The sequence below is a fragment of the Paenibacillus sp. FSL E2-0178 genome (assembly GCF_038593005.1).
GTDB classification, from domain to species: domain Bacteria; phylum Bacillota; class Bacilli; order Paenibacillales; family Paenibacillaceae; genus Paenibacillus_AQ; species Paenibacillus_AQ phytohabitans.
In genome coordinates this window covers 8,236,604-8,294,274 of the sequence record NZ_CP151953.1, presented here as the reverse complement: position 1 = coordinate 8,294,274, position 57,671 = coordinate 8,236,604, and the positions used below count along the sequence as shown (strand labels likewise).

Here is a 57,671-nt window from a genome sequence, read left to right as displayed (position 1 = left end):
CTGCCTTTTTTGTGCTGGTCCTGAATGGCCTATGGTGAACGGATGCCTATCTTTTAATGAGCGTGTGTGCCCAAGTGCTCCAGAAGTCCGCTAAATAGGTCCTTTACCTTCTTCGAATACTTCCCCTTCTCTTTGCCCATGGAGGTATACACCAGAGAAGTATTATCCTTGTTATAGACCTCTGTTCTCGCCCCGGACGTCTCCGCCAGCTGCATACCACCGTACCAATCCGTAATCCGGCCCACCCGCTCAGGGCGGCTGGTGAATACATGCAGCGTGATATTCTGCGCGGGCTGGCTGTTGATCAGGTACAGATAGCTGGTATTTCCGCGATTGTCTTCGGTGAACTTCTCATCGGTCAGCGCAAGCTGTTCATTGGCAAAAGCCTGCCGCATCTCCTTGCGGAACCGGCCGTCCAGCCCTTTCCCCTGCGAGTAAGCCAGCATTGTCCCGTCCTGATACGCTTGCATCGTGTAGCTTCCCGCTTCCTTCTTGTTCTGCTCCCCGGAGCAGCCTGCGAGCAGTGTTCCGGCAGTCAATACCGCAGCCAGCATACCTGCTAATCGGCGCTTCATAACTATTCCCCCTTCACAAACACTCAGATTCTTCCTGTTGGGTATAGGATGGCTGAGTACGTGAAAAGTATGCAAAGAGCCGATTGTCTTACCGCAAATTGCTGGAATGATTCCGTGCACCGGGAGATTAACGTACTGGCGGGTCCGTATGCACATCGGTATCAGGAGCTGAAGCAGCCCACCGTGTGAAGGTTACCTGAAATCCCGGCCGGGTTGGAGCACACAGGAAGGGTCCTGCCTGCTTCCCGGTCACATACGGAAAACGGGCGACCCGGATCGTCCTCCAGGGATGATTCTCCGTTCTGGCTCTGAGGATTACGGCATCCTTCATCCGCGAAGCCCGGAGGGTGATTACCTCACCCGTCCATTCCGGAACAGGTGACAGCGACCAGTCGGAGTAGCCATCGGTCACAACGGCGCCCACATGTGGAATACCATCATTCAGCTCAATGCCGGCTTTGATCCAGACTTCCTCACTATGCCACAGCATAATGCCTGCCTGATCATATAGCTCTGTGAACCCGTCCAGCGAAAAGCTGACCTCCATAGCTTCCGCATCCTCCCAGGGTGCGAGCAAGGCGTGCCCGTTGTCATGCTGGAAGCCGTACATCGTTTTTTGCCAATAATCACTGCCTTCTGCAGCTTCCGCCACAAGTGCTCCTGCTACAACTCTGCTGGACACCGGTTCGTTACTCCATACTCCATCCTGCCACGCTACTATTCTCATTACAGGCTCACCTCTTCTTTCCGTTTTTTCATCATACTGTTGATCTGCTCAGAGCTTAGAATCATAACAATAATATACCCGATCATCACCAGCGGAAGAATCATAAAGCTGCTGCGCGCCGCCACCCAGCCCAGAAGCGGGGGCAGAAAAGCTCCGCCGGTATAGGCCAGAGCCATCTGATAGCCCATAATTTTCTGGGAGTTCGCTTGTCCGAACCGGGCCGGTGTCTCATGCAGCATACAGGGGAAGATCGGTGCCGACCCCAGTCCAATCAGGATAAATGCAACCAGTGAAAAGACCGCCGGAAGCGGTAAAGCCAGCACCAGCGCACCCACCATGGATATTACCAGCCCGCCGCGGATGAGCTCCTTGTTGCTGAACCGGAAGGTAATAAACCCGGTAATCAGCCGCCCGGCCGTAATTCCGCCGTAATACAATGACACCCAGGCAGCAGCAGTTGCTGCTGAGACACCCTTGACATTAACCAGATAGCTGCTGCCCCAGAGTCCTACCGTGGCTTCCACTCCACAATAGAACAGGAAGGTAATCATCGCCAGCTTCACGCCTTTGATCCGCAGCACATTGCCGGAAGCAGCCTCCGCTGCCATTACCGTCTCTGGCTCGTTCCTGACGTACTCAGCCTGCGGACTGCTGCTCTTACCTGCCCTTTTCCATAGCGGCAGACTGATAAACAGCAGCACCACAAGCGCAAACTGAATCATGCTGACAGTGAAGTATCCCGTTCTCCAGGAATCACCTCCTGCGATATAACGCGACATAATAATTGGTCCGAGCATCGCCCCGATGCCCCAGAAGCAGTGCAGCCAGCTCATATGATGCGCCTTATAGTGGGTAGCCACATAATTGTTCAGCCCTGTATCGATAGAACCGGCTCCCAGCCCCAGCGGCAAGGCCAGCACAGCCAGCCAAACTACGGAAGAAGAGTAAGAGAAGCCGAGCAAGGCCAGAGCCGTCACAGCCACGCTGATAAAAGTAACCATCCCCGTACCCAGCCGTTTCAGCACGGCACTGCTGGCTAAACTAGAAATAATCGTCCCCGCGACTACAATCATGGAGAGCAGCCCCGCCGTCTCAACCGGAGCGCCATAATCCAGCCTCATGATCGGCCAGGCCGCTCCCAGCATGGAGTCCGGCAGACCTAAGCTGATAAATGCCATATAAATAATGATCAAGAATACCGTTGCCATCTCTTCCCCGCCTAACCTTCTATTTTCGTTAAATACAGTCTTTGTTCCAAAGTGCCCAGCGTCTGCACAATCATGCCCTGAATGTAATCTGCGGCAAAATCGTCTGACATTCTCATCCTTGGAATTGCAGGATAAGGCAGCGCGGCGCTGCATTTCTTCTCCACGGATAGAAGGTGCTCTTCCTTCAGGAAGCTGCCGTACAGCACAATAACATCCGGATTCAGCACACTGCTGACAGCGGCCGCCAGCCTGGCAATCGCATCTGTAAGTGCCTCAAAGGAAGCAATCAGTCCGCCATCTCCCCAGGCAATGCCGAGCGGAATGTTGGCTACCTCTCCGGCGAAGCCGCGTTTCCCCTTATACAGCTTGCCTCCTATAAATATGCCGGCTCCCGGAGCGAAGCGGTCCGGAAAATACAAATAGACAACTGAAGCTGTCTCCTCCTTCATCCTTCGGCAATAGCCAATCACGGCAGCGTTGACATCGTTCTCGATCACTACAGGTTTGCCGTACCGCTGCCGGAAATGCTCTGCCACCGGAACACCGCGCAAGGCTTCGTAATCGGATACAACCATTAGGCCTTCTACTTCCGCACCCGGCAGGCCCAGACCGATAGCCTGTATCAGGGGATACATCTGCAGCGAGCTGTCAATCACCGCTTCAAAGGCCGCCAGATCGACGCCTGAGACCGCTGTATTATCCTCAAACAGTGTACGTCCGGTCAGCGTAACAACCGTTCTGTGAATGTAGATCACATCCTGCTCTTCATGCGTGAACAGAATCAGCGCCAGGGCATACTCGTCATTGTATATGTATTGCTGTGCAGGCCTCCCTCCGCTGGAGGACACCTGTGCTCCAGCCAGCACCTCATTCTGCGCTTCCAATAGCTGCAGCACAGTGCCCACTGTAACGACACTAAGGCCGCTAACTCCGGCAATCTGCCGTTTGGTTGCCTGCCCGTGTTCCTTCAGCACCTGCCGCACCAGGTTCATATTCACTTCGCGAATGACTAACGCATTGCCGCCAATCTTCTGCATCTGCTTTCACCTCGTTATAATAATACTTTAATAAAGTGTTTTAATAAATAGTTATTTTGAAAAAATTATTGAAATGTTGAATAGCCCGGCAGAGAATCTCTGCCGGGCGGGTATGCATGATGGCTAATTATAGTGGTGCTTAGGCTAAGCCTTACAAATCCGGATGCTCATGTTTGGCTTTGAGACGGCTCCAGCGGCGCTGTACCTCATTCTCGAAGCTGCGCAGCGCAGGCTCGTTCTCCGGCTTCAGCAGATGGCGGGTTTTGCCCATAGTCTTCAGCCAGGCGGAGACTTCGATCCGTTTCTCCTTGTCTTCCGGGTTATACGTGATGTTGGTCATGCCCTGCTCTACTTCATAGAGCGGGAAGAAGCAGGACTCAACAGCCAGGGAGACGATATCTGTACCGTCTTTGTCTTCACTCATCCAGTTAAGCGGACAGGCGATCAGAATCTTGCCATAGACGAGACCTTCATTCTGAGCATACCACTGGGCCTTCGCAGCCTTCTTCAGCAGATCCTGCGGGTAAGCTTCACAGCCGGTGAAGACATAAGGAATATTGGTCGCAGCCATAATCTGCGCAGTATCCTTATGCTGGGTCAGCTTACCCTGCTGGGTTTTGCCGATGCTCGAAGTCGAAGTACGGTGTCCGAGCGGTGTGGAATAGGACTGCTGTGCACCAGTATTCATGTAACCTTCGTTATCGTATTCCACGATGATCATCTTGTGGCCGCGCAGTGCAGCGCCGATCGCCGGACCCATACCAATGTCCATACCGCCGTCACCCGTTACCATAACGAAGGTGAAGTCATCCTGCAGGCCCAGGCCGTCCAGCTCGCCGCGGCGTTTGCGTTCCCAGAACATTTCGACCACGCCGGACAGCGTAGCTGCACCGTTCTGGAAGAGATTGTGGATGAACGTTGATTTATGTGACGAATAAGGATAGCCGGTAGTTGTAACCATGGCACAGCCGGTGTGATACAGCGCTACGATATCCCCTTCAATCCCTTTGAAGAACAGCTCCAGGCCGGAGAAAATACCACAGCCCGGACATGCGCCATGTCCCGGAGACAGACGTCTTGGCTTCTTCATCAGAGAGCGGATCGGCGGAATCTTCACGGCCAGCTTACCTGTTTCTTCATTCTTGTTCACCGTAATCAGGCCGGTCTTCAACAGATCAAAGTTCATCGGCTTCAGCAGGCGCTTCGGCGCATTCTCCGGCGCTCCCGGATTGTGGCCGTAGTAATCAAACGGCACTTCTACGCGGTCTGCTACCACTGCATCCATTGCGAGCTGGAAGAAATGATGGCCGTCTTCAGCATAGAAGTCTTTACCGCCCAGCCCGTAGATACGGCTGATTACCTTAGTGGTCGTGTTGCCGTATGTGAACAGTGCAGCCTTGATTTCGTTAACCATGTTGCCGCCGTGTCCGCCGACGGAATCCGCACGGTCACCGACAGTGATGGCTTTGACATTCTTCAGCGCTTCAGCAATCTGCTTCTGCGGGAACGGGCGGATCATGTTCGGGGAGATGGCACCCGCTTTGATTCCTTGCAGACGCAGCTGGTCGACCACATCCTTGATAATCTCCGAAGCGGAGTTCATCAGGAATACGGCCACATCCGCATCCTCCATCCGGTACTGCTCAATCACCCCATAATGGCGGCCTGTCAGCACAGCGAATTCCGCTGCGATCTCTTCAAACACTTCACCAGCATTGTACATGGCTACCGACTGCTGATAACGGTTGTTGATATAATCCGGTTCGTTCATATAAGGACCTACAGTAACAGGGTTATTGCGGTCCAGCGTATCGGTGAAGCCAACTGGCGGCTGCTCGCCTACGAACTTGTGAACATCCTCGCGGTGGGCAAAAGCCTGCACACGGCGCTTCTGGTGGGACGTGAAATAACCGTCAGAAGCAACCATTACCGGAAGGCGGACCTTGGCATGCTCCGCAAGCTTCAATGCCATCAGGTTCATATCATATACGGACTGCGGATCACGGCACATCAGGATCGGCCAGCCGGTGTTAAGGGCGAAATACAAATCGGAATGGTCACCGTGAATATTCAGCGGGCCTGAGATCGAACGGCAGATCAGGTTCATGACCATAGGCATCCGCGTACCTGCTTGTACAGGCAGCTGCTCCAGCATGAACATATACCCTTGCGCGCTGGTAGCATTGAACACGCGGCCGCCTGCTGTCGAAGCGCCATAACAGATCCCTGCGGAGCTGTGCTCGCCGTCGGAAGGCACCAGCATAATATCATGCTGTCCGCTGGCTTTCATGGTATCCAGGAACTGGGCAACCTCCGTCGACGGGGAGATCGGGAAATACCCCATAACATGATAGTTAATCTGATGGGCGGCATAAGCAGCCATTTCATTGCCGGATTCATATAGGAATTTCTGCTCCACTTTGGCGGAGCCTACTTCTTTTTCATAATCAATAGCCACAATTCATTCCACCTTTCTTCCGAAATTTAGACTTGAGTAACCAGATCAAACGTATGCTTCACGGTATGGCTGTCCGCATAGCCTTCCTTCTCCCGGGTGCTGGAGAGCGCCGAGGTCGGGCAGGCGCCGATGCATTTCAGGCAGCCTTTGCAATATTGATAGTCAATGCCGAGCAGGAACATCTGCGAACGGCCCTTACGGTCCAGCCGCTCTTCCCAGACGAAGCATTGATCCGGACATACCGTGTCACACTGTGCGCAATTGATACAGGACTCATTCTCATAGACCGGAAGCATACCGGAACGGGAGATGCTGAGGTTCTTCAGGAAACTGCCGCCCGGGTTCGTGATGGTGCCGCCTATCGGCTGAGTCTCGTAGCCGAGAGCGGAAATATCGGAGCGGACATACACCGGCATGCTATCGCCGGCAGCGAGCTCGAAATGCATGAATTTCACTTCATTATAACCACGGTCAAAGGTCGTAATGGCCGACTGGACCGCCTGCGGATATTTCTTGCCGAGCGATTTCTCAATAACGCCCTTCATAATATCGGTATCCAGGAACGGACAGAGCCGGAACAGCGCGCCTAGCATCGCCATGTTCACCCGGTTCTTCTCTTTCAGTGCGATGCTGGTGGCATCGATTACTGCAATCGTACCGGCCTTCATCTTCAGCAGTTCTTTGAGTTCTTCCGGCGTCTTGGCCGAGTTCACAAGAACGGTACTGTGTTCATGAATTCCGCTGGTTACGTTAACGGTCTTGGCAAGCGCTTCGTGAAAAACACCGACAACATGCGGACGCTCTACCGGGGAGGTATCACGGATATGAGTGTCCATATCGCAGAAACGGATATGAGCTTTAACCGCCGACCCCTTCTTCTCCGAACCATACGATGAAAAACTGACGCCATTGAGTCCTGCGCCGACTACACCCGCTTCCGCGAGCATTTTACCGGCAAGGTTCGCTCCCAGGCCCCCAATAGATTCGAGACGAATCTCAAAGAAGCCGAGCTCATTTACTTTTGGCAATTGTACCACCGACATAACCCCTTTCTTAGTGTCAAGAAGAATAACATCCTTTTGACTTTTTCAACGATTGTAACTTGAAATTGCAAGCCGCGAAGTGACATATCTTGCATTATCCACGCTTTGGGAATCACAATTCTTTATGGATTTCAATGGATTTCTTTATACGCGACAGCGCGGCGTTACTTCAATAGAAGGTAATCTGCCATAAAAACGACAAATTGTGAAAATTGTGTGTAATTCCGCGTTTTCCCAAGGATGATGTGGAACCAATGTCACCCTTAATTTAGCAATAAAATTAAAAATTAAGATGTTAAATTTATCACAGAAATCATGATATATGTCACAGGCGCCCATTATGAAAAAAAACGAAACCCGTGATCAGAGATCACCCGGATTTCGTCTTTGGATCATATCAAGAATAAAAACGCCTAGTAAGTCCACCAGTTGCCGGACATCACGATCATGGAGAACAGCTTGATGCTGTCTTCATAATAATCCTCTGCCGCGCTGCCTGACGTATGGCTCCAGAGTGAATTCAGCCAGCTCTGGTTCCCTGATGAGGTCATTGCGCTTACACCGAACGGAGCATAGAATGCGCCGCTGTTGTAGCTGCCAAAGGTGGTTCCGTTCAGCTTGTAGCCGTCTTTGATATTGCCCGGAGTACTGCTTACCTTGGTCTTGATCCAGCTGTTCAGCTGATTCAGCTGGGACAAGGCGCGGTTATCGCCTGTGAGCAAATAATCGGTGGTAATCCGCCATGGTGTGCGGCATGAGTTGTAGTTATAATTGCCGTCGTTGGCATCCTCCAGGAAATTCGCTGCGGCCGGTTTATAGGTGTTACTGGAGTAGACTACGAAATCCGGCAGCAGGCCGGTGGTAGAGCTATAACCGGTATAGAGGCTGTTAATAATCGTATAGGTCTTATCCGTTACATTCTGCCAGCGCGCATCCCCGGTAGCGGACTGGAAGGCCTTCAGATGGCTGAGCATGAAATCGGAAGGACGGGTTGCTGTATTATATGAACCGCTGTTCGCCCAGTCCCCCAGGCGGATGGTCCACTGGGTCTGATTGATCTCATTATCCATGATTGCATTAATGATGCTGGTTGCTGCCTGCAAATAGTTAACTGTTCCCGTGCTTCCCCATTGTCTGTGGGCCAGCAGCAGCGAATACGCAATATCCATATCACCGTCCGTTGCGGAATCCTCGCCTTCGATATTCTGGAAGCTGCTGTTCTGTTTCCAGGACATCAGATAAGGATTGATGGAGCTTGGATGTGCTGTGTAATAATTGTAGAGTCCGTTATAGTACGTCTGCGCATTGGTGTCGTAACCAGCCATCAGGACAGTGAACAGCATGCCGTAGCCATGCGCTTCGGAGACGGTCTCCCCGTCTGAATTATATTTGACATAATATTTGCCTGTCCCGGCCGGTTTGAGATAAGCGCCTTTCCAGGCATCCCATTTGGTCTTAACCGCATTATCCATAACCGTCTGGGTGACATTATTCGGTTTGATGGTTCCGGCCGTATAGGTCGTATGCTGCGGGAACGGTTTGTTCACTGCGGCGAAAGCGGACCCGGCAGGCAGGATAAAGAGCGCCAGACAAAGAAGCATCAGACTTTTCCAGTGCAGCTTGCGTTTCCCTTGCTTATTCATAACGCATTCACTCCTCATGATTTGGTGGATATGGCTTCGAATCCATTGCAATCACAAACGAACTGCCTTAGGAAAAGTTCACCCCCTCACATAGAGTATCCGCCCATCTGTCTGCCGGGCTAAAGTTAAAGCGCTTTAACTTTATCCCCAAAAAAATACCATTCCTGTAAAAATTGTATTTAAGAACATATTTAATATATTATTCCAGAGAGTTCGTGTCAATGAGCATATGGTCCTGCGTATTACGCGTCTATGAAGTTATACGCAGGGGCAGGGGTATGAGCCTGCCTGTCTTTTCCCATTCTGCCCTCGCCCCGGCAAAAAGCCCTCCCGGTCGTGGATTATCCACCAACTGAGAGGGCTAAGTATTAATAAGTCTATGCTTCTGTTGCGATCAGGCTATTCCACATCCGGCATCATATGCTCCGCAATCAGCTGCTGCTTGCGGTTCCACAGCTGCTCGCTGAGATTCACGCGGAATACTTCAGGGTTCAGCTTACGCAGGTACTCCGGCCAGAACAGATCAAGCTGCTCCTGATGGTAGCGGCGGATCTCGTTCAGATCCGGCAGCTGATAGACCTGGAAGCCGTTCACCACAATCGGCTCCAGCATCGGCAGCGCCTCGTAGTGCTCCACATGTTTTCTCATATACGGATGCAGCGGATTGAACAGCTTGAGCCGGACACCGTTACGCGGCGCCTCTTCCCCGGAGAAGCTGATATAATCCGCCAAGGCTTTGCCGTTCTGCCCGATAATGCGGTAAACGGCCTTTTTGCCGGGAGTCGATACCTTCTCGGGATTGGAGGAGATCTTGATCGTTGGAATCATCTCTCCGCTTGGAGATTCAATCTCGACCAGCTTGTAGACTCCGCCGAGAGAAGGCTGATCGGAAGCTGTAATCAGCTGGGTTCCAACCCCCCACGTATCAATAGCCGCACCTTGCGACTTCAAGTTCATGATCGTGTTCTCATCCAGGTCATTGGAGGCAACGATCTTCACATACTGCAGGCCGGCTTCATCAAGCATTTGCCGGGCTTTGCGGGACAGGTAGGCCAAGTCACCGCTGTCGAGCCTGATGCCGTTCATCCGTTTGCCCTGCGCCTCCAGCTTCTTGGCAGTATTTATTGCATTCGGCACACCGCTGCGCAGAGTATCGAAGGTATCGACGAGCAGGGTAACGCCGTCCGGCATTACTCTGGCGTAAGCGTCGAAGGCTTCCTGTTCGCTCGGGAAGCTCTGCACCCAGGAATGGGCATGGGTGCCCTTCGTAGGAATGCCGAACATTTTGCCGGCCAGCATGTTGGAGGTCGCATGGAAGCCCCCCACATACGCTGCCCGGGCTCCCCATACGGCCGCATCTGCTTCCTGCGCACGCCTTGTTCCGAACTCAAGCAGCGTATCATTCGGAGCCACCTGCTTGATCCGGGAAGCCTTGGTCGCGATCAGCGTCTGGTAGTTCATGAAGTTCAGGATGGCTGTCTCCACCAGCTGAGCCTCCATAATCGTGCCTTCCACGCGGATCAGCGGCTCATCCGGGAAGACAAGCGCGCCTTCCTTCATCGAATGAATGCTGCCCTGGAAATGGAACTGCAGCAGCTCCTCCAGAAACGCCGGGGCATAATTCTCCTCCTGCTCCGACAAGTAGCGGATATCATCCTCTGTAAACCGCAGTTCAGCGATATACTGGGCGATCCGCTCCAGGCCTGCAAATACCGCGAACCCGTTGCCGAACGGCAGCTTGCGGAAATAAGCTTCAAACACAGCCCGGCGTTTGTGCGTGCCGTTAACCCAGTGGGCGTACATCATATTAATCTGATATTTGTCTGTATGTAGAGCAAGTTCTCTCCTCAAGTCCTCATCTCCTAATAGTTGCACTGCTGTAGCGGGATCTGCAGTTGCTGTTGTGTTATATAATTTGAACTTTGAAATTAACTTAAAGCTAAAGTGTCACTGCGGTGAACTTTGGACTTCCGGCCGCTGTTGTCCCCAGATTTCTTGATTCCATACTGCTATCCGCAGTGGAAATCCGGTGACAAAGGCGGTCGCTACCGCTCCTACAGTTCCAAATTTCCCCTTCGTTCCTTACAGCTTTTGATATTATCTTCGTTCAATTATATTTTTATCTATGTGGAAGCGACAACCTTCGCTCCGAGGCTGCCCCGGAAATGTCCCAGTGCCCAAGTGTGGCCGTCCGGGTTGAAGCTGGCTACCGCATCCTCGTGAACAATAATGCTGAATCCCAGATTGTACGCATCCACTGCCGTATGCAGCACACAGATATCCGTACATACTCCGATCAGGTGCAGCTCGGTAATGCCGCGTTCACGCACCTTCAGCGCGAGATCCGTGCCGCTAAAAGCGCTGTACCGGGTTTTGTCCATCCAGTAGATGGCTTCATGATTCGCTTCGTATACGGCCTTCAGGCTGCCGTAGAGCTCACGTCCCTGACTGCCCCGCAGATTATGCGGCGGGAATAACTTACTCTCCGGATGATATGGATCATCTGCTTCATGCAAGTCTACAGCCATCACAACATAATCCCCGCTCTGCACGAACTGTTCCGTGAGCTGGCTAACCCTTGGTGCAATGTCGATACCGGGCTGCCCAACCGGCAGACTTCCGTCAATGAAATCATTGGTGAAATCAATTACGATGAGTGCTCTCATAAGCAGACCGCCTCCTAAAAGTGTTGTGAGCTTAAGCTTTCCTGCTGCTTAGGTATAAATCGATAATAAAGGTTCATGGTCCGTGAACATATAGAGCTGTGCCGGACGCTGGGAGTATTGATTGGAGCTGAGCGGATTGCCCGCTTCATCACTTACTTCCTTTAATATACCCTGCCGGCTGCGTGTTGACGTAATTTTACGGATAAAATTCGGTTCTTTGAATTCAGGCACGACCGTCTGGATCACCTGATACAGCTCACTCAGTGTGAAATGGCGCGGCAGAAACTGCCGTGCAATCGTAGTCTGCAGCATTTGCTGCTGAATCCGCAGATAAGCATCGGTAATAATATCATGGTGGTCAAAAGCCAGCTCCAGCTCCTCCAGCGCTTCCTGCAGGGTGAACAGGCCAACCTCACCTGCATCATCAGAGGCCTGACGCTGCTCCAGCATCCACTCCTCGACCAGTGCAAAAAACGCATGGCTGATGATCCAGCCGCGCGGATCGCGCCCCGGCTTGCTGTAGACACCGAGATATTCCAAATGGCCGCCGTCTACGCCGGTCTCTTCCTTCAGCTCGCGGGTAGCCGCATCATAGATCGATTCATCTTCCTGGCAAAAGCCGCCCGGCAAAGCCCACATACCTGCATAGGGCCATTTCTTGCGCCGGATCAGCATAACTTTCAGCTCCCGCAGCGGGAGTGTCTTCGTGACCGTCTTCCGTTCGCGTTTGGTCAGCGTAAACATGACAATATCCGCCGGAACGCCGTCCGGAGTGCGGTATTTTTTGGCGTTATAGGTTTGTTCCACGTTCTCGCTCACTTTAGATCATCCTTTGCCGCAGCTATATTTGCTGTTCGTATCTTTTAATGTACCAAACCTGTCCTCTTAAAATCAACCGCAAGAACGCGCAATATATGAAAAAGGGACGGATTCTCATCCGCCCCGGGGGTATTCAATTAGTCACCGCAAGTGGATGGAGGCGCTTCTGTGCCTGCTTCCACATTGATTTTGTCCGAGACGGTATCCCTGATAACGGAGATAACCAGCTGCAGCAGGTAGTTAATGTCGCTCTGGCTCTGCTGGAACTCATTCACGACCGGAATACTGTCGATTTCATCCTGCAGCACTTCAATTTCCTGTTCAATCTTGGCGACCATCGCCTGATTCTTGAAGCTCTCAAAGGCCACAATCTCCTTCTGCTTCTTCTTAATGGTAGCAATCAGACCCTGCACACGATCGTGATTCAGAATTTTCTGCTCGGCCTGCTGGAAATGCCGGACCTCTTCACTGGTGGAGATGAGTGTAGCCAGCTCCTTCGCTTTGCCCATAATATCCTCTCTTACGATTAAATCACGGGTGTTGTGGGTCTGCATGCCGTATTCATTCAAACGCGCTTCTTCCTGGCTCATTCTTCTCGCCCCATTTCTCTATAATTAGAGGACTGCTGCGGCTTCCGCCAGATAGTCCCCTTTGATGTACCATGTCTTCGTACTGGTAATTCTCACCTGCACCATCGTGCCGATCAGTGACGGCGGGCCTTTGAAATGCACCAGCTTGCTGTCACGGGTACGTCCGGCGAGTACATTGATGTTATTCTTGCTCTCGCCTTCCACCAGCACTAGGGCCAGCTTGCCGAGCATCCGCTCGTTCCCCAGCCGGCTCTGCTCTTTGATCAGATCGTTCAGACGCTGCAGGCGTGCGCTCTTGACCTCTGCCGGAACGTTGTCTTCCATAGCAGCAGCCGGAGTACCTTCACGCGGAGAATAAATGAAGGTATATGCCATATCATACCCTACTTCGCGCACCAGCGACAGTGTCTCCTCGAACTGCGCTTCGGTTTCACCCGGGAAACCGACGATAATATCGGTAGTCAGTACCGCATCCGGCACGCCTGCTTTGATCTTGCGGACCAGCTCCAGATAAGCTTCACGGGTGTACTTGCGGCTCATCCGCTTCAGGACAGCTGTACTTCCCGACTGCACGGGCAGATGGATATGCTCCACCAGATTGCCGCCCTTGCCGAGCACATGAATCAATTTATCGTCAAAATCACGGGGATGCGACGTCATGAAGCGGATACGCGGAATATCGATCCCCCGCATGTCGTCCATCAGGTCCCCGAATGTATAGTCTATGTCGGTAAAATCCTTCCCGTAGGCGTTTACATTCTGCCCCAGCAGCGTAACTTCCTTGAAGCCCTGGCGGGCCAGCTCGCGCACTTCGGCAATGACATCTTCAGGACGCCGGCTGCGCTCCTTGCCCCGTGTGAACGGTACAATGCAGTATGTACAGAACTTGTCACAGCCGTACATAATATTCACCCAGGCGCGCAAACCCTCTCTTTTCTTCGGCAGATTCTCAATAATGTCGCCTTCCTTGGACCAGACCTCGATCACAAGCTCCCTGCTGAACACCGCTTCCTTAATCAGCTCCGGCAACCGGTGGATATTATGCGTACCAAAAATCATATCCACGAAACCATACCGGTTCATGATCCGGTTAACAACGCCTTCTTCCTGGGACATGCAGCCGCAGATCCCGAGCAGCAGCCCCGGCTTCTCCAGCTTGAGCGATTTGAGATGACCCAGCTCTCCGAACACCTTATCTTCCGCATTCTCGCGGATTGCACATGTATTTAATAGAATAAGATCAGCATCTCTGCGGTCATCAGCCGCACGGTAACCCAGTTGCTCCAGCATACCCTTCATCGTTTCGGTGTCATGCTCATTCATTTGGCAGCCGTAGGTGGTGATATGATAGGTTTTGCCTTGGCCGAAATCCTCCATCTCCGGCGGAATCTCGAAATGGTAGAGCACCTCGATCTCTTCCTTGCCGCGGCGCTTGCCTTCCCTGTAATCGGGCTGGCTGTTTATCTGAACGTTTCTTCCTTTTATGCGATAGGTGGTCTTGCCCTCTTGCTCACTTATCACTTTAGCATCGGTAAAATCAAAATACTTGGAGTAATCCTTGCCCTTGGTGGAGTTGAAGTCCGCTGAGTTCCGGTTCTCCTTCGTCATCAGATTTACACTTCCTTTATAAGTAATTCATGAATTCAGATACACCCGCAATCAATACAAAATTATATCACAGATAAGGATAATCTAACCATCTAATCCATTGATCCGATTCAGCCTTTTATATAACAATTCTGGATTTGGGCCGGCAGGATGAGGAAAATGTGCTATGCGAAAAAATTTCCTGAATGACAAAAAAAGCCCGCGACAAGGCAGGGCTTTTCCTGAATCTTACGTTTAATGATGCGGCATAAGCTCTTGGATACTGTACTTCTCCACTCCATTTCCTGTTTGCACCAGAACCTGAATATCCGGCGCATAACGTACCAGCATCTCCCGGCAATTGCCGCGTGGAGGAAGCAGAATCCCTCCTTCGCTTTGCGTTCTCGTAGCAACGATAGTCTCGAATTCCCGTTCCCCAGCCGTAATTGCAGCACCGATGGCAATAAACTCTGCACAGGAGCCATGAATCGAGTACAAGTTGACTCCGGTATAGATTTTACCATTCTTACAGCGCACTGCTGCCCCTACCGTATGACGTTTATTCACTTCATCGAAGTTACGGTCAATTACCTTAATGGATTCCTGGATCAGTTCCAGATCTCTCTGCTCAACCTTCATATGTAATCTCTCAGTCCCTTTTTTCATGTTTTTTTCTCTGTGATATAAACAAACCTGTTAACGTAAGTACAATACCAAATACGGAGGCTCCTGTCATTTTCTCCTGAAGGACAATAACAGAGGTAACTACGGTAATTACGGGAACCATGTAAATGTATATACTCGTTTTTATGGCGCCCAATATTTTAACCGCAGAATTCCACGTTACAAAGCAAAGCGCAGATGCTGCCAACCCCAGAAACAGGATGTTAAACAGATGGGCTGGTGTCAGCAGTTCATTCAGGGTTGGCTTAAATCCGAAAATGAATAAGGACGGAACCATAAATACCAATCCATATAAGAAAATTCTCCGTGTTACCTGAATCGTATTATATTGAAACCCGCTGATTTTCTTCGTCAGAATAGAATAGACGGCCCATACCACTGCAGCCAAAACGGCCAAAATATCCCCCAATGGATTTATATTCAGGCTGCTGCTTCCATGAAAGCTAATGATAAAAATGCCGGTCACTGCGATTAAAAACCCTATAAAAAACCGAATTTTCAATTTCTCTCCGTCTAAAAACCGGTGTGCAAGAATAGCAGTAAAAAACGGAGCAATAGAAATGATAACACCTACATTGGAAACAAGTGTATAGGTTAATGCAATATTTTCAAGCAGATAGTATAGCGTAACGCCACACAAACCCGCTCCGGCAATATATAGCTCGTGCCTGAATTCCTTGACTTTGAGCCTATGAGGACAAGCAAGAAGTAACACAAGAAAACCAATGGCAAACCTCAGAAATAATATTTCAATAGGAGTTAGTACATCTAACAGTATCTTGGTGGATATAAAAGTCGTGCCCCATATAAAAATCGTAATAAATGCAAACAGATGTCCCTGAATTTCTTTGTTTCTATCCATGATAACCCTCTCTATAACCAAAGTCAGCTTTGCGCATCCTTGAAAATGTTCATATACTGTTTTGGTGTCAGCCCTATAAATTTTTTGAAAAAGTTGGAGAAATGGCTTTGGTCGGTAAATCCGGTCTGTATCGCAACATCAATAGGCTTCATACCCTGCTCCAGCATTTTCTTTGCCTTGTCAATCCGGATGGTTTCCAGATAGCTGTAGGGCGATATACCCTTTTGCTTGGTAAAGGAACGGAGCAGGTAGTACTTACTCAGCCCCGTCAAATTGCACAGGTCAGCCAGTGAGATATTATCCATATAATGCTTCTCTAAGAATTCACCGACCGCCTTTACTTCTGCGCTTTGCCCTGTATTCTCCGCCGGCACTGCCTGCTCTGTATAGTCTTCAATCAGCTGCTCCAGTAGGAAGAAAAAGCTCTCCTCTTTTCTAAAGTCTCTTTCTTCCTCCATCAGCATTTGGTGCAGATCCCGGAGTACAGGAACCCATTCGCTGTGAAAAATAACCTGAGGCGTAAAATAGGGCAGATACTCTTTTCCTGTTATATCTAAGACTGCCTTACTCATAATTTCCGGTTGAATATTAATGCAGCGATAATCCAGCGTTCGGCCGTCAATCTGTTCGCAAGCGTGATTATCGCGGGGGTTAAAGAGAAGGAGATCACCCGGCTCTATAGTGTATTCTTTATTTTTGCAGGACAAAAACCGCTGACCTTGTTCGATATATCCAATCACATAATACTCATGAAAATGGTTAGGAAATTTCTGCATGATTCCTTGAAAGTGGTAGGCTTCAACTTTTAATTCAGCGTTGTATTTTACGGTCCGCATTTCCTGTTTCATCATTCGTCTTCCCTTCCTACTTGTTTCATGCTCAGTATACTATAGGTGATGATAGTGTTCTTGTATGATATTGCTCTTCCAATGCTGCAACTTCGGCGTGCCGTGGCCATTCAGGAGTATATCCCGCCGCAAAAAAAACCCGGCCTAAGAGTAAGGCTCCGGGCTTATTCATTAAACTTTGCTTGCCATAACCGGGCTCAGCCCCCAAGCCTATAGATCAGAATCGATGCATTGGAGTTGATCTGTGTTCCTCCAGCTAAGGTCTGCAATGTGACTGCTGCGGCACTGGAATGGTTCCTTAACGTGATTACATCGCCAGTGACTGCAGTGATAATCACCATACCCGGATTAGGCTGGGTTCCCGCTCCTGAACCGTAGACGCTGCCTCCTACAGGAGCACCATTCAGATACAAAGTGAACTGATTCGCTTCAACTGCATTGACAATAAAGATTACCGCATAATCTCCGGAATTCTCCACGTTAATGGCGGCTGTATTAGGGGTATGGCTGAAGCCGACAAGACTCTCATTGCTGTCAAAAGTAACATCCGCTTCGGTAGCGACACTCTGGGCACCTGTGTTGAAAATATAGGCATAGGACGATGACACGCTGCCTGTGGCTCCAGTAGCACCCGCTAATCCCGTCGCACCTGTTCCCCCTGTCAACCCTGTAGCACCCGTGAACCCCGTAGCACCGATAGTCCCCGGCAATCCTGTAGCTCCTGTAGCTCCTGTAGCACCCGTAAACCCTGTAGCACCCGTAGCTCCTGTAGCTCCCGGTAATCCCGTAGCACCCGTGAACCCCGTGGCTCCGGTTGCGCCAGTGATTCCTCCCCCGGTTTCCCCCAGTAACTCCTGGGAAACCAGCCGGTGTGCGGTCACCAGCTGTCCTGCGGCATTTTTGCCCCATACGGACACCTGGGCTTCAGGCTCTGCGATTCCTGTTGTGCTGAACACAAACTCGAATGCGTCCAGATCCGCAAAGTAATCCCTGGTGATCACCTGAAACGGTCCGACACTTAATTCCTCTTGCACATACAAGGTGCGGAATCCAATCAGGCTGTAGCCCAAGATAAGAACATCGAATTCTTCGGTGGTATTGCGTCCGTCAATTTTGACTGTTACCGATTGAGTCGGACGGATGCCTGTGCTGATTACCACATTGTTCTCGATAGGTCCCGTCGATAGAATCGCCATATCCCACTCTCCTTCTTCTGAATTTACAAGGTCCTCCTAATAGCAATATTCGAGAGAAAGGTAAGGGTGTCGGACAATGGCATTATTTCAGGAAATTGGACAGTAGTACAGCGTAATGGGGCTAATCTGCGCAAAAAACACCCGATGCGGATGGACATTAGCGGATAAACACGAGGTTCGCCGCAATTTCCAATACATCGGGTGTTCTGGCTCAAACTATATTAGTTAGTATTCTTAGTATAATGTCTTGGTTGCGTCGGAGGTGAAATGAATGATCTCACCAATTCTGCCAGCCTGCACTTTAGCAGCCCACGCCGGATCGCTGATCAGAGCTCTGCCTACCGCAACAAGATCGAACTCTGCCTTGTCCAGCCGCTCCAGCAGAAGGTCAATATTATCTTCCTGATTCTTCTCGGTTACCGGGCTGGGAAAAGCACTGTCAAGTCCCACAGAGCCTACCGTGATCGTCGGTTTGCCGGTGATCTTCTTCGTCCAGCCTGCCAGATTAAGATCAGACCCTTCGAACTCCGGCTGCCAGAAACGCCGGGTGGAGCAGTGAAAGATATCCACACCCGCATTGCTGAGCGGTGTCAGGAAGCGGGCCAGATCTTCAGGCGTCTCCACAAGTCTGGCGTCATAATGGCCGCCCTTCCACTGCGAGAAGCGGAGCACAATCGGGAAGTCCGGTCCTACCGCACGGCGGCAGGCATCGATCACTTCAACCGCGAAGGTGGTCCGTGCCTCAAGATCACCGCCATATTCATCGGTACGGCGGTTGGTCTTCTCCCAGAAGAACTGGTCGATCAGATAACCGTGGGCCCCGTGTAATTCAATGCCGTCGAAGCCAATGGCCTTGGCATCTTTGGCCGCCTTGGCAAAGGCGCTGACAATCCCCTGAATTTCATTCTTGGTCATCGGCTCGGTAACTTGCTCTCCGGCCAGATTAAGCCCTGAAGGACCGATAGGAAGCGCTGAAGCATTAGGCAATTCACCGATGCTCCGGGCCATACCGACATGCCACAGCTGCGGAATAATCTTGCCTCCGGCAGCATGCACTTCCTTGACTACCTGCGCCCATCCCTCCAGAGAGGCTTCGCCGTGGATATTCGGAATATCCTGGTGGCTGACCGCCGCCGGATGATCGATAGCTGTTCCTTCAGTAATGATCAGACCAACGCCGCCTTCCGCCCGGCGGCGGTAATAAGCCGCTACCTCCGGACTAGCCACGCCTCCTGGAGACTGCACCCGTGTCATCGGTGCCATTACTACACGGTTGGTCAGGGACAGGCCCCCTCCCTCAAAGGGTTCAAACAATTTATCGGTATTCATGATCGGCCTCCATTTCATACTTTGATTACTTTAAGTAAGTATAGTATGACTGTTCTCAGCGGCAAATGCAAATGAATGAGCACCGGGAATATGCCAAAAGCCGGAAACTAGCAGCCATGCTGCATTGTCCGGCTTTCGTAGCATTCTCAAGACTTCATGATCCTAATTAACCTACAGGTCCAGAACGCCGGCCTTCGGAGTTACCCGGAAGGCTGCGGCCAGATCGGCCAGCTGCTGATCCGTGATTTTCTGTTTAATTTCACGTCCGCCGATCAGGTTGTAGACAATTGCCGCTTTTTCAATGGTTTCTACCAGACCGAAGGTAGCATCCATGGTAGCGCCCGTAACAAAGATACCGTGCTGCGGCCAAATCACCACACGATAGTCTTTCATTTTATCCGCAGTAGCCCGGCCGATATCACTGCTGCCCGGAACCATCCAAGGAATGACGCTGACGCCATCCGGGAAGACAACCAGACATTCTGTGCACATTTCCCACAGGGTCTTGGTGAACTTCAGTTCATCCAGATCATGGGTGAAGGTCATGGCAATCACATTCGTTGCATGGGTATGCAGCACGATGCGGTGCGAAGGATCTACCTTCAGCCGTTCAATATGGCTCATGAAGTGGGAAGCAAGCTCACTGGTCGGTACAGCGCCGTTCCGCAGACCCCACAGAACCTCTACACTCTCCCCGCTGTCACTGACACGCAGCACACCTAGGTTGGCTTCCGGGTCCTTAATGACATTACGGAAGTATTTGCCGGAGCCAGTTACGATGAAGTATTTGCCGGACAGCTCAGTTACAGGGAAGGTAAGGGCGATTGTACGCAGCGGCTCGCGGATGTTAATGTATTTGGCAACCTCTTCTTCATCCAGCAGATAACTGACGTTGCCTCCGTTCAGCTCATCCCAGCCCAGGGACCACATGTGGTGGGTGATTTCGGACATTTCCCGGATAAACGGTGCTTCAACGCCGGCGATATAACCTTTGGATTCTACTACTGAAGTACTCATATGTTATCTCTCCTCTATATGCACGTATAAGTGCGTGGATACTTGTCATTCGGTAATTACAAAAGTGCTAATCTATCTTGCAGCCAGTACTTCCTGCTCGTAGCTCTTCACTTCAGCCAGCCATTGCTCACGGACCGGAGTGCCCTGTGATGCGCAGTAGTAATCCCAGACTGCGCCGAACGGATAGGACTTGAATTCTTCTACCAGCGCGAGGCGTGAAGTATAGTCTCCTGCCAGCTCAATGGCGCGAAGCTCTTCAACCGGCTCCAGCATAGCGCGCAGCAAAGCCTTAATGGTGTTGCGTGTACCGATTACCCAAGCTGCGAGATGATTGATGCTGCCGTCGAAGAAATCAAGGCCGATGTTCGTGCGCGGCAGCAAATCTCCGCGAACCAGTTCACGGGCGATTTCCAGCAGCTCATCGTCCATGGTGACGACATGATCGCTGTCCCAGCGTACCGGTCTGCTGACATGCAGCAGCAGCTGTTCTGTGAACATCAGGATCGAGCTGAGTTTATTGGAGATGACTTCCGTCGGATGGAAATGTCCGGCATCCAGACAGATCGCCTTGCCGCGGGTCAGTCCATAACCCATGTAGAATTCATGTGATCCGACAACATAGCTCTCAGAACCAATCCCGAACAGCTTGCTCTCAAGTGCATCAATATTGTACTGCGGATCAATTTCCTCACTGAAAATTTCATCCAGGGATTCCTTAAGACGCACACGCGGTGCCAGGCGGTCAACCGGAGTATCCTTGTAGCCGTCCGGTACCCAGAAATTCGTTACACAGGGCTGTCCCAGCTCGCGGCCGAAATACTCAGCAATCCGGCGGGAAGCCTTACAGTGCTTGATCCAGAAATTACGGATTTCATCATCTGCGTGACTCAGTGTGAAGCCGTCTTCCGCTTTGGGGTGCGCAAAGCAGGTCGGATTGAAATCCAGTCCCAGTCCTTGCTCTTTAGCCCACTCTACCCAGTTCGCGAAGTGGCGCGGTTCCAGCTCATCCAGATCCACCTGCTCGTCGGTATCAGCATAGATCGCATGCAGATTGACTTTATGTTTACCCGGAATCAGCGACAGGGCTTTCTCCAAATCCTTGCGCAGCTCATCCGGTGTGCCGGCACGTCCGGGATAGCTGCCGGTTACAGCAATCCCGCCGCTAAGCTCTTTGTCTTTGAACAAGAAACCTTGAACATCATCGCCTTGCCAGCAATGTACAGAAATTTTGATCTTCGCAAGCTTCTCCAGAACCTCATCTACGTTAATTCCATGGGCTGCGTATAGTTTCTTCGCTTCGTTATAGCTGTTTGTGATGCTCTGATCCATGCTGTTGCCTCCTAAAAGTTTTATATATTCTCATTCGCACTTGCCGCAGAATGGAGCTCATCCCAGCGGGCCAGCAGCTGATCCAGCTGAGGAACCGGCCGCGGCAGATACGACTTGATTGCAAAGGAAGTGCCGATGACGTCCCGGGCTTCATGGATGTCGGCCATACGGCCTGATTGAATCATCTGCACGGCCAGGTTGCCCAGTGCCGTTGATTCTGTCGGGCCTGCCAGTACTTCTCTGCCGATAATATCGGCGGTCAGCTGACACAGCAGTTCATTATTGGCGCCGCCGCCGACGATCTGCAGAACTTCAGTTCCTTGGCCTGTAAGGCCTTCCAGCTCGGCCAGATAGCTGCGGTAGGACAGTGCCAGACTGTCAAAGATACAACGGGCTAATTCGCCCGGAGTCTCTGGAACAGGCTGGCCGCTCTCCGCGCAGGCCTGGCGAATCTCTTCTATCATATGGTCCGGGTTCAGGAAACGCGGGTGGTTGCATGGAATCAGGCTGCGGAAGCCTTCGCTGCCCGCGGCCATTGAAGCCAGCTCGGCAAAGCTATATCTCCCTCCATCCAATCTCCGTACTTCCTGGATCAGCCAAAGGCCCATAATGTTCTTCAGGAAACGGTAGGTGCCGTAAGCTCCCCATTCGTTCGTATAATTGGCTGCCATGGCTCTGCTGTCATTAATCGGATGGTCCAGCTCAACACCAAGCAGTGACCAGGTGCCGCTGCTAATGTAAGCTGAGGATCTGCCTTGCTGCGCAGGCACACCGAGCACGGCCGAAGCCGTGTCATGCGTGGCGGCACAGATTAGGCGGCACTGCGGCAGATCATACTGCTGCACCAGTTCCGCCGTGATGAAGCCGAGATCTTCTCCCGGCTCCGTAAGCGGTGCGAACTGCTCTCTGCGGAGATGCAGGAAGGATAGCAGCTCCGGATCAAAGTCACGGGTGGCAAGGTTCAGCAGTTGCATCGTGGAGGCGTTGGTCACCTCGTTGATTTTGCGGCCGCTGAGTCTATAGTAGAGATAATCCGGCACCATCAGAATCTGATCTGCTGCTTCCAGCTCTTCCCGGTCATGCGCATACAGCTGATACAGCGTATTGAAGCTCAGCTGCTGAATCCCTGTCTTGGCGTAAACCTTCTCCGGGGAGAGCAGCCGGCCGACTTCCTCCATAACCCCATCAGTGCGGCGGTCACGGTAGGCGTATACTTCCCTGATCCGCTTGCCTTCCGCATCCAGCAGTACATAATCCACGGCCCAGGTATCAATTCCGAGTGTACATTCAGTAATTCCCGCGGTTTTCGCTTGATGAAGGCCGCTGATAATTTCATTAAATAAGTAATCAATGTCCCAGAAGCAGGAGCCATCCTGCTCGGTGAATCCATTGCTGAAACGGTGAAGCTCCTCCAGCTTGAGACTCCCGTCCACGAGGGTTCCGAGTACAAGCCGCCCGCTGGAGGCGCCGATATCGACGGCGATATGATTGTTCATAGGGAATCTCCTTATCTATAGAAGGTAAATTACAGAATTTTGCGGAACAAGGCAATAACTTCTTCTTTGGTAGGAATGAACGGGTTGCCCGGTGCGCAGGCATCCTTCATCGCATTCTCAGCCAGCAGATCCAAATCCACTTCATCTACACCAAGTTCAGACAATTTGGCTGGAATGCCAACTTCCTTGGACAGGGCTTTGATCGATTCGATGACGAAATCCGCGCATTCCTTGTCGCTTTTACCTTGTACCTGCAGTCCGATCGCTTTGGCAATCGCTCTGAATTTCTCAGGTACATATTTGGCATTCTCTTCTTCCACATATGGCAGCAGCATCGCATTACAGACGCCATGCGGCAGATCATACACGCCGCCGAGCTGATGTGCCATGGCATGCACATAACCAAGTCCGGCATTGTTGAAGGCCAGGCCTCCGAGGAAGATCGCATACACCATCTGCTCACGCGCTTCGATATCATGTCCGTTTGTTACTGTCCGGGCCAGGTTGCCAAAGATCAGTTCAACAGCCGCCAGTGCAGTAGCGTCGGTTACAGGGTAAGCGCCTGGTGTAACCAGTGCTTCAATTGCATGCGTCAGTGCATCCATACCTGTAGCGGCTGTAAGCGCAGCAGGCTTGTCGACCATCAGTTCAGGATCATTCACCGAAATGGTGGCGATACTGTTTTTGTCGACCATTACCATCTTGATCTTGCGTTCTTCATCCGTAATGACATAGTTAATTGTAACTTCACTTGACGTTCCTGCAGTAGTGTTCACGGCTACAATCGGCAGGGATTTGTTCTTGGACTTGTGCACACCTTCATAATCAGCAATGTATCCGCCGTTGGTTGCTACAATCCCGATTGCCTTCGCTGTATCCTGCGGCGATCCGCCGCCGATAGAGATCAGATAGTCGCATTCATGATCATTCAGGAAATCAACGCCGTCATGGACATTTTTGCAGGTCGGGTTCGGTTTCACTTCATCATATACCACATAGTTAATTCCCGCTTCATCCAGCACAGCCAGCAGCTTGCCGGCGATTCCGCTCTTCGTCAGGAACTTATCCGTAACCACGAGCGCTTTCTTCAGATTCAGTTCTTGAATATAGGGAGCGATTTCCTTCAGACAGCCCTTACCCATAATGTTGATAGACGGAACATAATAGACATTAGTACTCATTGCTTGACCAGCCTCCCAGGCAAATTAGTATAGAACGATTACAGAAAGCTAAGTATCTCCACTGATAGTAGGATGTACATTCTGGCTGTGACGCCTCAGGCTGGTCACTGAGGTTAAGCAGCAGACCGGCTCCGGCGCTTCCGTTGGGAACCGGCATACGCTTTCAAAGAGATTATTAGCATCCTCATCGTATCGCCGATAATCTTTGTTGTCAACAAATAAAATATTAATTATGTTGTTTTTATTTGTTTAATGTCTGTTTTGCAAAGATTATATTAGAATAAATGTTGTTTCTCTTAAATTCATTGTACAACACAGAAATAACGGTCTATATTTAAATATAAGAAGCTACCGGAAAGGTGATACCTATGCTTGCTGCCGAAAGACGCAAAAAAATAATAGATCTTGTCCATCAGGATAAACGTGTGCTTGTGTCCGATTTGAGCCGGATGTTCGAGGTTACAGAGGAAACGATACGCAGAGATCTGGAGAAGCTGGAGAAGGACGGAATTGTCAGCCGCACCTACGGCGGAGCCATGCTGAACAGACATACCAATGAAGATCTGCCGTTCCTGACCCGGGGGGCGCTCAATACGGATATCAAACGCAATATCGCGATCAAAGCACTCAATCTGATTAACGACGGGGATACGCTTATGGTAGACCCCAGTTCTACCTCGTTTGAATTCCTTAAGCTGCTGGGCAATAAAAGCAATCTGACAATCATCACGAATTCGATCAACATTCTGCATGAATTCGCGAATTCCAGCCTGAACATTATTTCTACCGGGGGTTCGCTGCGCCACCGCTCCCTGTCGCTGGTCGGCCCTGTAGCCCACGACACCACCCAGCGCTATAATGTGGATATCGCAGTGATCAGCTGTAAAGGCATTGATATGGAGCACGGAGTTACCGATTCCAATGAACCGGAATGCGAGCTGAAGAAATATATGCTGCGCCAGGCGGAAAAGGTAGTGCTGCTGGCCGACCATACCAAGTTTGACAAAACCGCCTTCGCCAAGCTGGTCGAGCTAAGCCGGATCGATGTGCTGATTACCGACCGCAAACCTTCGGATACATGGCTTAAGCTGCTGTCTGGGAAGAATGTGGAAGTGTTATATTAAGTAGACCTGGCGCAGGAATCAACAGGCCAGTCCCCTATATAAGTGTATAAAAGCAAAAGGCAAACCCTCTCTTCCCGGATTCGGGATCAGAAGCTTTGCCTTTTTGCATACTCTCCGTTACATTGCAGTCTATTCCTGACTCTATTGGAATTCACTTCCCCTATATGATAAACTTGCAGAAATTATCTGCTATTCATAAAGGAGCGGAAAAATGCTATGGGGAAAAAGAAGCAAACCTTACCCGCCGATTTTGGCGAGCGGGTCAAAACGAATGATATCGCAGCGCTCAAGGCCATCTTTGAGGAGTGCGAATGGGATGCCCGCGGGGGCTACAGCAAAGGAACCGCGCTCAGCTTCCGGCAAATCCCGGATGAGCTGGTCCGCTGGCTTGTAGAGCAGGGTGCCGACATCAACGCCCGGGACAAATATGAGCACACCCCGCTGCACTCCCAGGCTGCAACCTGGTCCGGAAATATCCCGTTACTGCTGGAATTAGGCGCGGACCCGGATGCCCTGGATTATCAGAATGAGACACCGCTGCACGCAGCGGCAGGTTATTACCGTACCCGGGCCATACTGGATCTGGTCGCCCATGGTGCAAACATTCATGCGGAGAATAAACGGAAACAAACACCGCTTGCTAAGGGATTATCCCAATGCCGGAATATCGATATAGCTAACATGGTGGAAATCTCGAAAATCCTGCTGGATGCCGGAGCCGCAATCACGCCGGAGATGAAAGATTCCGTGCGGCGGATCGGCAAGGATCTGGAATTCGTCAGAGCCAGCCACAGTAACGATGAGCTGGATCAAAAAGCATCCGCACTGCTGGAGCTGTACCGGCTATTCGATGTCGAGCCTGTAGCGAAACAGGTGAAGCACGATGGAACCTCCCCCATCAAGGCTGCCACAGCAGCATGGTCCGCCCAGCATCAAGAGCTCTGGGATTACCTTGTCCCGGCTTCAGGGCACGCGCAAACTGTACAGGGAGAGGTTATCCGCATCACCGGACGGGTCTCTCATGAAATCCTGGATAACGGCGGAGGCAACTGGGATGACAATTTCCGTAAAATGCTGGATGCCCTTATCCGGCATCTGGGCACAGGTACACCTTTATCTCCCGCCCTCCTCCAGGAGGCAACTTCATTAACCAATAGGCTGCGTAAGGGTTCCGGCTACGATGAACCGGCAAGATTAAGTGAACTGGCAGTGCAGTGGGTACTGGCCAATCCTCAGCCGGTCTCTATGGAACAACCGGATTATACCCGTTAAGTCTTATATATACGGACGTATTACGATACCGCTCCTTTGGAGAGCATAATGTTCAGGATGGCCTGGTCGGTTGCCGCAAGCCCTTCCTGGACCAGTGTCTCCATATTCTTGATTGTATCTTCAACCTTCTCAAAGATTACCCCGTCATTCAGACTGGCTGAAATGTCGTTCATCGCCAGTGTTGCGGATTGGATTGCCGCGTTCGTGGCGGTTGAGATTTTGAGTGCGCAGGTCGGTTTCGCACCATCGCAGATCATTCCGGAAGTAGAAGCAATAGTGTTCTGGATAGAGCGCTTGATCTGCTCCAGCGTGCCGCCCATCAGGTAGACAATACCGCTCCCTGCCCCTACTCCGCCGGCAATTCCCGATCCGCACAGCGGGGACAGACGGCCGATATAATGCTTGACATGAATGGTAATCAGATTGCTGAGCGCCATCGCTCTTGCCAGTGTCTCCTCATCTTTGCCGAGGAGCTCTGCAAGGGCAATTACCGGCATCGTGCAGGCAATGCCCTGATTTCCGCTTCCCGCAGTGGTCATGACAGGCATGGCGCTGCCGTCCATCCGCGCATCGGATGCCGCTGCCGTTGCGGCAATAATCCGGTTCGCCACATCATTACCGAACAGATTGACAGCCGACTGCTGGCTCATCTTCCTGCCCACCTGCAGGCCATACTCCCCGCGCAGCCCCTCGTCCGAAATCGCCTTATTCATCCGCGCTCCTTCCAGCAGAAACCGCAGCTCAGAGAAATCCGCAGTCTGGATGAACTCATATATCTCTTCCAATGAAACCGAATATACCTCCGGGTCCAGTGTGTCTGACTCCTCGCAATCCGCCTTGTCTATCCCCTGCTCCAGCTTAACGCCGTCTTTGGACAGGAATACTACATTCGTATGCTCTTTGGCTACAATTGCAGTCGCTGTATGATTCAAGCTGCTTACCCTGGCTTCAATATACAATTTCTCAGGGGTATCCTTCAGTTCCACATAGAGCAGCTTCTGCTCGATCATCGCATTAGCCTTCGCCAGCTCACCGGGAGTAAGTCCTGAGAGAATCTCCAGCTTGCGGTGAGAACGGCGGATCACTGCGCCCAAGGCTGCTGCTATCGGCAGACCGGTCTGCCCGGTGCCCGGAATCCCTACCCCCATCGCATTCTTCACAATATTCCCGCTGAGGAACAGCTGAATCGAAGTAATCTCTCCTTCAACCTGTTCAGCCGCCAAAGAGACTGCATAGGCAACCGCAATCGGCTCAGTGCAGCCTTCTGCCGGAACAATTTCTTTTATCAATACTTCCAGTAGGTTAACCATACGCGAATCACCATTCCTCTATCTCTCTCTATATAACTATTCCTATATAGTACCTCAGATTGATAGCCTGGGGGAATCCCCGTTATTAACCATTAACCAGCGTTCCCGGAATTATTGCCGTGTAAGCATGCAAATGTCAAAAAAAACAGCAAGTTCCTTGAAGGAACCTGCTGGTAATTGCAATCATTCAAGGCCAGTACCGTTTCAGGCAAGTATGCCAGTTCTTAACATAATATCCCTCCATTGGTACAGTTAAAAAATAATACGGCAATGACAAATTGATGATTAACGTCCTAAGCTTGTGAACAATCCGCACATACAAACAGGGGGTGAGAACATTCCGTTTCGATCCCCCCTGCTGCATAGCTTCAGTCCACTGCGTGCCTGCTTAGTTACCGTTCTGATTGTACTCTGCCAGTACCCCTTCAGGGGTGAGCACATTGTTGTAAACTTTCAGTTCGTCGATCAGGCCCTTGTATGGTGTATCCCAGTAATTCACACCCAGCGTGAAGATTCCATTGTTATTCGTAAAAGTAGCCGGGAAATCGGTGCCCGAAAACTTCTCTGCGCCATTGATATACAGCTTAACCGTTCCGTTATGGACTGTAAAAACAACATGTGTCCACTGTTTTACAGGGATTACTAGTCCGGCAGTTGCTCTATAGGCCGCATTCGCCCATACCAGTGTTTCCTTCTCAGCGAGCTGAGGTACGAGGCTAATCCAGTTGCTGGTCGAGCTTGCTCCAAAAAAGGCTGTCGTATAATTCGTCAGCTCCTCGGGATTCAGCCATACAGAGACTGAATAGCTATTGCTGTTGATTAACCCATCAGGCAGGCGGATGCCGGACAAGCCGTTAAAGAGTGCAGCTTGACCCGAAACACCGTCCCCATAGGTGATGCTGCCTACAGTGGTGCTGTCGATTAGTGCACCCGTCACTTTACCTTCTCCGGCGAATTGAAGTGAATCCTTCAGGTTTCCGTCAAAAGAGTACACGGCGACAAGTCCATCCGTTACATTTACCGTATAGCTGCCGGTCACGCCGCTGCCATCTGTGGAGACACCGGTAATTACCGCTTCGCCTACTGCCTTCGCTGTCACCACTCCCGTAGCCGGATCTACCCCGGCAATTTCAGGAGCGCCCGATGTCCAGGCCAGAACCCGGTTTCCGGCATTGCCAGGAAGTACGGAAGGCTGCGGGGTAAAGGTATTGCCTGTGGCTACACTTGTCTTCACATCGGCAAAAGAAATGGAAGCCACCTTGACATTGGCATCAGGTTCACCGTTAATGAGCCAGCCGATGGCTTCCGGGGTCAGCGCTTTCTCATAGACCCGGAACTGATCAATGAGCCCCTTGTAAGGGACATCCCAATAGTTGACGCCAAGAGCAAACACGCTGTCCGTTCCCTTGAATACATCTGTAAAGGAGCTGCCCGAATATTTCTGCACTCCGTTCACATATAGCTTGACTGCACCGGCATCATACGTGAAAGCGATATGCGACCACTTGCCGGTCGGAATCTGCAAGCCGGCGTCTGCGTCCAGCCAGGTATCACTGCCGAACCACATCCGCGTCGTATTTCCTGCGTTGCCGTATGGCAGCAAGCTTATCCAGTTGTTCGAGGACTTAGCTCCAAAAAATGCCGGCGTATACGCCGTCAACTGCTCCGGATTCAGCCACAGGCTTACTGTATACGCATTGCTGCTGATCAATCCATCCGGCAGGCGGATACCAGAACTGCCATCCAGCTTCACTGCCTTGCCATCTTCCCCGTCTGTATAGCTGACACTTCCGCCATTGGTATTAATCAGCCCGCCTGTAACCGTACCAGCATCCAGGCGATCACCACTTTCAGCCAGATTGCCTTCAAAATCATACGCTGCAACGAGTCCGTCTTCCAGTGGATCACTGCTGCGCTGCACCACTACCACTGTAAAGGTCTTCGTTTGTGTCACATTGCCAAGCTTAATAGTAGCAGTCAGCTCAACCGCCGCATTTCCGCTGCCGGCTTCCGGTCTGTTCACTTGGCCGTCTGTTGCAACGATAGCTTCGCTCGAGGAAGCCCAAGTAATTACCGCGCCGTGTATGCCGGAAGTTGGAAGTACCAGACTTTTGTAGACCTTGCTGGTATCACCGAGAGTAAGACCATTTGCGACATTGACGGCCAGCTCTTCATCGCTGAGCAGTTCAATGGCGCTGCCCCAGACCGCTGTGCCTTGGTCAGACATTGCCGTAAAGACCATTACATTCGCATTCCGGGTTGAATCCCATTGCTTCACAAATACGCCTTTGTAAAGTCTCTGCACCGTGTTGCCATTGTCGTTCTCATTAATCAGGAGATGGACGTAGTAATCGCCGGTAAGTTCCCAAGTACCGCTTACCGCACCGGCAAGCGTGCCGTCTTCCATCAGTTCAATTTCAACTGTAGGCTTAATTGCGGCCGAGGTATCCTTGCCGTGATTGACGAATTGATAAGCGCCTGTCACATCGGCCTGCTGCACTTTGCCGAGAGTCTCACCGGAATAACGGTGCGGTGCTACAACCGGCCAGGCATCTTCATTCATGAACATTTGATGCACCCGCACCTCATGGGTTTCGCCGCGCAGCGGGAATCTCGTATGGAAGAAATTAAAGAGCTTGTTGTCTTCTTGGTCGTAATAGACCGAGTTGTGTCCTGAGGATACATAACCGTAGGTTGGGAAATCTGCTGCCCCGTTCAGATTGCTGAACAGAAAGTTCCCCAGCAGCTTATTGCCAATCTCCGAATTTTCTTCATCATCCGTCAGCACCGCATCATGTCCTGCGGCATCCTTGAAAGGACCGTCCGGATTCACGGAACGGAACTGCCGCATATTGTAGCCCCCGTCAGCAGCCAGGCCGCCGTAGGTTACATACAGATAGTAATAGCCGGTATTCCGGTCATAGACCACATACGGCCCTTCGCCGGATTTATAATTTCCGCCGGAAATTTTCGTTCCGAAATAACGGTCAATCAGTCTTCCGTCTGCTGTAGTTCCGTCTACTCCCGGATACTCCGGCTTGCCGGTGGCCGGATCAACCTCCAGCACGAAAATACCACCCGACCATGATCCGTAAGTCATCCACAGCTTTCCATCCTTGTCATAGAACAAGGTGGGGTCAATAGCATTAGTATACACATTGTTGTTATACGTACCGTTTGTATTGAACCAGGACGGATTTATGTCTTCCAGCGTCCCGTTGTCAATCAGCGCTTGAATGTTGGTGTTGGTCCACTTCTTGTTGATATTGCTGTTCGCATCATACTGCACATCCTTGGTGAACCCTGAATAAACAACAGTTCCCCCATAAATATACGGACCTTCAATGTTCTGTGAGACCGCAAATCCGATTGCCGAACGGATATAGGTGGAGGAAGTGCAATAATAGATCATATAAGTGCCTTTAGTGCCATCCGCATTCACATAATCTGCATTCCAGAACACATCCGGTGCCCAGACGGAGAATCCGCCTTTGCTGTCAGCATCGTTCTCCCCGGCCCAAGCGAAGGATTCCGCCAGATTTGCGGACAGATCCCCGTAGAGCGCGTTATCCGGCGTTGTGTAGCCGTTAGCAAAGCTGCTCCAGTTCATCAGATCCTGAGATTTGGCTGCAGCAATATGCGAACCGAAGACATAATAGGTGTCGCCGTCCTTCACAACTGAAGGGTCATGCACGGATACGTTGCTGAATACCGGTGCCGTCTCTTCCGGTGCTGCCGGCGGTGTAGCGGACGGCGTAGCTGCCGGAGACGGCGCTACAGTCGGGCTTGGCGTGGCCGCCGGAGTTACGGAGGTTCCGCCGCCGCTGTTCACAGCTGACGCAGCAGTAGCCGCTGCAGTGGCGGCTGGCAGTTCCAGCTTGATCAGGCTGCTGAATTTCGGATCATACGTTACTTTGCCGCTGCCTTGAATGGTAATCTGTCCGCCTTCATTGACAATCAGATTCTTGATCTCAGTTCCGGCATCCACGCGCAGACCCGCTTTGCGGTTCAGCGTCAGTTCAGCAATGCTGCCTTTGGTCAGAGCGAGAGCCGGTTCGCCGAGCGCATTGACCAGAACCGTGTCGAAGCTGCCGCTAAGCTGAACCAGCGAATTGGGCGGCAGGGTCCGCTCAACGGTGATTTTACTGAACCCGGTACCGCTCAAAGCCGCATCTTCCTCCAGCTTGACACCAGAATGAACAGTTACGTCAGGCACAGAACTGCTGCCTTTGAGCACAATACGCAGCTTGCCGTTCTTCTTGTCCGCCACAAGCGCCGTTGCCGAAGAATTGTTCAGCACCACGCTGTTCTCTCCGCCGCCGGAGACGAAGATCTTACCCCCAACCTTCACGTTGTCGAGCGTGATGTCTCCTTCCACGATGCCTTCGGTGAGATACAGGTTGCCCGCAATCGCAGTATCCTTAAGCTCCGCACCGCCTGCGCCAATAACTATATTCCTGGCATTCTGTCCGGAGTAGGTCTTGCCTTCCAGGAGGATTTGTCCCGACAGATTGCCTATCATCCGCAGTGCTTCTGCCCGTGTCACGAAGCGCGTCCCCTTAAAGCTTCCATCCTCGTAACCGCTGAGGAATCCGTCATCCAGCAGCGTGAGCACCGCTTCCCTGCTCCACTGCGGCAGCTGCTCCGCATCCGTTGGTCCCGCTGCAGACGCAGAAGCGTCAAGCTGGAACATGCGGTAGAGCATAACCGCAGCTTCCTGACGGCTTACAGCCTTGTCCGGCCCAAACGTTCCATCGCTGTATCCCGATACATATCCGGATAATAACGCTTTCATAATATCCTGGTAATACAAGCTGCCCGGCGCAACATCGCTAAATCCGGTTCCGTCCACAGATTGCAGATTAAAGACTCTGTTGATTAGAGAGACCCACTCAGCCCTGGTGATACTCTGATCCGGCTTATAGATACCGTTTCCATATCCCGCCAGCAGTCCCTTGTCTACCCATGTTTGAAAATCCTCCTGCGCCCAGTGCCCGCTATAATCAGCCGCCGCAGCTTGTGCAGGCTGCTTAACCTCACTGTACTCGTTCGCAGTTCCAGAAGCCGCCATCATCGGCGAAGGTACGAGCAGCAGCAGCGCAAGAAATGAAGACGTTAGCCTGCCAGTTTTTTTGTTCAAAATGTTTGATCCTCCGATTCTACAGTTTAGTTATTGCCGACCTTGCGATAATTCCTGCAAAAGATAAGCGATACTCCGGTACCCGGCAGTCCTCCCTTCAAACCCAATAAATAAAACGCTTTCACAAAAAGATTAAAAAAAATCTGCTGCATTCCAGCCTTTATTTCATATTTTTATGAAATAAATTATCGAAATACTGCTTATACGATTTTATTTTAATGGGTAAATCAACTGTTAGTCAATTAGAATTTTTAATAAACCTAAATCTATTTATATTTATACTAATTAATTAAATAACACCACAAAAAAGCATGAAATGAATCACAAGGATCCAATTCATGCTCTTTCATACGTCAGACTACTCATAAAATAGATATTGAATGTACAAAGAAATCGCTTCTTTTGAAATGGTTGGGTGGTACCTCCATTTTACCAAAAAGGCGATTTCTTTTTTTGTGTTTGTTGAAAAAAGTGTTTTCGTATCCCGCTTAAACAGCAATTGGAACAACGGTCCGTTCGCAGAGCGTCCACCCAAGTGCCCACGTTGATGCTACTACAAAATAAAGAGCTGTCCCAAGAAATTGAAGATAATGTATAGCTAAGCGCACAGATCACTATATTCGATAAAACAGCAGGCTCCGAAGGAACCCGCTGCTTACATTCACTATTTTCACATAAAAACCGAATGGCCGCCCCGTCTCGGCTCCTTACTTCGCTTCCACAGCATGGCCGCCGAATTCATTACGCAGCGCAGCAACTACTTTGCCGGTGAAGGTGTCGGTCTCCAGCGACCGGTAGCGCATCAGCAGCGCCATGGCGATAACCGGCGTAGCCGCCTGCAGATCAAACGCGGTCTCCAGCGTCCATCTGCCTTCCCCGGAGGAATGCATGATTCCCTTGATCTCATCCAGCTTGGCATCCTTGGAGAAGGCGCGTTCGATCAGCTCCATCAGCCAGGAGCGGACGACCGAGCCGTTGTTCCAGACGCGGGCCACCTGCTCGAAGTCGAAGTCATAGCCGCTTTTCTCCAGCACCTCAAAGCCCTCGCCGATGGCAGCCATCATGCCGTATTCAATCCCGTTGTGAACCATCTTGAGGAAGTGCCCACTGCCGGATTTGCCCGCATACAGGTACCCGTTCTCGACCGCAGTATCACGGAAAACCGGCTCGACGACCGCCCACGCTTCCTCATCTCCGCCGATCATATAACAAGCGCCATTGCGTGCGCCTTCCATTCCTCCTGAGGTTCCGGCATCCATGAAATAAATCCCGTGGGCACTAAGCTCATCGTGACGGCGGATTGACTCCTTATAATGAGAATTCCCGGCTTCGATAATGATATCCCCCTCCGACAACAGCGGCGTCAGTTCTGAGATCACCGAGTCCACAAAGGTGTGCGGGACCATGATCCAGAGGATACGCGGGGATTCCAGCTTGCCTGTAAGCTCTGCCAGACTTCCCGCACCGGCAGCTCCTTTCGCTTCCAGCTCCTGCACCGCAGCGGCGTTCACATCATAAGCCACGACTTCATGCTCGTGCTCCAATAGATTCTGGCCGAGATTGAAGCCCATTTTGCCTAGTCCAATTAAACCGACTTTCATTGCAAATCCCTCCGAATGTTATAGATTAGATGATTATGCCGCTGCTCACGCACCAGGCCGGACGGCTTCCGGATTCAGCTCCTGTGTCTGGCGGACCACGGAATGCTCCACGGCCTCCGGTTCATCAAGCCACCAGTGATGCTCTCCAAGCAATTCATCGGCAGCCCGGGGTCCAAAGGAACCGGCTGGATACAGATGAAGCGGAAGCGTCCCTTCTGCTGTTGCTTCGATTATAGGCTGAACCCACTGCCAGGACAACTCAACTTCATCCCAATGGGCAAAGAAGGTGGCATCTCCGAGTAAAGCATCATAAATCAGGTTCTCATAGGCTTCCGGCAGGTCGGGATTGCCCGACTCATGCTTAATGCTGACCGGCTCGAGCTGTCCGTGCTGGCGCGGATTTTTGGTATTGAGCGTAAGGGAGATCCCTTCGTTCGGGCCAATATCAATCACCAGCAGGTTAGGGTCCAGGGCAAGCTTGCTTCTGTTCTTATTATGCAAATCATTAAACGGCTCTTTGAATTCTATAACAATCCGCGTCGATTTCTCCTTCATGCGTTTGCCGGTGCGGATATAGAAAGGTACATCCTTCCAAAGCGGGTCATCAATCCACAGCCGGGCAGCGATGTAAGTCTCATTCTGTGAAGAGGCTTCTATGCCGGGTTCAGCCGTATAAGCGGGAACCTGCTGCCCGCGCAGCTCACCTGCTGCATACTGGCCGCGCACCACATGCTGCGTCACTTCCTCACGGAGCAATGGCCGTACCGAACGGATCACATGGCGCTTCTTGCTGCGGACATCTTCCGGGGTACTGCCTTTGGGCAATTGCATGGCCATCATCATAAGCAGCTGCAGCATGTGGTTCTGGAACATATCGCGCAGCGCGCCAGCCTTGTCATAATACCCTGCCCGCTCTTCCACACCGACCGTTTCACTGGCTGTAATCTGTACACTCTCGATATACCGGTTCTGCCACAACGCCCGCAGCACAGGATTGGAGTATTTCAGCACCTCAAGGTTCTGCACCATCGGTTTGCCGAGGAAGTGGTCAATCCGGAAGATCTCTTCCTCCTTAAAAGCAGCGTTCAGGCTGTCATTAAGCACCCGTGCCGACTGCAGATCCCGTCCGAACGGTTTCTCGATAATCAGCCGCTTCCATCCCTTCGTGTCACCAAGTCCGCTGGCGTTAATGTTACGGGCAATCTCACCGAAGAATTCAGGACCGACGGATAGATAGAACATCCGGTTCTGCGGAAGTCCCAGCTCTTCCTCACGGCGCTGCACATGGCCCAGCAGCTTCACATAATCTTCGGGGCGTCCGACATCAAGCACGCTATATTCAAAAGCCAGCAGGAAATTCTGCAGCTCTGCTGAATCCTCAACCGAACGCCGCGAAAAGGTGCGCAGTGAATCCAGCACCTGATGCTGGAAGGTTTCATTCGACAGCTCTCTTCTGCCAAGGCCTATGACTGAGAGAGGACCAGAAAGCTTGCCATCCTTGAACAGGTTATATAGGGCGGGGTATATTTTGCGTTTGGCCAAATCCCCGGTTGCGCCAAATAGTACGAATGATGATGATTCCACTTTCATTCCTCCCGTAATTATCAAATGTTTATATGGTTACTTATTATTACTCACAAACTTTATAACACTCATCATACGACTGCAGAATCCATTCGTCAACCTCATTTCGACATTTACGAAAAGTACTTATTTTCACGCACTTTTCACTATGTTATAGTAAGGTGGATATTAATAATAACTATATAAGGTGGAATCCGCATGACACAGGAGCTTAAGCCCTTGCTCGCCAAAGTCGAGCATGTCCATCATATCATCGGCAAGAAGTGGGTGAATCTGATCATCCATGTGTTAATGGAGGGCACCAAACGGTTCAGTGAGCTGCACATGGTCATTCCCGATCTAAGCAAACGTATGCTCAACGAGCGCCTGAAGGAGCTTGAAGAATGCGGCCTGATCAGCCGCGAGGTCATTCCTGACCGTCCGGTACGGACGGAATATTCGCTCACTGCCAAGGGGCAGGAGCTGGGCACGGCGCTCCTGCCCGTCGAGGCATGGGCGATGAAATGGCTGTAATGCCGCTGATGCCGCTGCCCTGAACACGCTAAACAGCAGGCCTCCGGGAAGAAGACCTGCTGTTGTTAGCTTTTATAGTATAAATTAAGCCTCTCAGAATCAGGACACCAGTGTCTTCTCTCCGTCTGCTCCGCTGCCTGCCCGTACATACTTAGTGTTGAAATAGAGCAGTACGATATTGGATCCCAGCAGCGAGGCGGCCGCCAAGCACCAGATGAAGGCATACCCGAGATTCTTGGCCATGATTCCCAGGATCAGCGTAATCAGGAAACCGGCGAGTGATTTGAGCGCTGACAGTCCGGAGGAGAAGGTCGCCCGCTTGGCCCGGGGAATGAAATCCTGTATCCAGACACCTGAAGAAGACATATCCATCCCGAGCCCGAATTCAAACAGCACCAGACCGGCAATAAATACAGCCTTATGGGGAAACAATCCAACCAGCAGCAGTCCGAGTGCAGAGATTACAGTTCCGCAGACGATGATCCGGACGGCAGCAACCTCTTTTTTGGCCAGATAGGAGACCAGGAAGCTCGATACACTAATTACTCCCATGAACAGAATCAGCAGGAGCCCGAGCGCACTGACCGGAAAGTCCAGCTCATTCACCCCATATACCTGCCAGGACAACAGAAAGGCCAGCATCGCGGTATGTGTCAGGATGCTGCGCAGAAGGATAAACCGCATCTCTGTGCTGCGGGCGAAATCGGCCGAGCTGGCATAGATCTCCCGGAGGATGCTGCTCTGCGTTCTGCTTCCGTAGTTGTCGCTGAAGCTGAGCCAGGTATATACGCCGAGTCCTACCGCCAGCACGCCGGCAATGGCTACCGGAAGAACATAATGAATATTGCTGCTCACCGTACCCAGCAATGCGCCGACGATGGCAAACGCCGAGACAAACCCGCTAATGCGGGGCAGGGCAATTTTTTTATAATCCGGCATTCCCAGCTCTTCCAGCTGATCAATGTACCAGGCCTGGGGAGAATCCGAGATCATCGATACGCCCAGAGACATCACTATGGAGGCGAGAATGAATAAGGCGAGACCCTCAGCAGCGGCAAAAAACCAAAGTCCCGCTCCCCATACTATGAACCCGGCCGCCGTCATGCGCTTTCTCCCATAGATGTCGGACAGATTCCCGCTCGGGTAATCAAAGACGGCCATGGACAGTGAAGAAACGGCAAATACGATACTGATCTGAAAGGCATCCACGCCGCGCAAGCTCATCAAAATGATAAAAACCGCGCCATAGAGCTTATCAGCCACATTATACCCCGACAATATGACGCCCAGAAATACACTGTATTTCCGTTGAAGCTGATTGTTCTCCACTCTGCATCCCGCCTTTCGCCTCTCGCCGGTATTCCAGTCCGAGTTAATTACTCAGGATTATATTATATTTGTTTCCTTTTCAAAGTGAATTATTGTACAGCTGACGTCCTTCTCGTCCCGCTCCCAGGTCAACGGATTAGAACCATGAAGATACGATATCATTGATCGGCTTGTAGATGGCCATAATGAGCAGCAGCGGGCTTGGGACCTGAATCCGCAGCAATGTACATATCGTCGCCGCCAATCCGCCTATCCAGAGTACGCCGTAAACCATAAGATCACGCCGCTTAGACTTGCCCTTCAGTGAAGGCAAATCTGCTGCAATACAAATTGCGGCTATAATGACAAAAGACAGAACCAATAACATGTAGGCTCACTCCTTGATATCGTCAAGAAAAGAATTGTCTATCGTACCGATCCGGTTGATTGTCACACTGGCATCGTAATGAATAGGCAGCGTTTTGAGATAGCCTTCCTTGTTCTGCTCCAGCAGCTTGGCCCAAACTCGGGGGTGGGACCGGTAAATAGATTGGCCGAAGCCAAAAATATCAGCATTAAAGCGTTCTTTCATGTTCTCAACCGATTGCTTCATCCGGGCAACAATGCGCTCCTCCGTCTCCTCCTCCAGATATTTAATCTTGCTCTCCGTATCCAGCTTATCTGATCCCTCCACTTCCTCCACATTGCATACCGCCTCCACTTTCAGATAAATATGCGGTTCGCCGCCGATAATTTTCACTTTCCGTCTGGTTGTAGACGACAACCCCTCAACGATGACCAGGCTTCCGTTATCTTTGATGTGTCCAGTATTTTTAGTTACGCTATCAATGACATAATTGTAACCAACCGTTTCATTTTCATCCATCCAGCCGATCAGCTTATCCTTTTTGAATACGGCTACACTATCATAATGCAGTCTTGCTTTTGGTGAAGTCCGCTCAATATTGCCTTTCTCCCCGCCTGCCTCAGGATCTCCCTGCACCTCTACTCCGGTCAATACCGGATTCACCCCTTCATAGAGCAAATCCTCAATAAACTTATCAAGCGTGACCGCGACTGTCTTGGACGATATTTTGTAGGATTTGTCGAGGGCGTTGAATAATTTATTCGCGGGTAGCCTGTCCAGCGGGGTAAGCACCTTTAGAATATTCTCTGCAGTCGTATTCCGCGCCACCAGCATGTAGAAGTCCATACGCGGCTCGCGGCTTCTTTTGAGCACATCCAGCGTTTCACCGAGCCCTTCACGAGCCAGCTCTTCTCCGATAACGAGCACACGGATATGCCCCAGATAAGGCGAACGCGAACTGACCAGATTGAACTTGCGGAGCGATTCATAGATCGTCGGCACTGTAAAATTATAAGTAACAACGGGAACCCCGCCCGCCCCTGAACCCCCGGCCCCCTGTGAAGTAATCGAAGACGGAATGACGACCTGCATCGATACCTTGTAGCCCGACTCGGCTTTATCCAGCCCCAGAGCCAGCACAAAAGCCAGTTCATTTAACTCCTTCCGTTCCCAGCAGCCGCTGAGCAGCATGGGAAGCACCAATAGGGGAATGCATGTCGTCAAGACTTTCCTGATTCTTGTATACATATTAAGGTTCCTCACGTTTGGAAGTGTTCATCCGCTGCAGATTCTGCGTTTTATTCTCCTTCGGCCTTGTCTTCAGCAGCGGCCAGGGAAGCCTGAAGATGGAATCCTTAAGGTCTGCCGCCCTGAACGGGCCAATCGGACTCATGTAAGGAACGCCGAAGGAACGCAGACTGACCAGATGCAGCACCAGCAGGAACACTCCGCACAAGATTCCGTACAGCCCCATGAACCCGGCGAGCCCAATCAGGACAAACCGGATAATTCTCGCGGCAATGGCCATCCCTGCTTCAGGAATGACAAAGCTTGAGATCGCTGTGATCGACACAATGATAACCATGGCCGAGGAGATGAACCCTGCCGCAACCGCTGCTTGCCCGATGACTAGTGTACCGACGATAGAGACTGCCTGACCGACATTCTTGGGAATTCTCACCCCTGCTTCGCGCAGGATTTCATAGGTGAATTCCATCAGCAACGCCTCGATAAAAGCCGGAAACGGCACTGTTTCCCGCTGGGCCGCAAGACTGATTACCAGATTGGTCGGGATCATCTCCTGATGATAAGTTGTAATGGCTACATAGAACGCAGGCGCAAACAAGGTAACAAAGAAGGCCAGGAACCGTACGCACCGCAGCAATGTGGAGATATCCGCCCGCTGATAGTAATCTTCCGCCGACTGAAAAAACGATACAAAAATCGTAGGCGCCAGCAGTACAAAAGGGGTTCCGTCGACCAGGATCGCCACCTTCCCTTCCAGTATCCCTGCAGCAATTGTATCGGGACGGTCACTGTTATAGATCGTGGGAAAAGGGGTCACCGCCGTATCCTGAATGAACTCCTCGATATAGCCGCTCTCCAAAATACTATCCGTATCAATGCTATTCAGGCGGCGTTTAACCTCTTGTACCAGCTCTTCATTCGCAATATGGCTGAGATACATAATCGAGACACTCGTCTGGGTCACGCGGCCGATCTGGATCGTCTCAAGCCACAGCTGGCTGTCTTTGATTTTGCGGCGGATTAAAGCAGTGTTCGTTCTGAGATTCTCCGTGAAGCCTTCCATGGGTCCCCGGACCACAGACTGCGAGGTTGGCTCACTGACGCTGCGGTCTTCCCAGCCGGGCAGTCCGATCCGCAGCGCTGAAGCGCTCCCCTCCACCATGAGCATCACATTCCCGGATAACAAATCGTGAACGAAATTCTTATAGTCATGGATCACAGTAAGATCGCCGGCCATAAGCACGCGTTTTCTGAGCATCTCTATTTTGCCGTCAGGAACCAGTTCTTCCAGCAGACCGGAAACCCGGCCCTCCTGGAGCGAGTACAGAATTGAGTTATGCAGCAGCTGTGTATCTATCAGACCATCGATATAAAAAATAGCAAGCTCCGTACGTTCCCCCAGCTGCAGACGTTTCCGCACCAGATCTGAGCTCTGCCCAAGCAGCTTGTACAAGTGATCATCATTGTCTTCCAGTCGGCAGGATAACTCACCGTTAACCGCATCTTTCAATTTCGTTCCCCTCCACTTCCCTATCCATTCACTCTGTTGTAGTTTGGTAGCACCGCTTGATAATTATTCCTGAATCGTTGCCGGCGCTTGAAACACATAATTCTGGAAGGAGATGCCATACTAAGATGGTTTCCGGGAAGATATAACCTGCGGGCTATAGTAAGGTGTAAATGGAGGATAGACATGAGTATTGAAAAAGATCGGATCAGTACGGCGCAGTTGGTAATCCTCGGACTTTTCACTTTTATAGGGGATATGGCCCTGGTCTACCCGGCAGCCATGACTGCTGTAGCTCATCAGGATGCCTGGATTGCTGCCCTGATCAGCATTCCGCCGGGAATCGCATTGGTCTTCCTGTTCGTCACTGTTGCGAATATTAATCCGGACAAAAACATTATTGAACTCAGCCAGCAGATTCTGGGGAAGTGGATTGGCAGTGCGGTAGGCGTATATTATCTGTTCTTCTTCATCATCGCGGCCTCTACCTATGTCAGAGAGATCGAGGACTTCATGTGTACTCAGATCTATGAGGGAACTCCGGGCGGTGTCATCCGGTTCATGAGTATTGTTATACTTGTCTACGGGCTGCGTCTGGGCCTTGAGACGGTCGGCAGAGCGGCTCAGGTGTTTTTTCCGCTGTTCGCCTTATTCCTCGTTTGCCTGATGGTGCTCTTATTTCCGCAGGTCCAGCTGGAGCGAGTCCAGCCCATTCTGAATACGCCTTTTCCGGATATGCTGCATGCTGTTTTGTTCGGCGTGTTTTATCCGTTTGGGGAAATATGTGTATTTTTCATGGTCTATCCCTACACCCGCAAGAGCCGTAAGATCAACCGGGATATCTTCCTGGCCCTCATCCTTGGAGCGCTGGGTCTGAATCTGATACTGTTCCTCTCACTGACCGTTCTCGGCGCCTATTTCTCAGAGCATAATTTCTATGCAGCCTATATCCTGGCCCAGAAGATTAATATAGCCAACTTTCTGCAGCGTCTTGAAGCACTGATGGCCACGGCCTGGATTATCACAACCTATTTCAAAACAGCACTCTACTTCTATGCCTTCGTTCTCGGAACCGCCCAGCTATTCAAATTAAAAAGCCACCGGCCGCTGATCTTCCCTGTGGCCTTCCTGATCTACGGACTCTCCCAGCTTATCGCCAAGAACATAATATTCTATGTAAAAGAGATCCCGGACTACTGGGTAGACTGGGATCTCACGCTTTCGCTCGTACTGCCGCTGATTATGCTGATTGTATATAAAGTGAGACAGCGTACGGCTGCTTCTTAAGCTGTATAGCTATAGGCTATGCCCGCCTGAGAAGTCCAGGCCTGTATACTCGAAGTAGTCAAAATACGCCGCCTTCGCCTGCTGGTCCAGATCCTGGGCGCAGATCCCGGCATAAGAGCCGGTGAAGCCCAGCTTGCCGCCATGCTCATCCGAGAGGGTGCCGAAGTCAAGCGGCGTACACATCGCCGTCCAGCCCTCCCCATCCGGTGAAGCGTAGAACATAATATCTCTGCCGCTAATCTCTGCCTTCAAATAGTAACACTCCCAGTCCTTCACCGAAATCTGCATGGAGGATATTTCCCCATATTTGCCGGCCTGACACATTACGACGCCTAAAGCTACCCCTCTGAGTTCATCCGCCGTTACACGCAGATAATAGTAATCCTTGTCATCATAGTAGAGCACCAGTCCGGCCATCTGCATGAAGCTGTCCGGCTTGAATTCCAGGCAGGTAGTTACGGTGCAGGCAAAATGCTGAATCGGCCTCCCGATCAGACTCTGGTCAAACAGCGACGCCAGGGATTCCCGGCCGCGCAGCCGCAAGAAGCCGGGACGCTCCCGGAGGCTCACCCACGATTCATCGAACGGCACGCGCAGACTCTGGTAAGGATAACCCAGCACAGGGCCGTCAAAATCATCGCGCTCCGGCAAGGCATCAAACGGGTGCGGGGGAAGCTCCGGCGCTTCGGTCCGCAGGGCCGGCAGCTTCCCGCCATGCGCCAGGCGCAGCCAGCCGTCTTCTGTCCAGACGCAGCGCTGGATAGCCGTCTCCCGGCCCAGCGGATTCAGCTTGCCCGTTCCCGGGATCGGGCGGGTGCACAGATGAGCCATATACCATTCCCCGGATTGCGTCTCCACCAGTGAGCCGTGCCCTGCCTGCTGGAAGGCATAGGTCAGATCATGAGCCGTAGTCATGACCGGGTAATCCGGATCGGTCTCATAAGGTCCGGTTAGGCTGCGGCTGCGGGCCATCGTGACCATATGATTCACTCCGGTGCCCCCTTCAGCAACCAGCAGATAATAGTAATCTCCGCGCTTGTACAATTGCGGGCCTTCCGTTACCCCTGTTGGAGTCCCTTTGTATATTTCATGAATAGGGCCGGTCAGCCTGCCGCCCTCAGGGTCATACTCCTGCATCACGATGCCGGAGAAATTGCTGTGATTCTGCCGGAAATCCCAGCGCATATTCAGCAGCCACTTGCGCCCGTCACTGTCATGAAACAGGAATGGGTCGAACCCGCTGCCGTTCAGCCGCACCGGCGGGCTCCAGGGCCCTGCAAGACTGGTAGCCGTAATCAGGTAGTTATGCAGATCCTTATACACACTGGAGCGGGACTTCACATCCGTAAACAGCAGGTAATACAAGCCGCTGTCATAGGATAATGCCGGCGCCCAGATGGAGCCGGAGCTTCCGTTGCCGCGCAGGTCCACCTGAGACGTCTCGGTCAGCACACGGGTAAGCGTATGCCAGTGCACCAGGTCACGGGAATGATGAATCTCTACACCGGGGAACCATTCGAAGGTTGAGGTTGCGATATAATAATCATCGCCCACCCTGAGGAAAGACGGATCGGGATGAAAGCCGGTCAGCACCGGATTGACAATGGTTGGAGCCATAAATGTTACCCCCTGGTTAATGTAAGTTACAGGTTGGACTGTACCGATTGGAGTCTTTAGAAGAATCCCCGTTTTTATTGTAGCGCCCGGGAGAACAGAAAGTTATAATGGGTTATAATAAAATGTTTGTATTTTGTCATGTTGGAGGCGTCAGCAAAGCGTTATGAAACAGCTATTCGAACCTGTTCTGTTTGCGAACCGGCAGTCTCTGATCTGGGACTACCGCATCTATACCGACGATCATTACAAGGGCTATTACCACTGGCATCAATGCTGTGAAATCATGTTCGTGCACGGCGGACAGGGCAGCATTGTGGTCAATCAGCAGATGTATGATATCCGGCCGGGCATGCTGTTTTTTTTCCAGCCGTATCAGCTGCACCGGATCTATTCTGAAGTTTCACCTGAGTGTCCATTCGTACGCACGATCTTCTATCTAGACCCCCATATTGCCGAGAATCTGCTGCAGGGCTTCAGCAAGCGCAAAGCGGTCTTCTCTGCTCTCTGGCAGGGGAGCAACCCGTATTGCGGCTTTGATCTCGGAGACCGGATCGAAACCATAGAATGGTTCTACCAGAATTACAATGAGTTAAGGGTGAAATCGTCTGAGGAAGACCCTGAGGATATCTCGATGCTGCTCCTGCAGCTGCTCAGCTGTCTCGGAACAGGCGAGCAATCGCTGATCCATACCCGAGAACGCCGGAATCTCCGCTATTCGGAGCAGATCATGAACTGGATTGAGGCTCACTATCAGGAGGAGGTTAATCTGGATCAGCTTGCGGAGGAGACTCATCTGTCGAAATCCTATGTCTCGCGGATCTTCCATCAGGAGACAGGCGGCCGGCTGGTTGACTATCTCACCGCCCGGCGGCTCAAGCAGGCCTGCCGGCTGCTCGGAACGACCGATATGCCTGTGGAGCAGATCGGCATCGCCGTCGGATTTCCGAACGCCTCTTATTTCAACCAGCTGTTCAAGCGGGTGCTGGGAACCACTCCGCTGAAATACCGGAAGGGGAACATGTAGATAAATGACAATATAACGATATTTCTTCATATCAAAGTGCAACTTTATATAATCATAGGACGCTATACTGAGGCCATATTCTAATTAATGGAGGCATCAGTGATGAGTACAGCATATTGGCAGGAAGTTATGAACCGGCTGGATACGAAGGTTACGCGGATGATAGAGCAGATCGGCGGAAAATGTCCGCATTTTGCCGGAGAAGACGGTAAGTTCGATGATATCGCCTCCGACTGGTGGACGACCGGCTTCTGGCCGGGGATGCTCTGGATTATGCATGATATGACCGGTAAGGACCACTATAAGGATGCAGCCTGGCACTGGGATGAGACGCTGGAGCAATGGTTCGTTAAGCCGACCGTGGAGCTGCATCATGATGTTGGTTTTCAGTTTCTGTCTACTGCCGTAATCAAGAACGTTCTGACCGGGGACGAGGATGGCCTGCGCCGGGGCCTTGAGGCCGCTAACTTCCTGGCGGCACGCTATAATCCGGTTGGCAGGTTCATCCGCGCCTGGAATGAGGACAAACACGGCTGGGTGATCATCGACTGCATGCTGAACATCTCCCTGCTGTTCTGGGCAAGCAAGGTAACTGGCGATCCGCGCTATAGACATATTGCGGTCAGCCACGCGGAAACTGCGATGCAGTATGGTGTGCGTGAGGATGGATCGACCAAGCATATCCTCTCCTTCGATGCCGAGACTGGTGAATATATCGAGAATTTCGGGGGCCAGGGCTATTCCGCAGAATCCTGCTGGAGCCGGGGGGCTGCCTGGGGACTGTACGGATTCATTAATACTTACCGCCACACCGGGGATGAACGTTTCCTGAATACTGCGAAGCGGATTGCCCACTATTTCATCTCCGCCCTTCCGGAGGATCACGTACCATACTGGGACTTCCGCCTGGCAGACGACAAGAGGATGTTCAGAGACAGCTCTGCCGCATCGATCGCGGCATCAGGCTTACTGGAGCTGGCTGACATCGTGCCGCTTGGCGAGAAAAGCCTATACGCCAATGCCGCAGAGCGGATTCTGCGTTCACTGACCGAGAACTATGCCACCTGGGACCAGCCGGAGCATGAAGCGATTCTGCTGCATGGTACAGGCAGCGGCGACTCCTTCATCGATGTATCGCTGATCTACGGCGACTATTACTACGTCGAAGCCGTCGCCAAGCTGAACGGCTGGAAGCACCGTATTTTCTAGTCTGCGTATTGGATAACAACAAACAGCGGGCCCCCGCATACTGGGGGACCCGCTGTTTGTTGTTTAAACTTATGCTGTTTAAGAGCATTCAATTGTTACACCATCACGATTCGATTCCGGTGCGAATTCCTGCACTGAATACAACATTTTCTTCATTTTATTACCCCACATCCAATAATGTTGTATAAATTACATCATTCATCTTCTTCCAGGCAGCTTTGCAGGAAAATTCCTGTATTTCATACAACAATCCTCCCGAACGCACCGGTATTTAGGGTTCAAAGCTGTAATTCGTACAACATTATTACCTTAGCAGGTGAATTAACGCTAACCGTTCGCGGCTGAGCGAAAGCCCTGACAGCCACACATACGAAATGCTATAATGCTCCGCGTGTGTGGATAACCATTTCAGCTTTATTCGAATTTTACGCTGCGTTTCTACGTTTATACGATTCTACGTTTCTCACATTTCCCCGCTTCCGCACTTATCAGCTTACAAACGCTTACCCCCGCTGCTCCTCCAGCCACAAGACCGCCGTCACTCCGCGCGGATAATATTTGCTGCCGGTGATCTCGCCGGAGATAATCTGGTCGCTCCAGCTCCAGATCGAGAGCTGCGGATGCGTAAGCCAGGTTACATGTGCCGAATCGGCTGCTTGGCCTTTGTCCTCCCACTCCAGACCAAGAATTTGTCTTGCGATGAACTGGCACAGATAAATCTTGCTCAGCCAGCTGTTGTTGCTGGTGGAGGAGATTTTCCAGCCGCCGTCTTCGAACAGGCACACCCCTTCAACAAGCACGGCCTGCAGATGCGTGTCTAGCGCCGCAATGTATTCACCGAACCGCCCCCCGCGCTCTAAAGCTTCCTTGCAGCCGGTGAAGTAAGGGAACACGAGACCTTCGATCGCCGGAATAATCTTCGAGTCATTGCCTTCTCCGATTACAGCCGGGATATAGCCGCCCTCGGTAACACTGCCCACAATGGTTGCTGCGCAGAGCTCTGCCTGTCTGCCGGCAGTCTGTGACAGTTCCGTATTGCCGTTATCGCGGAAGATCTTCTCCATCGCCAAATACGCTGCCCAGCATTTACCCGCCAGGTAAATATTGTTGCGCGCCTGGCCCAGTGACACATCCAGACTGTCGTACGTAGTAATCTCCGCGCCGCCCATTGTCCGCGAGCTGTCGAGGGCCATCACACCGTTTCGTTTCGCCGGGTCCGGATGATCCCGGTTCAGCATACTCTGCAGGCAGCTCTCCAGCACTGTAAGGTTGCGTTCCATCCAGCTGAGATCACCAGTATGCTCCAGATATACCGCCGCAGTAAGAATCCAGTTCACCAGCTGCTCATGGGTCATATGCGAGAAGCAGCCGTCAATGCCGTACAGCTCATATGAGGAATACCCTGGACGCGAGACGGCATTGGCTACCCCCATATCATGGGTGAAGCTGAGCCCGCCCGGATATTCGGTGGTATCTCCCGGGAACCGGACAGTATCCACATAGCTGTACCGGTCTACGAACATATCCAGCTCATTGCGTACGGTCCACGGATTCATCTTCAGCTCATAGAATAGCTGGTCCACCGTAAGATCGAATGTGTTCATCATCCGGTATTCGCCTTCGTTCACGACCCAGAACGGCTGGCCTTTGTACTCCAGCAGCTCGGTTGAGCCATAATAACTGCGGATGGCGTGAGCCAGCATGAAGGTCTGATCTTCGCTGAGCCCTGTTCCTTCAAGCATGGAGTTAGCCTGCACTGCCTGCTGCTTCAGCTGATCGAAATGGGACAGCGCATATTCCGCTACCGCCTCTACATTGCTGTAATAGCGGTTATAGTAATAACCAGCGTCCATTCCCGAGGTTACATAGCCGGACCGGTGGAAGCAGACTGCGAACCGGTAGACCTTGCGCTCGCCTGCGGGCACATCCATAACCAGTGCTCCAACCTGGCCCAGTCCGAAGGTCCAGTTCTCCTCCAGCTCTGTTGTCAGAATATCCTCCATGGTGAAATGCATGGCGGATTTGACGCTTCCCTGTTCTGCTGCAATCGCCAGGAACCGCCCCTGGCCGACACCGGTCAGCTCTGCCTGGCTGCCCTCGAAGCGTCTCAAAGCGTTATACGGATCATTCCCCTGGAAGCCGAAGAAGGCCCGGCGGACAGAATCGCCCGAAGTATTATCAACCTCCAGCTCTACCAGTACCGCTGGCAGCAGCACTTCCTTGAGCTCCGCATCTGCAGCGGTTTCCGGGTCCGGAACCGGCCGGACCGGGGAGAGAATACGGAAGGTCAGATCCCCCGCCTGCCAGCTGTCCGTAGCCAGCCGGAAATCGCGGGTGATCTCTTCGTCCGCGTAATGATAAAGAATCTGCGGCTTATCCGGGTTCGGATCAGGGTTCTCGATGTCATAGCGCTTACTCTCATCGTCACTGCCCTGCTCATGGAAAGGCAAGGTATCGAAGCCGCGGCCATCCTTGCGTTCCAGGCCAATATATATATTCTGTCTCGGCGGCTTACCCGCTTCCAGGTCGAACCCGCCGGACGCTCCCTTAAACCCCAGAGTGAAGCTGGAAAATGAACCAATCGGTGAATGATGGGCATTAAAAAACTGATTTGTCGGCATATCGTAAATGCACTCCCTCCAAGCTGTGTCCCGGCAGTACCGGGCTCTAGCTCTATGTTAGCGCCGGCCCGGCTTATGCAACAGGCGTAAAGCCGCCAATTATTTGGACAAATCAATCGGACGCGGCGGCCTATGCTATAATAGAGCCAACTTTTAGTGAAAAAGAGGTTGAGTATGAACGTATTAGATCCCGGTACACAGCATTCCATGGACGGCCGGATGTCCCCGGATATACAGGCTGCCTTTCATATATTCGCTGCCCACTGGCGCAAGGTGAACAGGGAGTGGCAATATCCGGCGCACACCCATCCGATGTTCGAGATCAATATCGTCCTGCAGGGTTCGCAGCAAATGACCGTAGGCGGGCAGTCTTACATCCAGCACAGCGGCGACATTCTGTTCATCCGCCCAAGCGTCCTGCATTCCAGCCTGGGTACGGTGTCAGAGGATGAAATGACCTATTATTGCCTGCATTTCGACATTGATGATCTGGTCCTGCGCCGTTCCCTGATGACGATGGACACCGTCAGCCTGAGCGGCGACACTCCGGAGCTGCAGGCGATCCGTTCTTCGCTCGATGCAATTATCAGCTCGACGATCCTCCCTGATGCCAGCGATGCCCAGCGGGGCCGGCTGGTGACGCTCAATGCTTCGCTGCAGCTGTTCACCGCACTCAGCAGCTGGGTGCTGGCTGCATTGCCCTCCCCTGCCCGGAGCACACTGCCCGGTGTTACGGAGAAAACCGTTGCCCTGGCGAACGCCATTGAAGGGCTGCTGCAGGAATCCGTATTCACCGCTGCGGCAACCGGCAGCCGGGCCGGAAGCATTGAAGACATCGCCGCAAGGCTTGGCTACAGCCCGAATCACTGCAACCGCGCCTTCCGGCAAATCTACGGATTGCCGCCGAGGCAGTATCTCTCTGACCTGATCATCCGCCATGCCAAGCTGCTGCTGCTGGATAACAGCCTGTCAGTGGAGAGTATCGCCTACCGGCTCGGCTACCGTGATGTCTCCCATTTCAGCAAGCAGTTCAAGCGCTGGACCGGCCTGCCTCCCATGGGCTACCGCCAGCTTACGGCAGAGTCTGAGCCGGTGAAAGAGTAATTCATCCGGACTTACTACATGCCTTCTATTTATTATGCATTTATATGAAATGATTTATATTTATATACTATTTTCCAACTAATGTTATTATATGGATGAGGCTATATATAAATGGCCTTACATTAAATGAGGAGCGTGAATATTCATGAAAAGATGGACAAGAATCCTGCTGCTGACCGCAGCGCTGTCAATGTCCGGAGCCCTTTCCGCCTTTGCAGCCGCCGAGGTCGAACCCAACAATGAACTCAGCTCAGCGAGCATTGCCCACTACGGTGGTGATTACAGTCTCGGCTACATTTCTTCGATTTCAGATATGGACTGGTGGGTGCTTACCGCTAACCGGACGGGCACCCATAACATTACATTCAGCCGCAATAATCAGCCTTTCAATCTCAACATTTACTCTTCAACCGGTGCCTCACTCTACAGTGGCAACGGCAGCTCTGCCATCACACTGAACCTGGTAGAAGGACAGACCTACCGCTTCTTGGTCTACGCCACCTCGGTCCCTACCAGCTACTATTATCCATATTCAATTGTAGTCAACTAACCGGCATCTCCTTCACACTCTCCTGAACTTAATTGCGCTGCATACACATGCTGAACAGCGGTTCCCGCATAATCAGGAACCGCTGTACTCCCGGCAGTCTTACTCATGATTCAGCTTTTCTCCTTACGGAGACAGGTATCTCATTTTGGTTATTTCTTCTAATAAAATTAACCCTTGGTGGCCCCTGACGCAATTCCCTTAACAAAATACTTCTGCAGGAAGATAAACACGATCAGCACAGGCACCACCGACATGGCGGTTCCGGCAAAAATCATATCCCAGCGTGACGAGAATTCCCCGATATACCGGTAGATTTCTACAACCATCGTCTTGGCCTGGCCGGAAGGCAGCACCAGCATCGGCATCAGGAAGTCATTCCAGATCCCCAGTCCGTTCAGCACCACCATACTTGCCGTAACCGGTCCGAGCAGCGGGAAGACGATTCTCCAGAAAATCCCGTAGCGGGAGCACCCGTCAATCTCTGCCGCTTCTTCAATCTCCCGTGGAATACCTTTGACGAAGCTGGTATAGAGCAGGCATCCGAAGCCTACGGCACCGGCGACATAGATCATGATCGGTCCCGCCAGACTGCCGTACAGGCCGAGTATTCTGAGCTCTTTGAACAGCGGAATCATATACGCCTGGAACGGAATCATCATGCCGGCCAGGAAATAGATGAAGACCAGCCGCGTCCAGCGGGCATTTCTGCGTTCAATCGCGTAACCTGCCATCGGAATAATCAGCACTTGGGCGACAATCGCCACTACGGTCAGAATAAGACTGTTAAGTATCGCACGCGGAAATTCGGTCTCCGTAAGCAGATATTTGAAGCTGTCTAAATACAGTGTCTTCGGAAAAGCAACCGCATCGCGCATAATCTCGGCGTTGCTTTTGAACGCGGACATCAGGTTAAAGAAAATCGGGAAGAAAAAGATAACCGCTATCAGGAGCGTTATGACAAACAGGACAATTTCAGTGATTCTCCGCTTGGTCTGCATCGTCATCTTAGAGCTGCACCTCCCGTTTCTGCAGGAATTTAACCTGGATGACCGTAATGATCAGAATAATCAGGAACAGGACCATGGCCAGCGCCGTGCCGAACCCTTGTCTCAGCTCCCCGAAGCCTACTTTGTAGATAATATAGGTTAATGTCTCTGTCTCAAAACCCGGGCCGCCGTCGGTCATTACGGCAATCTGGTCAAATATCTTCAGCGCGCTGATCATGGAGAGCACCATGCACACGGTCATCGAACCCGCAAGCAGCGGGAACGTAATATGCCGGAACTGCTGCCAGCCGCCTGCGCCGTCAATGCTTGCCGCTTCATTTAGCTCCTGCGGAATGCCCTGCAGTCCGGCCAGATAGATGATCATATAATAGCCCGCGCCTTTCCAGACCGTTGACAGGATAATCGACAGCATAGCGTATTTCGGATTGCCCAGCCAGTCGACGATATAGTCGCCTAAACCGACGGAGGTCAGGATCTGATTAAACACGCCGAAGTTGTAATTCAGAATCATTGCCCAGACAAAGCCCATGACGATCCCGCTGAGCAGGGTCGGGAAATAGAAGATGCTTCTGAATAAATTGCGGAACCAGCGTACCTTGTCGACCATTAAGGCCATCGCGATTGCAGCAATGTTCTCAAGCAGTACTAGTGTAATTGTCATAACCAAAGTGTTCTTCAGTGCGTTCTGCACCCGCGGACTCTGGAAGATCTCGACGAAATTGGCGAATCCGATATACCGGATATCGCTGCTGATCCCGTCCCACGATGTGAAGCTTAGGTAGACGCTGCCTGCTGTAGGGACTATGACAAACAGTGTGTATAAAAGGAATGACGGCAGGATGAACAACAGCGCGTAGGACTGCCATTTTTTCTTTTTCTTACCCGGCTTCTCTGCGGCTATAAATGACTTGTCTGTATTAACGATGGATGTAGCCATGGTTCCTCTCCCCTCCCTGGGACGCGCTTGTTTAGATAAGGGTAACCTCTGCCGGAGCAGAGGTTACCTTCCAGCGCTTTTATTTACAGCGAATTGGCTTTGACCTGATTGTCATATTCGGTATCGGCCTTTTTCATATATTCAGTTACGTCGGCATCGTTCACCACCATATCCTGGAGCAGCTTATAGTACCAGTTGCGGAATTGCGGAGGAATCAGGTTATCGCCCCACCAGTTGTTGATGGCCAGTGACTTGGTGACACTCGTGTCGGCAATAAGATCCAGTGCAACCTGCATTTGCTCACTTGTCTCATAGGTAACTTTCTCTTTGGTGGAAGGAATGGCATTGATCGAAGCCAGGTATGCCGAGTATTGCTCCGGTGCAAAGAAGAAGCGGATAAAATCTTTGATCGCTGCCGTCTTATCGGCATCCTTGGCGGCATCAACGGATAACGACCAGCCGGCCGGTGACGGCAGACCGATGACATTCACTTTGCCTTCGCGGTCCGGGATCGCGTAGAAGCCGAATTCGAAGCTTGGATCAGCTTCAGCGATCTGGGTGAACATCCAGGTGCCGGAATACAGCTGAGCGGCTTTGCCGGATACCAGAATCGACGCGGTCTGATTATCTGCGGTGCTCAGCCAGCCTTTGTCCACATAGTTCTTGAACAGCTCTTTGAAATCAGTCATACCCTGGACTACAGCAGGATCTGCGAAGCTGACGGTCTTGGCCGTACGTTTGGAGTTCCAGTCCGGGTCTTTGCTGTAGACATCGTCGATCAGGAATTTATTGACCCAGAAGCCCATATGGAAGATATCCTTGCCGCCTACTACCAGCGGGGAGATACCTGTAGCTTTCAATTTTTCCTGGATGGCAATGAACTCGTCATAGGTTTTGGGAAGCTCGGTGATCCCGGCGTCAGCGTAAGCTTTTTTGCTGTAAATGATCCCTTGCGGTGCATTGACCTGCATGGGAGCGTTCCATACTTTGCCATCCACCTGCGGTGGCGATTCGAACAGATCCAGCAGATCGGCCGGAAGCTCGACAATTTTGCCCGCATCCGCGAATACCTGTGTGTCACGCATTTCCACCAGATCCGGGAATTCTCCAACCGCATCCTTCGTCTTCAGCCAGTCCAGATAAGCGGCAGATGAAGTTTCACTTAAGTCTTTGATGGTTACGTTAGGATTCGCTTCCATGAACTTCTTAACGGTATCGGCAATGGCTTTCTTGGTCGCCGGGTCACCCGACGCATAACCGATGGTGAAGCTGACATCCTTCTTCGCAGCATCAGTAGCTGAGTTATTCCCTGCCGGAGCTTCAGTCGCGGCTGCGTTGCCGCCACTGGCATTGTTATTGTTATTTCCGCCGCATGCGGTAAGTACAGTGGTTGCTGCGAGCAGCATGACGGATAATTTCGTAATGGTGTTCTTCATATCTTTAGTAACCTCCCCTTGGGTATACAGCCCGGAAACTGCCGGACCGATGTGCGCATCATCGTCCGTAAGCGTTTCCTTATGCTCCAAGAATAGCATTCAGCCTTCACGGTTAGAATGAACTAATTTAAGAGGGATGTGCGGTAAATTTAAGAAGATGCACTTAATCCCCCCGCAACGCAACACGTTTGCTTCGATGATGACTCAAAAAAAACGAAGGTCCGGGAGACCTCCGTTCTTGCACGGGCTATAGTGTAATGTCACTGCCAGTATTCCTGTACCTGCCTGTCGTATTCAGTATCGGCCCGTTTCATATATTCTAGTACATCCCCGTCCTTAACCACCATTTCCTGCAGCAGCTTGTAGAACCAGTTACGGAACTGCGGAGGAATCAGGTTCTCTCCCCACCAATTGTTGATCATCAGGGATTTGGTAACGGCCGGATCGGCCATCAGATCAAGCACCACCTGCATCTGTTCACCGGTCTCCCGCCTGAATTCCTGCCTGGTCGAAGGAACCGAATCGATCCGGCTTAGGAATGTGCCGTAAGGCTCCGGTGAGAAAAAGAACCGGATGAAGTCTTCGATCGCCTGCTTTTTGAGCGGCTCCTTGGCCGCCTGGGCAGACAGCGACCAGCCGGAGGGCGACTGCAGGCCGACCACATTCAGCTTCCCTTTACGGTCCGGCACAGCATAGAAACCGAATTCGAAGCCCGGATCGGCTGCCTGGATCTGTGAGAACATCCAGGAGCCGGAGAACAGCTGGGCTGCCTTGCCGGATACCAGAATGGACGCCGTCTGGTTATCCCCTGTGCCAAGCCACCCTTTATCCACATCGCTTCTGAACAGCTGTTTGAAATCAGTCATGGCCTGGACTACATTGTAATCGGTGAAGCTAACCTCACCGGCCGTCCGCTTCGCGTTCCAGCCGGGATCAGCGGCATATACATCATCAATCAGAAATTTATTAACCCAGAAGCCCATATGAAAAATATCCTTGCCGCCTACAACGAGCGGAGTGATCCCGCTTGCCCGCAGTCTGTTCTGGATCTCCAGAAATTCATCATAGGTTGCCGGAAGCGTCTTAATGCCTGCCTCGGCATACGCTTTCTTACTATAAATAATACCCTGCGGGGCAGCGACAAACAGCGGGGCATTCCATACCTTGCCGCCGATCCGCGGCGGCTGATCGAACAATTCCGCCAGCTCATTTGGGAGAGGAACAATCTTCTCCGCATTGGCGAAGGCCTCGGTATCCCTCATCTCTACCAGATCGGGGAACTCGCCCACGGCATCCTTAACCTTCAGCCAATCCATATAGGCAGAGGAGCTTGTCTCACTGACATCCTGGACGACTATGTCCGGATTCGCCTGCATGAAGGCCTTAATGGTATCCTCGATAGCCTGCTTCGTCGCCGGATCACCGGAGGCATAACCTATAGTAAAGCTTATTTTACCGCCACCGGATGCTGTATCCGGCCGGCTCCCCTGATCAACCGCCTGGCTCCCTCCGATTCCGCCTGGTCCAGTTTTGCCTCCACAGCCCGTCAGGATCAGCGCGGCTGCAAGCGGCACTATTGTTATTCTCATACCTGATATCCTCGGCATTTGCATCCCCTGCGACCTCCTCATTCTGTGATAACCGGAAATGTCAGCGTAATGGAGGTCCCGACATGCTCTCTGCTGTTCACAGACAGGCCATACGCCTCCCCGAAGCTGGAGCGGATACGCTCATGCACATTTTTCATGCCGACATTCTTGCTTGGAGCCTGCGGGTCTTCCAGAATCTTGTTAATGCGGGCCAGCGTCTCCCTGCTCATCCCCACTCCATCATCATATATCGTAATCGCCAGCACTTGCTCTCTCCGTTCGACCGTAATGCCGACGGTTCCTTTTCCCTGCAGTCGCAGTCCATGCTGAACCGCATTCTCCACTATCGGCTGCAGAGACAGCTTCAGGATGGGCCAGTCCAGATTAACATCCGGGGCAATATCCAGATGCAGCTCGAAGCGGTTCTCATACCGTACAGAAATAATATAGAAGTAATTCTGCAGATGGGCGAGCTCGCTGGCAATGCTTACACGGTCTTCCCCGTAATCGATGACATACTTCAGCTCATTGGATAACGCCAGAATCATATCCGCCACCTCGCCCGCTTCCTTATCCACGGCGTTCATCCGGATCACCTCAAGGGTGTTGTACAGGTAATGGGGCCGGATCTGGCTCTTCAGTGCATTCAGCTCGGTCTGCTTCTGCTTGATCTGGGCCACATAGGCCTCATCAATGTAGACCTGCAGCCGTTCCACCATCCGGTTGAACCCGTGGGCCAGCCTGCCCATCTCATCATTGCTGTTCACGGAGAGCTGGATATCCAGCTTGCCCGACTCCACCACGGCCATCTGCCGGATCAGCTCCCGGATGGGAGCCGCGAGACGTCTGGAGAACCAGGCCCCCATTACAATCATAACAAAAGCACACATGCCGATGGCGATATACACCGTTGCCCGTGCCGACAGCAGCTGTTCGAACAGGTTGCCGCGGTGGATTTTGGCGATGACCTGGCCATTCAAAAAAGGGATGGACTCACTGAGCACAATCATCTCATTGTTAGTTTGATCAGCAGCTTTAGCCTCCCCCGCACCGGCAGGCTGGTTGCTGAAATACGTCCGCCCCTCCCCGTCGAGCAGGTACAGCTCATCCTTCTCCCCGAGACTCAGCTCACGGAAGAACTGTTGGAATAACGAGGTATCGATATCAAGGAAAAGCGTTCCGACTACCTTGGGCTCTTTGGTCACCCGTCCGGAGGTATCAATCAGGCTGCGCCCGATCGTGAACACCTGGCGGTCCGAGCCATAGAAGTAACTGTCCTGATGGGTCGGGAAAATAGCCACCTTCGCAGGGTCACCTGCCATGGCGGACAGCCACTCCGCATTCGGAACCGTCTCCATGTTCAGCGACCGGTTGCCACGCTCCTGAACATACAATTTACCGTCAGACTGGCGGATAAACTGGACACTGGAAATATAAGAATCACTGAACAGAACGGTCTTCAGGAAGGATTCTATCGGAATGGTGTTGATCTGCTCCAGCTCATTCACATTCTGTGTCTGATTCTGCGAATAGCTCTCAATGAATCCCTCATAGCGCCCTGTATACATTAATTTGGATACTTCATTATACTGATTGAATGCTGAATTTAGATTATAGCTCATATAGAGCACCATTTGCTGCAGATTGCTGGTAGTATACCGCTCCACATAACCCGAGAAGGTCTGTACGGAGAAGAAACTCAGCGCAAAGAGCGGAATCAGCCCGACCAGCAGGAAGGATGCTGAAAATTTAACAAAAATACTCTTCGGTCCCCGTCCCCAGACCGGCCCGGGCCATCGTCTTTTCACTCTATGATCACCCTCCAATCCGCTTAGTTCCTGACCGATTGCTTATATTCCTGCGGCAGCTTGCCGAATTGCTTCTTGAACATGTCGCTGAAATGCCGCGCATTGTTGTAGCCGACCCGGTCGGCAATCTCGTAGACCATCAGATCACTCTGCAGCAGCAGCCGCTGGGCATGACCCATCCGCACTTCGGTAATATAATTCTTGAAGTTCTGG

45 protein-coding genes (1 of these 45 cut by a window edge) are annotated in these 57,671 nt (G+C 51.7%); 8 read left to right on the top strand and 37 right to left on the bottom strand.

The genetic code is table 11. From position 1 onward, the window contains the following. Positions 1-53: 53 nt before the first annotated feature. The 21 genes from MHI42_RS35860 to MHI42_RS35760 form a co-directional block, all read right to left on the bottom strand. Positions 54-575 (bottom strand): hypothetical protein, encoded by a 522-nt coding sequence (locus tag MHI42_RS35860; protein ID WP_342422257.1) that lies wholly within the window; start codon positions 573-575, stop codon positions 54-56. Between the two features lie 127 nt (positions 576-702). Continuing rightward, positions 703-1,302, bottom strand: coding sequence for a DUF1349 domain-containing protein (locus tag MHI42_RS35855; protein WP_342422256.1), 600 nt, complete (start codon positions 1,300-1,302; stop codon positions 703-705). Further along, the gene (locus tag MHI42_RS35850; protein WP_342422255.1) at positions 1,302-2,510 is read right to left on the bottom strand and encodes an MFS transporter; all 1,209 of its coding nucleotides are present in this window, start codon (positions 2,508-2,510) and stop codon (positions 1,302-1,304) included. The genes MHI42_RS35855 and MHI42_RS35850 overlap by 1 nt, the downstream gene beginning before the upstream one ends. A gap of 11 nt (positions 2,511-2,521) precedes the next feature. Next, positions 2,522-3,547: an ROK family protein gene (locus MHI42_RS35845; RefSeq protein ID WP_342422254.1), complete on the bottom strand. Its 1,026-nt coding sequence runs from the start codon at positions 3,545-3,547 to the stop codon at positions 2,522-2,524. A gap of 151 nt (positions 3,548-3,698) precedes the next feature. Next, on the bottom strand, positions 3,699-6,005 hold the full coding sequence (locus MHI42_RS35840; RefSeq protein ID WP_171715999.1) for a thiamine pyrophosphate-dependent enzyme: 2,307 nt from the start codon (positions 6,003-6,005) through the stop codon (positions 3,699-3,701). A gap of 26 nt (positions 6,006-6,031) precedes the next feature. Next, the gene (locus MHI42_RS35835) at positions 6,032-7,042 is read right to left on the bottom strand and encodes a 2-oxoacid:acceptor oxidoreductase family protein (RefSeq protein ID WP_042137960.1); all 1,011 of its coding nucleotides are present in this window, start codon (positions 7,040-7,042) and stop codon (positions 6,032-6,034) included. A gap of 419 nt (positions 7,043-7,461) precedes the next feature. Then, positions 7,462-8,691 (bottom strand): glycosyl hydrolase family 8, encoded by a 1,230-nt coding sequence (locus MHI42_RS35830; RefSeq protein WP_342422253.1) that lies wholly within the window; start codon positions 8,689-8,691, stop codon positions 7,462-7,464. Positions 8,692-9,090: 399 nt separating this feature from the next. Next, complete coding sequence (locus MHI42_RS35825; protein ID WP_081972130.1) at positions 9,091-10,542, bottom strand: nicotinate phosphoribosyltransferase; 1,452 nt, start codon at positions 10,540-10,542, stop codon at positions 9,091-9,093. A gap of 272 nt (positions 10,543-10,814) precedes the next feature. Continuing rightward, positions 10,815-11,357 carry an isochorismatase family cysteine hydrolase gene (locus tag MHI42_RS35820; protein ID WP_342422252.1) on the bottom strand — a complete coding sequence of 181 codons (543 nt, stop codon included), beginning with the start codon at positions 11,355-11,357 and terminating at the stop codon, positions 10,815-10,817. A gap of 48 nt (positions 11,358-11,405) precedes the next feature. After that, on the bottom strand, positions 11,406-12,176 hold the full coding sequence (locus MHI42_RS35815; RefSeq protein ID WP_039304691.1) for an NUDIX domain-containing protein: 771 nt from the start codon (positions 12,174-12,176) through the stop codon (positions 11,406-11,408). Positions 12,177-12,313: 137 nt separating this feature from the next. Then, the gene (locus MHI42_RS35810; RefSeq protein WP_039304693.1) at positions 12,314-12,766 is read right to left on the bottom strand and encodes a YlbF family regulator; all 453 of its coding nucleotides are present in this window, start codon (positions 12,764-12,766) and stop codon (positions 12,314-12,316) included. Between the two features lie 24 nt (positions 12,767-12,790). Then, entirely contained in the window at positions 12,791-14,374 is a 1,584-nt protein-coding gene (gene miaB, locus MHI42_RS35805; RefSeq protein WP_342422251.1) for a tRNA (N6-isopentenyl adenosine(37)-C2)-methylthiotransferase MiaB, read from the bottom strand. A 234-nt stretch (positions 14,375-14,608) separates the two neighbouring features. Beyond that, positions 14,609-15,019, bottom strand: a complete 411-nt coding sequence (locus MHI42_RS35800; protein ID WP_342422250.1) for a hypothetical protein — start codon at positions 15,017-15,019, stop codon at positions 14,609-14,611. Continuing rightward, a complete protein-coding gene (locus MHI42_RS35795; protein ID WP_342422249.1) occupies positions 15,003-15,899 on the bottom strand; it encodes a DMT family transporter in 897 nt (298 codons plus the stop codon). Before MHI42_RS35795 ends, MHI42_RS35800 begins: the two co-directional genes overlap by 17 nt. 23 nt (positions 15,900-15,922) lie before the next feature. After that, on the bottom strand, positions 15,923-16,747 hold the full coding sequence (locus MHI42_RS35790; RefSeq protein WP_342424868.1) for an AraC family transcriptional regulator: 825 nt from the start codon (positions 16,745-16,747) through the stop codon (positions 15,923-15,925). 197 nt (positions 16,748-16,944) lie between these two features. Further along, positions 16,945-17,943 carry a hypothetical protein gene (locus MHI42_RS35785; protein ID WP_342422248.1) on the bottom strand — a complete coding sequence of 333 codons (999 nt, stop codon included), beginning with the start codon at positions 17,941-17,943 and terminating at the stop codon, positions 16,945-16,947. Positions 17,944-18,177: 234 nt separating this feature from the next. Beyond that, positions 18,178-19,272: an NADH:flavin oxidoreductase gene (locus tag MHI42_RS35780; protein WP_171716007.1), complete on the bottom strand. Its 1,095-nt coding sequence runs from the start codon at positions 19,270-19,272 to the stop codon at positions 18,178-18,180. Between the two features lie 171 nt (positions 19,273-19,443). Beyond that, positions 19,444-20,289 (bottom strand): rhamnulose-1-phosphate aldolase, encoded by an 846-nt coding sequence (rhaD, locus tag MHI42_RS35775; RefSeq protein WP_342422247.1) that lies wholly within the window; start codon positions 20,287-20,289, stop codon positions 19,444-19,446. Between the two features lie 72 nt (positions 20,290-20,361). Then, the gene (gene rhaA / locus MHI42_RS35770) at positions 20,362-21,618 is read right to left on the bottom strand and encodes an L-rhamnose isomerase (RefSeq protein WP_340986699.1); all 1,257 of its coding nucleotides are present in this window, start codon (positions 21,616-21,618) and stop codon (positions 20,362-20,364) included. A 20-nt stretch (positions 21,619-21,638) separates the two neighbouring features. Then, positions 21,639-23,114: a rhamnulokinase gene (gene rhaB / locus MHI42_RS35765; RefSeq protein WP_342422246.1), complete on the bottom strand. Its 1,476-nt coding sequence runs from the start codon at positions 23,112-23,114 to the stop codon at positions 21,639-21,641. A 29-nt stretch (positions 23,115-23,143) separates the two neighbouring features. Continuing rightward, positions 23,144-24,295, bottom strand: coding sequence for an iron-containing alcohol dehydrogenase (locus tag MHI42_RS35760; RefSeq protein WP_342422245.1), 1,152 nt, complete (start codon positions 24,293-24,295; stop codon positions 23,144-23,146). 368 nt (positions 24,296-24,663) lie between these two features. On the opposite strand from MHI42_RS35760, the gene MHI42_RS35755 reads away from it, so the two are divergent. Together MHI42_RS35755 and MHI42_RS35750 are read left to right on the top strand one after the other, a co-directional pair. After that, complete coding sequence (locus MHI42_RS35755) at positions 24,664-25,419, top strand: DeoR/GlpR family DNA-binding transcription regulator (RefSeq protein WP_042137981.1); 756 nt, start codon at positions 24,664-24,666, stop codon at positions 25,417-25,419. Positions 25,420-25,635: 216 nt separating this feature from the next. Further along, positions 25,636-26,691: an ankyrin repeat domain-containing protein gene (locus tag MHI42_RS35750; protein WP_342422244.1), complete on the top strand. Its 1,056-nt coding sequence runs from the start codon at positions 25,636-25,638 to the stop codon at positions 26,689-26,691. 20 nt (positions 26,692-26,711) lie between these two features. On the opposite strand, the gene MHI42_RS35745 is transcribed toward MHI42_RS35750, so the two are convergent. From MHI42_RS35745 to zwf, 4 genes are all read right to left on the bottom strand, one after another. Further along, the gene (locus MHI42_RS35745; RefSeq protein ID WP_342422243.1) at positions 26,712-28,001 is read right to left on the bottom strand and encodes an L-serine ammonia-lyase, iron-sulfur-dependent, subunit alpha; all 1,290 of its coding nucleotides are present in this window, start codon (positions 27,999-28,001) and stop codon (positions 26,712-26,714) included. A 388-nt stretch (positions 28,002-28,389) separates the two neighbouring features. Further along, positions 28,390-33,141: a LamG-like jellyroll fold domain-containing protein gene (locus MHI42_RS35740; protein WP_342422242.1), complete on the bottom strand. Its 4,752-nt coding sequence runs from the start codon at positions 33,139-33,141 to the stop codon at positions 28,390-28,392. 707 nt (positions 33,142-33,848) lie between these two features. Continuing rightward, on the bottom strand, positions 33,849-34,742 hold the full coding sequence (gnd, locus tag MHI42_RS35735) for a phosphogluconate dehydrogenase (NAD(+)-dependent, decarboxylating) (protein ID WP_336101752.1): 894 nt from the start codon (positions 34,740-34,742) through the stop codon (positions 33,849-33,851). A 45-nt stretch (positions 34,743-34,787) separates the two neighbouring features. Further along, on the bottom strand, positions 34,788-36,326 hold the full coding sequence (zwf, locus tag MHI42_RS35730; RefSeq protein WP_342422241.1) for a glucose-6-phosphate dehydrogenase: 1,539 nt from the start codon (positions 36,324-36,326) through the stop codon (positions 34,788-34,790). A 198-nt stretch (positions 36,327-36,524) separates the two neighbouring features. Between zwf and MHI42_RS35725 the strand changes: the two genes are divergently transcribed. Further along, entirely contained in the window at positions 36,525-36,839 is a 315-nt protein-coding gene (locus tag MHI42_RS35725; RefSeq protein ID WP_342422240.1) for a helix-turn-helix domain-containing protein, read from the top strand. A gap of 99 nt (positions 36,840-36,938) precedes the next feature. Here the strand turns inward: MHI42_RS35725 and MHI42_RS35720 are convergent, their stop codons facing one another. From MHI42_RS35720 to MHI42_RS35705, 4 genes are all read right to left on the bottom strand, one after another. Further along, entirely contained in the window at positions 36,939-38,168 is a 1,230-nt protein-coding gene (locus MHI42_RS35720; protein WP_342422239.1) for an MFS transporter, read from the bottom strand. Between the two features lie 136 nt (positions 38,169-38,304). Continuing rightward, a complete protein-coding gene (locus tag MHI42_RS35715) occupies positions 38,305-38,535 on the bottom strand; it encodes a hypothetical protein (RefSeq protein WP_342422238.1) in 231 nt (76 codons plus the stop codon). Positions 38,536-38,541: 6 nt separating this feature from the next. Next, positions 38,542-39,738 (bottom strand): Ger(x)C family spore germination protein, encoded by a 1,197-nt coding sequence (locus MHI42_RS35710; protein WP_342422237.1) that lies wholly within the window; start codon positions 39,736-39,738, stop codon positions 38,542-38,544. A 25-nt stretch (positions 39,739-39,763) separates the two neighbouring features. After that, positions 39,764-41,272, bottom strand: coding sequence for a spore germination protein (locus MHI42_RS35705; RefSeq protein WP_342422236.1), 1,509 nt, complete (start codon positions 41,270-41,272; stop codon positions 39,764-39,766). Between the two features lie 183 nt (positions 41,273-41,455). On the opposite strand from MHI42_RS35705, the gene MHI42_RS35700 reads away from it, so the two are divergent. Beyond that, positions 41,456-42,556, top strand: coding sequence for an endospore germination permease (locus MHI42_RS35700; protein WP_342422235.1), 1,101 nt, complete (start codon positions 41,456-41,458; stop codon positions 42,554-42,556). A 9-nt stretch (positions 42,557-42,565) separates the two neighbouring features. Here the strand turns inward: MHI42_RS35700 and MHI42_RS35695 are convergent, their stop codons facing one another. After that, positions 42,566-44,173, bottom strand: a complete 1,608-nt coding sequence (locus tag MHI42_RS35695; protein WP_342422234.1) for a glycoside hydrolase family 43 protein — start codon at positions 44,171-44,173, stop codon at positions 42,566-42,568. 163 nt (positions 44,174-44,336) lie between these two features. On the opposite strand from MHI42_RS35695, the gene MHI42_RS35690 reads away from it, so the two are divergent. Next, positions 44,337-45,197, top strand: coding sequence for an AraC family transcriptional regulator (locus tag MHI42_RS35690; protein ID WP_342422233.1), 861 nt, complete (start codon positions 44,337-44,339; stop codon positions 45,195-45,197). A gap of 102 nt (positions 45,198-45,299) precedes the next feature. Then, the gene (locus MHI42_RS35685) at positions 45,300-46,406 is read left to right on the top strand and encodes a glycoside hydrolase family 88 protein (RefSeq protein WP_342422232.1); all 1,107 of its coding nucleotides are present in this window, start codon (positions 45,300-45,302) and stop codon (positions 46,404-46,406) included. A 503-nt stretch (positions 46,407-46,909) separates the two neighbouring features. Here the strand turns inward: MHI42_RS35685 and MHI42_RS35680 are convergent. Continuing rightward, positions 46,910-49,027 (bottom strand): glycoside hydrolase family 52 protein, encoded by a 2,118-nt coding sequence (locus MHI42_RS35680; RefSeq protein ID WP_342422231.1) that lies wholly within the window; start codon positions 49,025-49,027, stop codon positions 46,910-46,912. Positions 49,028-49,201: 174 nt separating this feature from the next. Between MHI42_RS35680 and MHI42_RS35675 the strand changes: the two genes are divergently transcribed. After that, on the top strand, positions 49,202-50,131 hold the full coding sequence (locus MHI42_RS35675; RefSeq protein WP_342422230.1) for an AraC family transcriptional regulator: 930 nt from the start codon (positions 49,202-49,204) through the stop codon (positions 50,129-50,131). 145 nt (positions 50,132-50,276) lie between these two features. Then, complete coding sequence (locus MHI42_RS35670; protein ID WP_039294665.1) at positions 50,277-50,681, top strand: hypothetical protein; 405 nt, start codon at positions 50,277-50,279, stop codon at positions 50,679-50,681. 167 nt (positions 50,682-50,848) lie between these two features. Here the strand turns inward: MHI42_RS35670 and MHI42_RS35665 are convergent, their stop codons facing one another. From MHI42_RS35665 to MHI42_RS35640, 6 genes are all read right to left on the bottom strand, one after another. Continuing rightward, the gene (locus tag MHI42_RS35665) at positions 50,849-51,685 is read right to left on the bottom strand and encodes a carbohydrate ABC transporter permease (protein WP_342422229.1); all 837 of its coding nucleotides are present in this window, start codon (positions 51,683-51,685) and stop codon (positions 50,849-50,851) included. Between the two features lies 1 nt (position 51,686). Further along, the gene (locus tag MHI42_RS35660) at positions 51,687-52,625 is read right to left on the bottom strand and encodes a sugar ABC transporter permease (protein ID WP_039294669.1); all 939 of its coding nucleotides are present in this window, start codon (positions 52,623-52,625) and stop codon (positions 51,687-51,689) included. A gap of 83 nt (positions 52,626-52,708) precedes the next feature. Beyond that, complete coding sequence (locus MHI42_RS35655) at positions 52,709-54,061, bottom strand: extracellular solute-binding protein (RefSeq protein ID WP_342424867.1); 1,353 nt, start codon at positions 54,059-54,061, stop codon at positions 52,709-52,711. Between the two features lie 260 nt (positions 54,062-54,321). After that, entirely contained in the window at positions 54,322-55,650 is a 1,329-nt protein-coding gene (locus tag MHI42_RS35650; protein ID WP_342422228.1) for an extracellular solute-binding protein, read from the bottom strand. A 38-nt stretch (positions 55,651-55,688) separates the two neighbouring features. Continuing rightward, entirely contained in the window at positions 55,689-57,458 is a 1,770-nt protein-coding gene (locus tag MHI42_RS35645; protein ID WP_342422227.1) for a sensor histidine kinase, read from the bottom strand. Between the two features lie 23 nt (positions 57,459-57,481). Continuing rightward, a protein-coding gene (locus tag MHI42_RS35640; protein WP_342422225.1) for a response regulator crosses the window boundary here: on the bottom strand, positions 57,482-57,671 show its 3' end. Its footprint extends 1,409 nt past the window's final position; only the last 190 of its 1,599 coding nucleotides appear in the window; its start codon lies beyond the right edge, outside the window; it ends in the stop codon at positions 57,482-57,484.

Excerpts from the sequence above, each read along its gene's own strand:
- MHI42_RS35715 (WP_342422238.1), bottom strand. The coding sequence starts at position 38,535 with ATGTTATTGGTTCTGTCTTTTGTCATTATAGCCGCAATTTGTATTGCA.
- MHI42_RS35755 (WP_042137981.1), top strand. The coding sequence starts at position 24,664 with ATGCTTGCTGCCGAAAGACGCAAAAAAATAATAGATCTTGTCCATCAG.
- rhaD (WP_342422247.1), bottom strand. The coding sequence starts at position 20,289 with ATGAGTACTTCAGTAGTAGAATCCAAAGGTTATATCGCCGGCGTTGAA.
- MHI42_RS35690 (WP_342422233.1), top strand. The coding sequence starts at position 44,337 with ATGAAACAGCTATTCGAACCTGTTCTGTTTGCGAACCGGCAGTCTCTG.
- MHI42_RS35655 (WP_342424867.1), bottom strand. The coding sequence starts at position 54,061 with ATGAAGAACACCATTACGAAATTATCCGTCATGCTGCTCGCAGCAACC.
- MHI42_RS35830 (WP_342422253.1), bottom strand. The coding sequence starts at position 8,691 with ATGAATAAGCAAGGGAAACGCAAGCTGCACTGGAAAAGTCTGATGCTT.
- MHI42_RS35780 (WP_171716007.1), bottom strand. The coding sequence starts at position 19,272 with ATGAATACCGATAAATTGTTTGAACCCTTTGAGGGAGGGGGCCTGTCC.
- MHI42_RS35820 (WP_342422252.1), bottom strand. The coding sequence starts at position 11,357 with ATGAGAGCACTCATCGTAATTGATTTCACCAATGATTTCATTGACGGA.
- MHI42_RS35665 (WP_342422229.1), bottom strand. The coding sequence starts at position 51,685 with ATGACGATGCAGACCAAGCGGAGAATCACTGAAATTGTCCTGTTTGTC.
- MHI42_RS35695 (WP_342422234.1), bottom strand. The coding sequence starts at position 44,173 with ATGGCTCCAACCATTGTCAATCCGGTGCTGACCGGCTTTCATCCCGAT.
- MHI42_RS35785 (WP_342422248.1), bottom strand. The coding sequence starts at position 17,943 with ATGGCGATTCTATCGACGGGACCTATCGAGAACAATGTGGTAATCAGC.
- MHI42_RS35760 (WP_342422245.1), bottom strand. The coding sequence starts at position 24,295 with ATGAGTACTAATGTCTATTATGTTCCGTCTATCAACATTATGGGTAAG.
- MHI42_RS35700 (WP_342422235.1), top strand. The coding sequence starts at position 41,456 with ATGAGTATTGAAAAAGATCGGATCAGTACGGCGCAGTTGGTAATCCTC.
- MHI42_RS35850 (WP_342422255.1), bottom strand. The coding sequence starts at position 2,510 with ATGGCAACGGTATTCTTGATCATTATTTATATGGCATTTATCAGCTTA.
- MHI42_RS35650 (WP_342422228.1), bottom strand. The coding sequence starts at position 55,650 with ATGAGAATAACAATAGTGCCGCTTGCAGCCGCGCTGATCCTGACGGGC.
- MHI42_RS35750 (WP_342422244.1), top strand. The coding sequence starts at position 25,636 with ATGGGGAAAAAGAAGCAAACCTTACCCGCCGATTTTGGCGAGCGGGTC.
- gnd (WP_336101752.1), bottom strand. The coding sequence starts at position 34,742 with ATGAAAGTCGGTTTAATTGGACTAGGCAAAATGGGCTTCAATCTCGGC.
- miaB (WP_342422251.1), bottom strand. The coding sequence starts at position 14,374 with ATGACGAAGGAGAACCGGAACTCAGCGGACTTCAACTCCACCAAGGGC.
- MHI42_RS35790 (WP_342424868.1), bottom strand. The coding sequence starts at position 16,747 with ATGAAACAGGAAATGCGGACCGTAAAATACAACGCTGAATTAAAAGTT.
- MHI42_RS35680 (WP_342422231.1), bottom strand. The coding sequence starts at position 49,027 with ATGCCGACAAATCAGTTTTTTAATGCCCATCATTCACCGATTGGTTCA.
- MHI42_RS35745 (WP_342422243.1), bottom strand. The coding sequence starts at position 28,001 with ATGGTTAACCTACTGGAAGTATTGATAAAAGAAATTGTTCCGGCAGAA.
- MHI42_RS35855 (WP_342422256.1), bottom strand. The coding sequence starts at position 1,302 with ATGAGAATAGTAGCGTGGCAGGATGGAGTATGGAGTAACGAACCGGTG.
- MHI42_RS35860 (WP_342422257.1), bottom strand. The coding sequence starts at position 575 with ATGAAGCGCCGATTAGCAGGTATGCTGGCTGCGGTATTGACTGCCGGA.
- rhaB (WP_342422246.1), bottom strand. The coding sequence starts at position 23,114 with ATGAACAATCATATCGCCGTCGATATCGGCGCCTCCAGCGGGCGGCTT.
- MHI42_RS35810 (WP_039304693.1), bottom strand. The coding sequence starts at position 12,766 with ATGAGCCAGGAAGAAGCGCGTTTGAATGAATACGGCATGCAGACCCAC.
- MHI42_RS35845 (WP_342422254.1), bottom strand. The coding sequence starts at position 3,547 with ATGCAGAAGATTGGCGGCAATGCGTTAGTCATTCGCGAAGTGAATATG.
- rhaA (WP_340986699.1), bottom strand. The coding sequence starts at position 21,618 with ATGGATCAGAGCATCACAAACAGCTATAACGAAGCGAAGAAACTATAC.
- MHI42_RS35670 (WP_039294665.1), top strand. The coding sequence starts at position 50,277 with ATGAAAAGATGGACAAGAATCCTGCTGCTGACCGCAGCGCTGTCAATG.
- MHI42_RS35660 (WP_039294669.1), bottom strand. The coding sequence starts at position 52,625 with ATGGCTACATCCATCGTTAATACAGACAAGTCATTTATAGCCGCAGAG.
- MHI42_RS35725 (WP_342422240.1), top strand. The coding sequence starts at position 36,525 with ATGACACAGGAGCTTAAGCCCTTGCTCGCCAAAGTCGAGCATGTCCAT.
- MHI42_RS35800 (WP_342422250.1), bottom strand. The coding sequence starts at position 15,019 with ATGAAAAAAGGGACTGAGAGATTACATATGAAGGTTGAGCAGAGAGAT.
- MHI42_RS35675 (WP_342422230.1), top strand. The coding sequence starts at position 49,202 with ATGAACGTATTAGATCCCGGTACACAGCATTCCATGGACGGCCGGATG.
- MHI42_RS35685 (WP_342422232.1), top strand. The coding sequence starts at position 45,300 with ATGAGTACAGCATATTGGCAGGAAGTTATGAACCGGCTGGATACGAAG.
- MHI42_RS35795 (WP_342422249.1), bottom strand. The coding sequence starts at position 15,899 with ATGGATAGAAACAAAGAAATTCAGGGACATCTGTTTGCATTTATTACG.